Raw genomic sequence first — 46,767 nt, 5'->3', positions numbered from 1 at the left:
CTGTTCCATTCTCGTCAATATAACCCCTGACCCCATTGATAGTGATTAATTGCATTCCACTTCCTCCTTCCCCATTAATCAGATTCAGTTTTCAAGGAACCTCCGTACGTTATGTAGAGTCGTCGTTGTTAGCTGATTCGTTGCACTTAACTTTGCTGTTTTTGAATTTCCTTTAGCACCATACTTGCCCACATGTCCACAAGTTTTTGTGGATTAGGGTGGGGTATTGTTTTAATGGAAACATTAATTGTTGTGGTCATAAGTAAAACAACCTTTCTACGCATATTAAATTTTCATCAGAAGTAAATTTTATTTTCTTTTAGTGCATGGAAAAATAAACCTCTTAAAATTTAATATGAGGTATTGCGTGAATAATATTTACGTTGTATAATAAAAACGTAAATATTGTTTCTGTCAAGACGATGAAGAAACATCAGGAAACAATTCCTCAACTGGTTCACCAAAGTACTTAGCTAGCCTTAACATTAATTTTCCACTAGGCACGATTTGGCCGTTCTCAATATAACGGATGGTTGTACCAGTAACCCCGTTATCTCGGCCAACTTGTTCTTGAGTTCCGCGCATCCTTCTGAGTTGCTTGAATCGTAATCTTACGCCACAAGATTGTTTCGGCATCTTTTTCCACCACCTTTCTTACTGTGATTATAAACGTATCTGATAATTACGTCAATAGTAAATATAATTTTCTTTTTTTAGGAGAGATCTCTATGTCGATCGGTAATAGAATCAAAGCACTTCGTATGAAGAAAGGCTTAACACAGGATCAAATGGCAGAAAAGTTAGGAATGAATCGAGCTAACTTTTCAAATTACGAAAGAGGGGTTGCATCCCCTCCCGGAGAAACGATATCCAAGATTGCAGCTATTTTAAACACGACGACCGATTATTTGCTTGGGAGAACTGAAGACCCATCGCCCTTGGAATTAATTCCGACAGATCCATCTCCACCTGAAGTAAGAGCAATTCAAAGAGCCGCAAAAAACATGTCTCCAAATGATCGTAGAAAAATGCTCAATATGATTAGAGCTGCCTTTGAGGAGGCCTTCTCAGAGGATGATTAAACCGAATTATTTTGCTGCCGAAAAAGCAGCACGCAATTTTCTATATAATTTTAATATTAGTTCACTACCCGTGCCATTAGAAATATACTTTAAAGCTTTCCCGGATTTGAGAATTGCATCATATAGTTGGTACGCAAATAAACACGACATAGATATTGATGAAGTAATTACTCACACTGATAGTGACAGCGGTTGCTGTTGGTACATACCTGAAATGAAAAAATACATGATTTTATATAACGATACTATAAGCAATCCCGGTCATATTAGGTGGACAATTGCTCATGAACTTGGCCACTATGCTTTAAAACATAACGAAAAAACTAACAGATCAATTATTGCGAGAAGCTCTCTTACCAAATCCGAGTATGACGCATTCGAAAAAGAAGCAAACTGTTTCGCTCGTACACTTTTGGCCCCTCCTTATGTTTTACATGGGTTAAAAAAGTTTGATGCCCGTGATATAAGTGAATGGTGTAATATTTCGATGGCAGCTGCGATTAATATCCTTAAATTTTTTAATAAAGGATTAGAATTGGGGAGAAACTTTAACCCATTAGACGATATAGCTCAACTATTCTCACGTTATATTTATGAAAAGAATAACGAACGTCAATGCACAAACTGTAATCATTATTTCATATCTCCAACCGGGAAATTTTGTCCTGTTTGTTGTAATAAAAGACTCCTAAAAAGAAGAGGTGTAAATTGGATGATTTATGATGGATACATTCTCAATGAAGATCACCTGCCAATTACTTGCCCCCAATGCGAAAACGAACAAATAACAGGTAATTTCTGCAAAATATGTGGCGTCGGCCTATTAAACAAATGCACCAATGTTGAGTATGATAATTATGGTGAAAGCATTATTTGGGAATGCGGGGCCATCGCAGAAGGAAATGCTCGTTATTGCATTCAGTGTGGACATCCTACCACTTATCTGAAACAAGGACTGCTGAAACCTTGGAATGAAGTCAAGCAGGAAATTAGACTATCTATAGACCTCCCATTTTAATACATAACTGGAGTGCAATCATTTGTCTCTTGTTTTTGGCCGGATAAACAAAACGAACACACGTTTCTGGTGGTGATTAAATGTGAGTAAAAATCTTATTAGAGCAGTTGCATATCCCCGTTATAGTTCCGACAATCAACGAGAAGAATCCATAACAGCCCAACTCCGTGCCATTGAAGAATACTGCTTGCGCAAAGGGTACGTTCTGGTGAATAGTTACCCGGATGAAGAAAAGACAGCTACCACAGACCGGCGCCCGAATTTCCAACGTATGATCGCAGATTCGGCTAAACGGTTATTCGATGTAGTCGTCGTGCATAAACTTGATCGCTTTGCTCGAAACCGATACGACTCCGCACACTATAAGCGTATCCTCAAAAAGAACGGCGTCCGAGTCGAAAGTGTTCTAGAACAATTGGACAATTCCCCGGAGTCCGTTGTTCTCGAATCAGTCCTCGAGGGAATGGCAGAGTACTATTCCCTAAACCTTGCCCGTGAAGCCCGTAAGGGTCTGCTTGAGAATGCTATGCAAGGAATTCACACCGGAGGCCGACCTCCATACGGTTTGAAAGTGAACCCAGAAACACGGAAGCTAGAAATAGACGAGCGACGTTATAAGGCCGTACAGATATATTTCGAAGGAATCGATAAGGACGTACCTTTAGAAAAAATTGCTGAAACACTCAACGAAAAAGGGTTCCGCACCCAAGAAGGACGCAAATTTACTAAGAACAGCTTCGGGGAATGGGCCTCTAATCGAAAATACAAAGGGGACTATACTTGGGACGTATCGAGCCCCAAAGACGAAGAAGGCCGGCGCAATACAAATAACAAAAAGCCACAGGAGAAACAAATATTCATACCAGGCGTTATACCTGCGATTATTGATCCCGAATTGTGGGAAAGAGTCAACAAAAAAATGAGTGATAGAAAAAGAACTGGAGGAAGGATGAAAGCCAAAGTGAACTATTTACTAACGGGCAAAATTGTTTGCGGCAAATGTGGATCTCTTTATGCCGGCAATTCTTATCGAAATCCCAAAAGTGCTGAAAGAACTCTCCTCACATACTATAAGTGCCAGTCCAAATGTGGAAATACCAGTGTGCGTAAAGAGGATATCGAACATATCACCATTGAACAACTGGCAGAGCGCTGTTTCTCTGACGCGGGTGTTGCACAGATCACAGTGAGGGTACAGGAGTTGTACAAGCAGGAGCAACAGCAATACGTCAGCGATATTGAGCCAATAAGGGACGAACTATCCGAACTGGAAGGTAAAATTAAAAACTGGGTTGAGGCGCTTGGGAACGGAGTTAAAAGTGTTATTGACAACATCAAGCAAGCCGAGCAGCGGAAAGAAGTTTTGGAGTATGAGCTTCAGCGTGCCGAAATGATTCAGAAGACGAACGCCCTGGACGAATCTCTTATTTTTCGGGTCATAAACGACAAGAAACACCTGCTTCTGTCCGGTGAGGAAGAGGACAAAAAACAGGTGCTTCAAGAATACGTTGACCGTGTAGTGATACAACCGTCCACCGATATCAACCATTACGATGCGGAAATCACGTACAGGGTTTTCAGCAATGGAGACGAGGGGAGTCGAACCCCTGTCCGAAGATAACGCCACACAGGCTTCTACGGGTGTAGTCACAGTTTTGATGTCACCCTAGAGGCGCCCCGTAACCGGCTCCTCTTCAGGTCAGCCTGATTGTCTTCTTCAGCTAGCCGCAGGCGGAGACTAGACAGCGTATCCCACTAAGGTTGAGCCCCTATCCCGGCACATGGGCGATGCAGAGTAGGAGCACGCTAGCAGGTTATTAAGCTGCTAAAGCGTAAGATTGTTGTTGTTTGCCATTTAATTGGCTTTAGCGTTGATGAAGCGGACGCGTCCCCGCTACCCGCAACCCATGCTCGAACTATCCCCGTCGAATCCAAGAACGTCCCCGCATAGGCAGGCCCTGTAGACGGGCCCGGTAAGGTTATGAAATAAAACTTATCTACCATGACGACATTTCTGCTGGTCTTGCTGATGATGCTGTGCACTTCCCTGGTGCGCTTTTATTATACCACATTCATGAAGCAAAAAGAACCTTTGAACTCATGGAAGCATCGCCATATCCTTGACAGAATAGCGGTGTTTGCCGTATTATCTGGCAATTTTTTGCTTCTCGCGCAGCGCACGCTGGATGTCTCGCTGAGCATCGCGTTTGGCTGCAGTGTCACGTTTATCGTACTGCTTTTTCCCTTTACCGAGTCCGAGCAGCAGTTTGGCAAAACCGTTTCGAACGTAAACCTTCAACGGCACCAGTGTATACCCTTCCTGCTTGGCCAGACCGAACAGCTTGTTGATCTCGGCTTTCCTGAGGAGGAGCTTGCGGGCGCGTGTCGGGTCGCCAGGATTATGACGGTTACCTTGCTCGAACGGACTGATGTGCATGTTATGCACGAATGCTTCGCCGTTGCGGATCGTTGCAAACGCATCGCCGATATTGGCCCGGCCCTGGCGCAGCGATTTGATCTCCGTTCCCGTCAGGACCAAACCGCACTCATAGGTATCTTCAATAAAATAATCATGAGAAGCCTTCTTGTTTTGCGCCAGAACCTTGTTTTCGCTTTTCTTGCTCATATTCTCCGCTGCCGCTCCTTCCTGCATGATTTCCAAACAGAGGGATGGAGTCCATTGTACCAACTCCATCCCGGGAAATCAAGAGGTTACCGCTTAACGGTTTTTTTGCGCTTCTTTTTGGCTGTGCCCGTACCCGAGCCGCTTTTAACCGACTCCAGCGCACGGGTCTTCGCCGCACCCGGGCCTTTGCCCCGCGCGCTGCGGCTGCTGCCGCCAGAGCCTTGTTTACTGCGTCCGGTACGACTGCCGCTGGCGGCCGGCTTTCCGGCTTCCCGGCCCCCGCGGCCCTTCCGCTTGCCGTTCTTGCGGACGTTGTTCAGCACGTCCACCAGACTCACCTTCTGCGGCCGGGGCTTCATATCCACCATTTCAAAGTCGATGGTGTGCTCATCCTTGTTCACCCGCGCCACGCGTACCTTCACTTCATCGCCCAAGCGATAGATTCTCGAGGTCCGCTCTCCGATCAATGCGTGCTGCGCCTCATAATAATGGTAATAATCGTCCGTGAGATCAGACAGACGGATGAGTCCTTCCACCGTATTGTCCAGCTCCACGAACATGCCGAAGCTCGTCACGCTGCTGATGATGCCGTCGAATTCTTCACCGACCTTGTCGAGCATAAATTCGGCTTTCTTCAGCGCTTCGGTCTCCCGCTCCGCATCCACCGCCATTCTCTCCCGCTCCGACGATTGCTTCGCGATATCGTCCATTCGAGAGGCAAGATATTCGTGCCTGGCCGCGCTTAATGTGCCGTTCTCGAGCACTTCGCGAATCACGCGGTGAATGACCAAATCCGGATACCGGCGAATCGGCGAAGTGAAGTGCGTATAGAACTCCGCAGCCAATCCGTAGTGCCCCAAGCTCTGGGAATCATATTTTGCCTGCTTCATGGAACGCAGCATAACGGTACTAATGACCGTTTCTTCCTTAGTCCCTTTAATCTCTTCAAGCAGCGTCTGCAGCGCCCGGGGATGAACCGTATTACCCTTCCCCCGCACCACATATCCGAAGTTCGTAATAAACTCCATAAAATGCTGCAGCTTCTCCCCATCCGGGTCCTCGTGAATCCGGTACAAGAACGGCACCTTCAGCCAGTGAAAATGCTCTGCAACCGTTTCATTTGCCGCCAGCATAAACTCTTCTATGATCATTTCGGCGATGGTCCGGTCCCTTTTGACGATATCCGTCGGCTTTCCGTTCTCATCCACCAAAATTTTAGATTCCTGGAAGTCAAAATCGATGGCGCCCCGCTGCATCCGTTTGGAGCGCAGCTTCATGGCCAGCTCTTCCATTAAGCGGAAATCATCCATCAGATAACCGTATTTCTCCACAAGCTCGGCATCCGGCTCTTCCTCGGTCAACAGCTTGCGCACGTTTGTGTAGGTCATCCGCTCGCTGGTTCTAATCACACTTGTAAAAATATCGTGGCGCACCACATTGGCATTCGCATCAAATTCAATCTCACAGGACATCGTCAGACGATCCACCTGCGGGTTTAGCGAGCATATCCCGTTAGATAAACGGTGCGGCAGCATCGGAATCACCCGATCGACCAAATACACACTGCAGCCGCGGTTGTACGCTTCATGATCCAGTGCGGAGCCTTCTTTTACATAATAGCTGACATCGGCAATGTGAACACCCAATAAATAGTTACCGTTCGGCAGCCGTTCCACATTCACTGCATCGTCCAAATCCTTGGCATCCTCACCGTCGATCGTGACGATCCGTTTGCCTCGCAAATCCCGCCTGCCTTGCCCCTTCAGCTCTTCTTCAGAAATAACAGCCGGAGCTGCTGCAGCCTCCTCCATCACTTCATCGGGAAATGCCTCAGGCAAACCGTGCTTGCGGATAATGGATAAAATATCGACGCCAGGATCATTCTTATGACCCAAAATTTCAATGACTTCGCCTTGTGCAGCCGCGCGGCCTTCAGGGTAAGAGACGATCTTGACGACGACCTTATGGCCGTCCATCGCTCCGCCGAACGCTTCCTTCGGTATAAAGATATCGCGCACGACCCGCTTATCATCGGGAATGACAAAAGCATACTCTTCATGCGCTTGAAAAAGTCCCACGATTTGCGTATTGCCGCGGGTAACGACACGTACGACTTCTCCTTCCATCCTTCCGCCGTGAGAACTTTTGGAGTTGATACGCACGAGTACGATGTCTCCATTCATGGCCGTACCCATATCGTTTGCATGGATATATACATCCGGGTGATCGCGGTCATCCGGAATGAGAAAGCCAAACCCTTTGGCATGCGCTTGAAGTCTGCCCCGCAGCAAGTTCATCCGTTCCGGTACACCATAGCGGTCGTTGCGGGTACGAAGAATCAAGCCCTCATTCTCAAGCTGATTGAGCAGCTTCAGAAATTCTCTGAAATCCTGCGCGCTCTCGAGCGGAAAATGCTGCTCCAACTCGTTATACGTCATCGGTTTATAAGCCGTTTCCTTCATAAAATCAAGTAAATCTTCTTTGGTTATCATGATTCTCACCTGCCTTTTGTGTTCTTAACTTCATCTCTTTGTACAATAAACTATGTCAATTGACAGGTCTCCGTCTGTTTCCTTGTCCCCTCTCCCTCCGGCTTCATTAAAAACAACATCGTAGCCCGTCCGCGCGGCTGAATAGGCCCACTGAGCCGCCTAATCATACCGCCGCTTGACCAATTCAGTTTTGTATATGTACAAGCTGTTTCTATAAATAAGCTTCATAGATTATACTCCTAGTATAGCCAAGTGCACTCCAATTCATAGCCCGCCCAAGGAAATGGCAGAAACACCCGGCAACCCGACGCATACTCCCTGCTTAAGAAACAAAAAACAGCAGGAGTAACTTTCCCCTGCTGCCATATATTTATTAGATTAGGCTCTTACGAAATAAGCCACAATCACAGACAAAACAAAGAACACTACTGCGAGCACCATCGTAAGACGGGATAAAAAAAGCTCCAAGCCGCGTGCCTTTTGCTTACCGAACAGGTGTTCCGCCCCCCCGGAGATGGCACCGGATAAACCCGCACTTTTGCCCGGCTGCAGCAGAACCGCCGCAATTAAGCCAAGCGAAGCAATTACCAGTATAATTTTCAATGCAACTTCCATGAAATTCCACCTCCTGCGGGATCACACCGATCTTGTCCGAAAAATAGACAGCAACCATATTATATCACATAAAAAAACCGCTGACAAATCGAAATGATTCATCAGGGATTCTTAAGCCGCCGGTCATTCTTCATAACGCGGTTGAAATGCGCGGGTATGATCCCGGCTCTTCCTCGGTTTACGGCCGCCAAAGAATAAGCGGAGCGACCGGGACGCGCACCATAGAGAAAACACGGTAAAGAAAATAGCCCAACCGAGAGCCGGTATGAGGGTAGCCTGAGCCAAGTTCGTTGCATCCCCAGCAGCAGCCGGATCCTGCATGGCATACAGAACCAAAGAGAACGACCCGAATACGGCTTCCTCCAGCATCAGGAATGACAGGAGAAGATAATATCCGTCCCGCAGCAACCGGGGCACAAAAGCAAGCATGACGATATTCAGCAGCACGAAGCCGATCAGCCACATGATTCCATATTCATTGCGGACAAACAGGACCAGCGAAAGAATAGCCACCAATGTAATCGTCTGCAAGCCCAAACGCTCTTTGCCCTTCGCCCTGGCATAAAACATGAACCAGGCGAAAAGCGATGCAAAAGTGTACCCGGCCAATGAAATCGGAATCAGGCTCCAGCCGCTGGATATTTGCGAATAGGTGACTCCGCTATGGTTAGCATACAGCTCAATGAACATCACATGGCCCGAAAGCGCAAGCGTCATGATCGCATGGGCGAATTCGTGAATCATCGTATTTAAGCTGCGGAAAAAATGATTGAAGGGAATCAAATGCGTAAGAAAAGCCGATGCCATCAAGAACAATACGGTCTTTATCAGATTACTCATTGGATCCCCTCCGGGTCTGCGTCAGGCTGAAGCTTTTTCGTTCCCGATGATCCATCGCGGGATAAGCCGGGAACGAAAAAGTTCAAAGCCGGTCTGGCAGCTATAAAATGATTTAGAACAGATTACTTAAAGCTTTTCAGGTTGTAAAAGGCCGATTTGCCTGCGTATTGAGCTACATCGGACAGTTGATCCTCGATGCGGAGCAATTGATTATACTTCGCTACGCGGTCCGTACGGGAAGGCGCTCCCGTTTTGATTTGGCCGGCGTTGGTAGCTACCGCGATGTCCGCAATCGTGCTGTCTTCGCTCTCGCCGGAACGGTGAGAGATGACAGCTGTGTAGCCTGCACGCTTCGCCATTTCAATCGCATCGAACGTCTCGGTCAAGGAACCGATTTGGTTGACCTTGATCAGGATCGAGTTGCCGATGTTCTGCTCAATGCCTTGGGAAAGACGGTTCGTGTTTGTCACGAACAGGTCGTCGCCCACCAGCTGTACTTTGCTGCCCAGCTTATCGGTCAGCAGTTTCCAGCCTTCCCAGTCATCTTCGGAGCAGCCGTCTTCGATCGTAATGATCGGGTATTTCTCAACCCAAGAAGCAAGGAAATCTACGAATTCCGCAGAAGTGAACGATTTGCCTTCACCCTCGAGGTGGTATTTGCCGTCTTTGAAGAACTCCGTAGAAGCAACGTCCATGCCCAGGAACACATCCACGCCCGGCTTATAGCCCGCACGCTCAATCGCGGCAATGATCGTTTGAATCGCTTCTTCATTGGAGCCAAGGTTAGGAGCGAAGCCGCCTTCGTCGCCTACGGCAGTGTTCAGGCCCTTGTCCTTCAGGACCGCTTTGAGGCTGTGGAAAATTTCCGCACCCGTACGCAGCGCTTCTTTGAAGGACGGAGCGCCCACCGGCAAGATCATGAACTCCTGTACGTCCACGTTGTTATCCGCATGCGCACCGCCGTTAATGATGTTCATCATCGGAACCGGCAAGGTTTTGGCATTAAAGCCGCCAAGGTATACATACAGCGGAACGTCGAGCGCTTCCGCCGCTGCGCGGGCAACTGCCATGGAAACGGCGAGGATCGCATTCGCGCCGAGCTTGCTTTTATTCGGCGTACCGTCAAGCCCGATCATGCGCTTGTCGATACCCACTTGATCGAGTGCATTCATGCCGATGATTTCCGGTGCGATGATGTCGTTCACATTCTCCACGGCTTTGAGCACGCCTTTACCAAGGTAGCGGGATTTGTCCCCGTCACGAAGCTCTACCGCTTCATAAGCGCCTGTCGATGCACCGGATGGAACGATAGCGCGGCCGCGCGCTCCGGATTCCAGGAATACTTCCACCTCAACGGTCGGATTGCCGCGGGAATCAAGCACCTCACGGGCGTACACATTGGAGATTACAGTCATTGCTAGATACACTCCTTGTCTTTTTTAATCAAATGTCAGTTATGTTTAACACTTGCTGCCAAAAGCGACTTTCCGGTCATTTCCTCCGGCTGGGCTACACCGAGCAGGTCCAGCACCGTCGGGGCGATATCCGCCAGAATGCCATCGTTTCTTAGTGTAACACGACTGTCGGTAATAATGAAAGGTACAGGATTGGTCGTATGCGCGGTATTGCGCGATCCGTCCGGATTGGTCACGATATCCGCATTGCCGTGGTCAGCCGTTATCAAGGCAACGCCGCCTTTAGCCAGAACGGCTTCGACCACTTGACCCAGGCAATCATCGGTGGCTTCGACCGCCTTGATCGTAGGCTCAAGCAGACCGGAATGGCCGACCATATCCGGATTTGCAAAGTTTAAGATAATGACATCTTGTCTTTCGGCTTCGATTTCCGCAACGGCCGCCGCCGCAACCTCATAAGCGCTCATCTCGGGCTTCAAGTCATACGTGGCTACTTTAGGCGAGTTGATCAAAATCCGTGTCTCGCCCGGCAGTTCGACATCCCGGCCGCCGCTGAAGAAGAACGTAACATGCGGATACTTCTCCGTCTCGGCGATGCGAAGCTGCTTCAGACCGTTTTGCACCAGCACTTCACCAAGCGTGTTATCCAAGTTCTTCGGCTTATAAGCCACATAACCGCCAACGGTTTCGCTGAATAAGGTCAAGCAGACATAATATAAATCCTTGGGAGCCTTCTCCCCCCGGTCAAAGCCGCGAAAATCGCTGTTGGTAAAGACCTGGGACAGCTGAATGGCGCGGTCAGGCCGGAAGTTGAAAAAGATGACCGAATCTTCCGATTCAACCAAACCGACAGGCGTACCGTCGGGCTTTACGATGACCGTCGGCATAACGAACTCATCGAACACCGAACGGTTATAAGAATCCTTGATCGCGGCCATCGGGTCCTCAAAAGTCGGCCCCTCGCCGTACACCATCGCACGGTAAGACTTCTCCGTACGCTCCCATCGCTTGTCGCGGTCCATCGCGTAGTACCGGCCCTGTACCGTAGCGATTCGTCCTACGCCGAGCTCGGCAATTTTGTTTTGCAGCTGTTCCATATACTTCACAGCGCTGTCCGGAGCTACGTCGCGGCCGTCCAGGAACGCATGAATGTATACGTCCTCGAATTTTTCCTTTTTGCATACTTCCAGCAGGGCAAACAGATGCTCGATATGGCTATGTACCCCGCCGTCGGACAACAGGCCGTACAGATGAAGCTTTTTCCCTTTGTTCCGTGCATGGTTGATCGCGCCAAGGATGGTTTCATTCTCGAAAAATTCGCCTTCCCGAATCGATTTGGAAATCCGAGTTAAATCCTGATACACAATCCGGCCGGCGCCGATGTTCAAATGGCCTACTTCGGAGTTGCCCATCTGGCCCTCCGGAAGACCTACGGCTTCCCCGCAAGCGGTAAGCGTCGTATGCGGAAACTGGTTCCAGTACCGGTCATAATTCGGTTTTTTGGCTTGAGCAACGGCATTTCCCTGGACTTCGCCGCGCAGTCCAAAGCCGTCCAGGATAATAAGGGCTACCGGTTTGGGTCTGGCCATCTTACTTAGCCCCCTCAACCAGCGCGATGTAAGATGCCGGCTCCAGGCTCGCACCGCCCACCAAGGCACCGTCGATGTTAGGCTGCTGCATGTATTCGGCAATGTTGTTCGGTTTCACGCTGCCGCCGTACTGAATCCGTACGGCTGCCGCCGTCTCTTGTCCGTATAAGTTGGAGATCAGCTCGCGGATATAGCCGATCACGTCTTCCGCGTCGGCAGCGGTGGAAGACTTGCCCGTTCCAATCGCCCAGATGGGCTCATAAGCGACAACCACTTGCGCCGCTTGCTCAGCGCTAAGACCGGCGAAAGCCGCCTCTGTCTGCACTTTGCACACGGATTTGGTTTGACCCGCTTCCCTTTCCTCCAGCTTCTCGCCCACGCAGACGATCGGCGTCAAGCCGTGCTTGAACGCGGCATGCACTTTTTTGTTCACTGTTTCATCCGTCTCCGCAAAATAAGCACGGCGTTCGGAGTGACCGATGATGACGTAATCCACACCGAGATCCTTCAGCATGACGCCGCTGATTTCGCCTGTGTAAGCACCGCTGTCTTCAAAATGCAGGTTCTGGGCGCCCACCTTCAGCGAGGTTCCTTTTACCGCTTCCACCAATGCAGGCAGATTCGTAAAAGGCGCGCAAATGACGCTTTCAACCCCGTCGGCCTCAGCCTTGCCTTTGACATCATTTACAAAAGCTACAGCCTCCCGCACCGTTTTGAACATTTTCCAGTTGCCCGCAATAATCGGTTTACGCATGTTTGACTGCCTCCTTACTTATCGTTCAAGGCGACCACGCCCGGAAGCGCCTTGCCTTCCATAAATTCCAAAGAAGCACCGCCGCCCGTGGAGATGTGGTCCATCTTATCTCCGAGCTGGAACTTCTCTACCGCAGCCGCAGAATCGCCGCCGCCAATAACCGTATAACCGGATGTCGTGGCGCAAGCCTCCGCCACGGCTTTGGTTCCGTTCTTGTAAGGCTCCAGTTCGAATACGCCCATCGGTCCGTTCCATACGATCAGCTTGGATTCGGCGATGGTCCGGGCATATAATTCGCGTGTTTTCGGTCCGATGTCGAAGGCTTCCCAATCTGCCGGGATCGCGTCAACCGGAACGACCTTGGTATTCGCATCCGCGCTGAATGCGTCTCCTACCACGACGTCCACAGGCAAAAGGAAGTTGACACCTTTCTCCTTTGCTTTACGCTCAAACTCCAGAACCAGCTCCAGACGGTCGTTATCCACAAGCGATTTGCCGATCTCATAGCCTTTGGCCTTGAAGAACGTATAGGACAAGCCTCCGCCGATGATAATGTTATCCGCGATTTCGATAAGCTTTTCAATCACGGCGATTTTGTCCTTCACCTTCGCTCCGCCCACAATCGCCGTGAAAGGACGATCCGGATGGTTGAGCGCTTTGCCGAGTACTTCCAGCTCTTTTTCCATCAGGAGGCCGGATACCGCCGGCAAATGGTGTGCAATCCCTTCCGTAGACGCATGCGCGCGGTGCGCGGCGCCAAAGGCATCGTTTACGTACAGATCGGCGAGCTCGGCAAAAGCTTTAGCCAGCTCCGGATCGTTCTTCTCTTCCCCGGGATAGAACCGCACGTTCTCCAGCAGGAGCACGTCACCGTCCTTCAGCTTTGCAACCTGCGCCTTCACCGCATCTCCGATCGCTTCATTCGCTTTGGCGACCGGCTTGCCGAGAAGCTCGGACAGACGCTCCGCCGCAGGGGTTAAACGCAGCTCTTCCACAACTTGGCCTTTCGGACGGCCCATGTGGCTGGCGAGGATTACCTTCGCTCCGCGTTCCGTCAAATACCGGATCGTCGGCAGCGTCTCACGGATCCGCGTGTCATCTGTAATTTTACCGTTTTCGAGCGGCACATTGAAATCAACCCGGACAAACACTCTTTTACCGCTTACTTCTACGTCTCGAATGCTTTTTTTACTCATCCTATTCATGCCCTCCAACCGGTTTTATCCTGCCCGCACATAAAAAATGTGGGAATGTCTCCTCATCTGTAAAGAACAGCCCGTCCCGTCATAGTCGGGAGTGCCGCAGAGCGTCAGCCTGCATCTTCGTTTCACGGATTCCTGCTGCCTTGCGGAAACGAATGTTTGGCTAACGCTGCGGGCACACCCTACAGCCCACGATGGCGAGTTTCTTTTAAAAAGATGATCAGAGCATTACCACAATTTTAACATTACAGACCTTTTTTCGCGATAAAGTTTGCCAAATCTACAACACGATTGGAGTAACCCCACTCGTTGTCATACCAGGATACGACTTTAACCATGTTGTCGCCGACCACCATCGTGGACAGAGCGTCGATCGTGGAGGAAGCAGGATCGCCGTTATAGTCGCTGGATACAAGCGGCTCTTCGGAGTAGTTCAGGATCCCTTTCAGCGGACCTTCGGCAGCCTCTCTCAACGCAGCGTTCACTTCGTCGACCGTTACGTTTTTGCTCAATTCAACCACCAGGTCCGTTACGGAAACGTTAGGTGTAGGCACGCGCATAGCCATACCGTTCAGCTTGCCTTTCAACTCCGGCAGAACCAGGGAAACGGCTTTCGCTGCACCCGTCGTGGACGGAATGATGTTCTCGGCAGCGGCACGTGCGCGGCGGAGGTCCTTATGCGGCAGGTCAAGCACTTGCTGGTCGTTTGTGTAGGAGTGAACGGTCGTCATCATCCCTTTTACGATACCGAACTTGTCATTGAGAACTTTCGCAAACGGAGCCAAACAGTTCGTTGTGCAGGATGCGTTGGAGATGATCGTATGGGCGGATGGATCATACTTGTCTTCGTTAACGCCCATAACGATGGTGATGTCTTCGTTGGTAGCCGGCGCAGAGATGATGACTTTCTTGGCGCCGCCTTTCAAGTGAAGCTCCGCTTTTTCTTTCGCGGTGAAGATCCCTGTGGATTCTACGACGATTTCCACGCCGTTAGCTCCCCAAGGCAGGTTCTCAGGATTACGCTCGGCAAACACTTTGATCGATTTGCCGTTGACGATCAATGCGCCTTCCGTAGATTCAACCGTAGCATCCAGTTTACCGTGCGTTGTATCATATTTAAGCAGGTGCGCCAATGTGTGTACGTCTGTCAGATCGTTGATCGCTACGATTTCAACCTCCGGATTGTTAAGAGCCGCACGAAATACGTTACGGCCGATACGTCCAAAACCGTTAATTCCTACTTTTACCATAGTAATTGCCTCCTAAAAATGGTTATGATGTGTCGTCTAACGGCCGCAGGCCGCTGCAACATATGTCAAGACAGGCCGGAGCCTATCAAGATGTCAGTCGTTGTACAATGTATTGCGCCGCCGCTTCATCGGTGATAAGCACATCTTCGTGCCCGTGCTTCAGCACCGAGACAATCGCTTCACCTTTGCTTTTGCCGCCGGCGATCCCGATCACCGTATCCATACGCTGAATATCTTCCATACGGAGCCCGATGGTCGGCATTTTGTGAAGGATGCGTCCTTCCCTGTCAAAATAATACCCGAACGCTTCGGCAAGCGCTCCGTCACGCTGCAGGCTCTCTGTCGTTTCACTATCCACCTTGCGGCGTCTGGCCATGACCATAGCGTCTCCTATGCCGTGCATGACCATCCGCGCCTTGCGGATAAATTGAACAATTTCGGAGATGTGATCATCCTGCATCAGCGATTGATAAGCTTCCTCGCCCAGATGATCCGGCACGTGCAGCAGCCGATAACGGGCTCCGGCCTTCTTGGCCATCGTGGAAGCAATCGTATTCGCCTGAAGCTCCACGCTTTCCCCTAATCCGCCCCGGGCAGGAACGAACCAGCATCCCTTCATTGGATTTGCAGCCGTCAAATGGTACGCGACTTCAGCCAGCGTGGACCCTCCGGTCACGGCAATGACTTCGTCCTCCCTGACCAGCTTGCGGAGTACAGAAGCGCCGGCGCGCCCCAGTTCCTTCTTCGTGTGAGGAGATACGTCCGAATCCCCCGGTACAATAACGACCTGCCTCAAGCCATAATGCGAGCGTATGCGTTCCTCCAAATCGGTAAGTCCGAACAAATCCTTCACCAGCGGTTCGATTTTCTCAAGCAGTTCTCTTCCGGCTGCACTGATGCGCATCCCGGAGGCCTCCACATCGATCAGCCCCTGCTCTTTGAGGAAATCCACTTCCCCGCGAAGCACCCGCTCCGTCATGTTCAATGACAGTGCCAGCGTCCTGCGGCCCACCATTCCGGAAACCAGGATATAGTGAAGTATGGTATACCGCTTCTTCAAGGTATCCACCAAATCAGGGAGAAGCTGCTGTTGAATAGAAAGGATCTCTCTCATGGATTCACTCCGCTCATATATGGACGTTTTTTGTCCCGGTACTGCATTTTTAGTCCCACATCTTCCAAAAAAAGAACTAAGCACTCTCACTTAGCTGAACTTATTATACTTCAATATGTTCCTTGCTTCAAGAGGCTCCCATTCGAATTTTTTCCCATTGGCCTGCAGCCTATTCATTCAAAACTTTTTGATTTATGGAGTTGCATTTATCAGCACGATAGATTATAATAACTTTTGCTGTCACCTTGAGACAACATCCTAATTGTATATGCGCCCGTGGTCCAATGGATATGACGTAGGCCTCCGGAGCCTGAGATCAAGGTTCGATTCCTTGCGGGCGCGTTGCTGTTTTTTGGTTTACAGAATAACGGCTGCCATAATGTTTTGGCATCTTTCGAAATACTCCATCAGGAGTTTTTTTATTTTCTTTGTTTGACCTTTCTTGACCTTTGTTTGATTTTCCGTTATGATGGTTATAGTTTAAATATAAGGAGGCTGCAGCTCATGAGTTTTATTCCTATGGTTGTCGAACCTGACGCAAGAGGGGAACGCGCCTACGATATTTACTCCCGTCTGCTTAAGGACCGCATTATTTTTCTCGGTAGTCCGATCAACGATGTTGTAGCCAATTCGATTATCGCCCAGCTGTTGTTCTTGACAGCAAGCGATCCGGACAAAGATATCCATCTGTATATTAACAGCCCGGGAGGCTCCATCACATCGGGAATGGCGATTTACGACACGATGCAGTTCATCAAGCCGGACGTATCTACGATTTGCGTAGGTTTGGCTGCATCGATGGGAGCATTCCTGCTCGCGGCAGGCGCCAAAGGCAAACGGTTCGCCCTGCCAAACAGCGAAGTCATGATTCACCAGCCGCTTGGCGGCGCCGAAGGGCAAGCCAGCGATATCGAGATCCGTGCAAGACGTATTCTGAAAATGCGCGACAAGCTGAATACCATTTTGGCAGAGCGTACCGGTCAATCCGTCGAGCGTATCGAAAAAGATACGGACCGCGATAACTTCATGTCGGCGGCGGAAGCGGTATCGTATGGCTTGATCGATAAAGTGATCGAGCGCGTGTAACACCGTCGCAATGAAAAAAGTCCTGAACGGCGAATAAGCCGAATCAGGGCTTTTTTATTGGCTTTCAGTCCTTTAAACCAGCTTTTGATTCTCAGCAAAAAAAGACCTTTCCCCACCGCTTTCTGAAAGCGGGAGAAAAAGGTCTTGTTGCGAACGATTATTGCGCCCGATCATCGAGCGGGTAGAAGATCAGGTCGAATGGAAGCGCAGACCCGGCCGGAGGGCTGAATTCAATATCCAACGACTCTTCCTTGCCCGTAGTTTTCGCCAAAATCTGCATACCGTCGAATGCGGTCATCACACCGGAGTAAGGAACCATACGGATTTCACCGTTGATTTTGATCGGCCCCTTAAACACCCCTCCTCTAGGAAGAATCATGACCGCCATCTTCCGCGGTTTATCCGCGTGAATTTTGTACACTACCCCATAGTTGCCGTCGTTGCGCACTTCTTGTCCACGCTGCGGATCATATCCGGGCTGGAACGGATCCGTCTTCCCATCCCCGATAACCAATCGTGACGGCGTAGTAAATGAGCTGGCATCAATGTTCCAGATCAGTTCGGAAACCGGGAATGTGCCGCGGACATGACCGTTATACGCAAGCTTCGGAAGCTGCAATGCATTTTGTGTAATTTCCGGAGCGGTCACGAATGTAAACTGCACCTTTCCGCTTGTTTCCACATCGTAGAACAAATTCACCCCTTGATCGGGATAAAAATCCGGAAATTGCTTATATACAAATGTTTTTTGAGGCGGAATCGTCATCGTCTCGTTAATCGGATCGCCGATCAGGAAATCGACGGTTGCCTCGCTGCCGATCAAATTCGCATAAACGGAAGGCCATACCTCGCCTTTATTCGTCGTTTTGACCGTTACCGGTTTATCAGTCAGGTTGGTTGCCAGAATCGCCAGCGTCATTTTTTCTTTCGTTCCGTTAATATGATCCGCGTACAGACGTCCTTTGCCTTCAACATCATCCTGATACAAAATTCCTTGTTCGGTGAAGGTCTCCGGGCTGTCGCTGACAAGCAGCTTGCGGGAGCGGTCCTCCGTCACCTGCTTCGGCAGTTGGGGAAGTTCCCAGAAATTATTCCACAGTGTGCCCCAATCGGTCTTAATGTAACTGCCCACCGGCTTCGTGTAGATCGGATATTCCACTTTGTTCAGATAGGTTTCATTCGTAATCACAAGGTTGCGGGTATAGGGCTCGCTCTTGTTGCCGTTACGATCCCATACCGTCAGCGTAATCGGATAAGTGCCGGGAGCGAAATAGGCCTCTTCCCTGCCCTGCCACTCGTACTTTGGAAGACCTTCCGCATCCGGGTCGTAACTCAGGTCCACAAATTTGACCGGTTCACCGATCTTGTAGGTCGGCTTGGCAAACGTAAACTTGGCAACGGGGTTTGAATTGCTTGTATCCGGATTGTAAATTCCCCGCGGAGGCTTCGTGTAGAGTACATCGACCCGTTTCAGCTCATCATTGTATGTATATCTCGCCCCCATGTAGTCGGCTAGCCAAGTCAGCTTGATCATCAGCTTACCGTTCACAATCGCAGCCACATCGTCAAAATGCTGCCAGTATCCGTTAATCCACACGGATTTGTTATCAATGTCGAGCATGATATTGTAACCCGGCGTATCCATTTCAATTTGCCGTTTGGATGCAATCCATTCCACTCTCATCCCGAAAGCATCGCCCAAAAACTTGGCGGGAACGAATGTCTTGTCCTTGATGATGGTCGCCGGAGCCTCCAGCGTAACCTGCTCCCCGTTCAGGAAAGCTTCCTTCTTGTTCAGGTAGAGTAATACATAAGTCGTCCCGGAAGATATCGGCGCTTCTTGTTCCGCAGCAGAAGCCATAGGGACCGCTACAAACGACAGCAGCATCGACATGATTAGCAACAAGGCCAATTCTTTCCTTATTCGTTTCATCCTTCTACTCCTCTTTGTGCAGCTCTTTTGGTGCCGTAAGAAAACCACTAACGAACTAGGTCGTCCCTTAATGAGCGACCGTGATTCAAGGGCAGGGTTTCTTGCAATAAAGAAAGTGTTTAACTACGCTGCAAATTTATACTTTCTTTATTATTCTTAAGAAATACTTCTCATCGAAGTCTTTTCTTAAAGCCGGAACGGCAGGGTGGCACAACTCCCCGCTTCACAGGCGAGATGCTGTTTCCGAAACCGCCGGAAAGCCGAGCCCTCATAAGGCTTGTTTATGCGGATGTTTTCAGAAACAACAAAAAACCTTTTCCGGTTATAGCACGTCTATATAGACGCACGGCCCGAAAAAAGGTTGCGCTTTTTTCTGATGAATTTCTGCTTGTCCACCCCAGGTAAAATAAGGAAGCCCGCAAAAGAAAAAGCTTCCTTATCGGAAGCTTGCAGATCTTATTGGTTCTCCAATTCCTCTTTGCTCACCAATGCGACTAAAGCGTTTACAGCCTGTTCTGCGTCCGAACCTTCCGCACTTATGTGGACTTCGGTCCCCGTACTAATGGCAAGGCTCATAATGCCCATAATGCTCTTGGCATTGACTTTCTTCTCGTCTTTCTCCACAAAAATTTCCGAAGAAAACTTATTCGCTTCCTGCACGAAAAGTGCTGCCGGTCTGGCATGAAGGCCTGTTTTTAATTTGACGACTACTGGGCGTCTCGACATGCAACCAATACCCCCTACAATCTTAATTCCCAAAGGATGAAGGGCTGAACGCCCTAAGAGTAATTAAATTTCACCGTCCTATAAAGAAGGATGGTATCCCAAAACGATTCAGAGCGGAAACCTTGCCAAAACGGTAACCGTTCTGCATTCGTTAAAAAGCGATTTTTCAGTTATTATATCATTTTTCATTAGTTTACACTAGAATTATTGATAATTTACACAAAAAATCTACATTTAGACGAATTTCTCACGATTTCCTGAGCTTTTCCGCCAGTTCATCGATTTTTCTTAAACGGTGATTGACTCCGGATTTGCTGACTTGACCCTTCAGCAGATCCCCGACTTCCTTCAAATTCATATCCGGATGCTTCAAACGGATTTCCGCAACTTCCCGGAGCTTCTCCGGCAGATTATTAAGACCGACTTCTTTTTGCAGAAGGCGAATATTATCGATTTGGCGCACCGCCGCACCGATCGTTTTGTTCAAATTCGCCGTTTCGCAATTGACCAGCCGGTTTACCGAGTTGCGCATGTCCTTCATGATCCGGACGTCTTCAAAACGGAGCAAAGCCTGGTGCGCACCGATTAAACTGAGAAACTCGATGATTTTCTCGCCTTCCTTGATGTAGAGGACAAATCCTTTTTTGCGTTCGATACAGCGGGCATTCAGGTCAAAATCATTGGCCAATTGGCACAAAGCCTGACAGTGCTCTTCGTACATCGAATAAATTTCCAAATGATAAGAAGAGCCCTCCGGGTTGTTGACCGAGCCTCCCGCCAGGAAAGCCCCTCGCAGATATGCCCTTTTGCAGCAGCTTTTCTTAATAATATCCTGCTCTATGCCCGGTGTGAACAGAAATCCCTCGGAAACAATCCGCAGCTCCTTTAAAATCTCCTGCACCTGATTGGGAACACGCACAATATATACGTTGTTCTTCTTCAGCCGCATTTTTTTGCGGACCAAAAGCTCCGTATGCACCTGAAACGTCTTTTTGAGAAGCGTATAAATCCGCCTTGCGATGGCGGCATTCTCCGTCGAGACATCCAGTACAATCTTCTGACTGGAAACCTGAACGGCCCCATTCATACGAAGGAGGGACGATAGCTCCGCTTTCTCGCAGCATTGCTCCGACTCCATCAAGGTAAGTTCTTTTTTCGTTTGGGCGGCGAAGGACATGGTAATCACCTCTTCTTGAACATCCAGCTCTCCACCAGTTGATAAATGTGCTGACTTAGCTTTTCCGCATCGTGACGTAAATAAGTTCGGAACAAGACGAGGCGGTCGGCAATGACCTTGTAGCCTTGCTTCGTCACTTCATCCAAATCCAGTTGAACGACCTTTGCGCCTTTTTCGGCATACCGGTTTTGAACCTTCTCGGGAATCTCTTCATTATTCACAATGACATAATCGAACAAATCGTGCCCGACATGATCTCGAACCGCTTTCAAATGGTCGCTCACTTTATAATCGTCGGTCTCTCCAGGCTGGGTCATTACGTTGCAAATAAACATTTTCAACGCTTGGGACGACACAATCGTCTCCGCGATCTCGGGTACCAGCAAGTTCGGCAAAATGCTGGTGTAAAGACTCCCCGGACCAACCAGTATAGCATCCGCCTGCCGCAAAGCCTCCAACGCTTCCGGCAGAGCACAAGCATCAGCCGGTTCGATCGATACGCGGCGGATGACACCGCCTGCCTGGGGAATCTTGGATTCCCCCTTCACAACGGTGCCGTCCTCCATCTCCGCGATAAGTACAATCGACTGATCCGAAGCCGGAAGCACGCGGCCGCGAACAGCCAGAACACGGCTCAGCTCCCGCACCCCGGTAACGAAATCACCGGTAATATCTCGCATCGCCGCTAACATTAGGTTACCCAAACTGTGTCCAGCCAAACCATTCCCTTTATCAAAACGATATTCGAGCAGTTGGCCCAGCAGCGGCTCCACATCCGACAACGCGGTTAATACGTTGCGGATATCGCCCGGCGGAATAATTTCAAGCTCGGAGCGTAAAATGCCTGAGCTCCCTCCGTCGTCGGCCACCGTGACGATAGCTGTAATATCCATGGGCTTCTGTTTAAGTCCGCGAAGCATGACCGACAGACCCGTTCCCCCTCCGATGACAACAATCCGCGGCCTGATTTTTCCCCTCTCATGGACAAGCGTCATTTCTTCACCTCAACCCGATCGCGTTCCGAATCCCGGTGAGTGACTCTGATCACTTCCGTTTCGCTATTGCCCATCATTTTACCTAGATATTCCGCAATCGCAACCGAGCGGTGCTTACCTCCGGTACAGCCGATACCGATGACGACTTGGCTCTTGCCTTCCTTCTTGTACTGGGGAATGAGGAAATGCAGCATATCGAGGAGCTTCGCCAAAAACTCCTGCGTCTCCGTCCATTTCATGACATAATCGTACACTTCCGTATCCTGCCCGGTGTTCGGACGTAAATGCTCCACATAATGCGGGTTGGGCAAAAAGCGAACGTCAAAAATCAAATCGGCATCAATCGGAATTCCGTATTTAAAGCCAAATGAGATTACATTTATAGATATGCTGCCTACCTCTAGGTTGGTGAAACGGGAAACGATCTTTTCTTTGAGCTGGGTTGGCTTCAAATTGCTGGTATCGATCACCTGAGTAGCCAGACCCTTTAGCTCCTCAAGCAGCTTCCTTTCCTGCTGAATGCCTTCCAGCGGCGCTCCTGTCGGAGCCAGAGGATGCTTGCGCCGGCTTTCCTTATAACGCTGCACCAGAACCGAATCCGTTGCATCGAGGAACAATATTTCATGAGTTAAAGTATAATTCTCGTTAATGAACCGAAGCGACTCCGACAGCGAAGTGAAAAACTCACGGCCGCGGAGATCGATCACAAGTGCTACTTTACCGATTCGACCTTTGGATTGCTCAATAAGCTCGGCAAATTTAGGAATCAAGACCGGAGGGAGGTTATCCACGCAGAAAAAACCCAGGTCCTCCAAGCTTTGCACCGCAATGGTTTTGCCGGCTCCGGACATCCCCGTAATGATCACCAGCTTGCCGAGAGTTTGCATTTCTTCCATGGGGTTCTTCTCCTTCCACTGCCCGGAGAAGCCGCAGGACGGCTCGATCCGGGTTTATCCCCGCAGATTAAGGCCGGCAGCGCCAACGACTCCGGCATCGTTGCCTAGAACAGCCGGGACGATGTCCACGCCTTCCTGCGCGGTTACCTGAGTATGCTCTCTGTAGTGTTTACGGATCGCGTCGAACAGGATATCGCCCGCCTTGGATACGCCTCCGCCGACGATAAATCGCTGAGGATTTAAGATAACGGAAACGGTAGCCATCGATTTGCCGAGGTACAAGGCAGCGCGGTTGATAATACGAAGCGCCGTTTCGTCGCCGGTTTTGGCTGCGTCGAACACATCTTTAGCCATGATGTTTTCTACAAGTGCCAAAGAGGTACTCTCGCCGCGTTCCACCGCTTCCTTCGCCATTCGAATAATGCCCGTTGCGGATGAGACGGTTTCCAGACAGCCCTTTTTGCCGCAGCCGCAATCGATAGCCTCAAGGTCGGGAACAATCGCCATATGCCCCAGTTCGCCGGCCATACCGGAAAAGCCTTGGTAAATTCGGCCGCGGATAATGATCCCGCCACCGACACCGGTGCCAAGCGTATAGCAAACGATGTTCGGGATACCTGCGCCTGCACCCGCCCACGCTTCGCCAAGGGCCGCCACATTGGCGTCATTATCGATTTTCACCGATTTTCCAAGCTTTTCTTCAAGAATTTTCTTCACCGGCACATTGCGCCAGCCCAGGTTGGGAGACAGCTTAACGAAGCCTTCGGAAATATCCATGAATCCGGCGATTCCCGCTCCGATCCCTGCAACCTGATCCCATGTATAATCGGACTCCGCCACCAGTTTGCGTACGTACTGCGCGATATTTTCCAACACCACGTCGGCGCCGTGCTCGGTACCGGTCGGCCCTTCGTCTGTGAGCAGCAGCTTGCCCTGCTCATTACATAAGCCCACCTTAATGGAGGTACCTCCCAAATCGACTCCGACGTATACTTGTTGTTCCATGCTTCTTAATCACCTCATAAAAATTGCCAATCTATGTTGTCCAAGACCTTTGGAGACCCGGCTCATATGCACTCTCTCTTGTTCCAACTATAAGCCAACGTCTACAAGAGGTCAAGCGAAGGCTAAAGAAAAAACGCGGAACGAAAGTTCCACGTTCAATCGATTAAAGAGACTGGCTCCAATCGTGTACCATATGCCCTTCAAGAAATTTTTCGCAATCCAGCGCAGCCATACAACCGCTGCCGGCAGCCGTAATCGCTTGGCGATACTTGCTATCCTGTACGTCGCCGCAGGCGAATACGCCTTCCACATTGGTCAAGGATGAACCCGGCTTCGTGATAATGTAGCCCAGCTCGTCGGTTTCGATTTGTCCGCCGAGGAAATCCGTATTCGGCTTATGGCCGATCGCTACGAAGATGCCGTCCGCTTCGATCAATTCTTCTTCGCCGGTTTCGTTGTTTTTCACTTTTAGACCGGTAACGCCTTTATCCCCGGATATAATCTCCAGCGGCGTACGGTTTAAGCTCCAAACAATCTTTTCATTCTCGCGCGCGCGATCCTGCATGATTTTGGAAGCCCTCAGCTCGTTTCTGCGGTGGACGATGCGTACTTCCGTTGCAAAACGTGTCAGGAAGTTCGCTTCCTCCATCGCCGAGTCGCCGCCGCCGACCACGATAATCTTTTTGCCGCGGAAGAAAAAGCCGTCGCAGGTTGCACAGGTACTGACGCCGCGGCCGATGCTTTCCTTCTCGTTCTTAATGCCGAGCAGCTTGGCCGATGCGCCTGTAGAGATAATCAGCGATTCCGCGACAATGTCTCCAAGACCTTCTACGTTGAGCTTGAACGGACGCTCGGAGAGATCCACCTTATTGACCCAGCCGGTTTTAAATTCAGCGCCGAAGCGTTCGGCTTGTTTACGCATATTCGACATCAATTCCGGCCCCATGATGCCTTCAGGAAACCCCGGAAAGTTTTCCACATCCGTTGTGGTGGTCAACTGGCCGCCCGGCTCCGGACCTTCGATAACAAGCGGGTTCAGGTTGGCGCGTGCCAAGTAGATAGCTGCCGTTAACCCGGCAGGTCCGGTTCCGATAACGATTGACTTGTACATATGGTTTCCTCCCAATCGACTGCAACTCTTAAAGCCGCTTCCTTACGGCCGGTTGTCAGCGTATTTTTTCTATACCTTCATATTAAGGTTAAGACTCCAAGCTTGCAAATTTATCAAAGATGGCGTCCATCTTTTCTTTCAATCCGCAGGCTTCATCAATCAGCTTGGCGTTCCTGCTGACGGTAGCTACCGATACGCCGTAGCGATCCGCGGTTTCCTGATAGCTGACAGGGCGTCGGTGCATCTTTGCCGTCAGGTATTCCAGGGCGGCTGCCCAGCCCTCCACTTTCGTGATTTTGGGCACGTTCGGAAATACTCTTGATAAGTATTCTACCCAAAGCGTTTGTAAATCGTACTGCTGCACCATATCGTAGCGGCGGAACATATACCGCATCGCCGTCTCCATCACCAGCTGCCATTTGGGATCCCATATCGGAAGCCCCGGAGCAAAAGGCGACGGGGCCACCGTTGTCTGATTCCCCTCCAGCACGGCCGTCAGCGGTTCTTTCACGCCGATACTGCGAAGAACGAAGATAGCCACCTTCTTCAGATAGTCATCCTCGCCCGGTTGTCCGATAAATTCAAGCAGCGCATCCTTCACCTCGTCATCGGCGATCAAGCCGAACGCTTGAATGACCTGCAGCTTCGTATGCGCATCTCCATGCCGCAACGCCCAGAAAAAGGACGAACGCACCAACGGATCGCGCTTCAGGTGATCCGGCAAGCCGTTCTCCGTACGCTCGATTCCCCGAAACTGCTCCTCAAACGGCATATGATAATGATAGCTGACAGGCGGCTTCACCGCTTCGTCCCAATTCTTATTGAGCAAATTAAGATAGAACCTGGGAATTTCCGAACCGGGGTCGAACTTCGCCGCCTGCCGCCACCAGCGCTCAGCTTCCTCATAGCGGCCCGTATTGTATGCGGCTACGGCGGTATAGTGACACAAGCAAGGATCCGGACCCGTTTCGCCGGTTTTCAACAGACGCTTGAACAGCAAATAAGCCTTCTCATGCTCGTTCAAAATCCCCATAGTGGTCGCCAGCTTAAACGCATGATCCTGATGGAAAGGATACGTTTTGCGCAGCACTTCAAGCAGCCCGGCCAGACCCGCCTTATCACCGAAATGCTGGTAAAAAATCGCCAGATTGCACAACGCATGCAAATTGCCCGGCTCCAGCTCCAGCACTTGACGAATCATATCAACCGATTTTTCAAAGTGTCCCATGTAATAATAGGCCAACGCAAGGTTATTGCGCGCAGCTATGAAGTCGGGATGCTTGCGGATAATTTTCTCCAGCACCCGCACCGCTTCCGAAAAACGGCCCTCCTCCAGCATCGAACGCGCCCGGTCGTGCTCGAACAGCCCTTCCCGGCTCTTGATCGTCGTCAGCTTGGTGGGACGGTCGAGCTCGTAGCTGAGCAGCTCCATCATTTCTTCGGATTCTTCCAGAAACTGTCCGTTGGGGTCATTCTCCAGGTAATGGATAATCGCTTCTTCGGCCAGCTCGTAATTCTCCATATTGGCAAAATTGTTCGCCATATAAAAATAGCATTCCGTCATCGTAGGGTCGATCCGATCAAGCACATGCTGCAAAATGCGGTTGGATTCCTCATAATTTCCCATCTCGGACAGAAGCCCGGCCAGATTGCAATGATTCACCGGGTTTTCCGGTTCATATTCGGCCGCGCGACGAAAATACTTCAATGCCTTATCATAATGATAACGGTCCAAGGACTGAACGGCTTTTTCGAAAAAGAACGTGGCATCCATTTTCATCGGTACGATATTGCTGTGCTTGGGCGTCGCACGTTTTTTCTTCCCCATAGTAATAAGGCACCTCCGTAACCCGACCGGAATTCATGAGAAACCCTTCCTGAATATTCATTCCCAAAGTGCTCTCTAAATCGCCGGAGTAATATTGATTCTTAAGTATACCACAAGATGACCCCAAACTGTTAGTTCCTGTTTGTCGGGGTCATCCAGTAAATGTATTATAAGTTATACACCGCCATATTTAAACAAAGAGCTGAGCGATCCGCCGGACATGATGATGTTGATGGCATCCGACAGCAAAGTGGCCACGGACAATACTTGGAACCGGGCCGAATGATCTTCCGGAATGGCGATGGAGTCCGTAATCACGCATTCCTTGATGTTCGGATGATCCAGACGCTGCAGCGCCGGTCCGGAGAACACCGGGTGTGTCGCACACACGTAGGCATCGTTCGCCCCGCGCTCCTTGAGGCCTTCGACAACGTTGACGATCGTCGTTCCCGTATCGATCAAATCCTCAATGATGATCGGGGTTCTTCCTTCAACTTCTCCGATGACATGCGTGATAACCGCTTCGTTGTGAGCGGGTCTTTTTTTGATCATCATAGCGAACGGCGCGTCAAGAATGTTGGCCATTTTCTCTGCAGTCGTCGCCCGTCCCGCATCCGGCGAAACGATGATCGGATTGGGAATGTTTTTCTTCTTAATGTAATCACTGATCAAATCCAGTGCCGTCAAATGGTCCACCGGAATGTTGAAAAAGCCTTGAATGGCCGGAGCATGCAGATCGATGGTGATGACGCGGTCCGCACCGGCTGTAGTCAGCAGGTCCGCCACCAGCTTCGCCGAGATCGGTTCCCGGGGCGCCGCTTTTCGCTCTTGGCGGGAATAACCATAGTAGGGAACGACAAGATTGATCGTTCTCGCCGATGCCCGTTTGGCGGCATCCATCATAACGAGAAGCTCCATGAAATTCTCATTGATCGGATGGGAAAAGGTCTGCACTAGGAACACGTCGCAATTCCGGATGCTTTCCTCATAGAGACAGTAGATTTCCCCGCTTTTGAAACGGGACAGCTTGATCTGGCCGAGCGGTACATCAAGCTCCTTGCAAATGCGCTCCGCCAATCTCGGGTTGGACGAACCCGAAAAAATCTTCATTTTGTCGCTGTACATGGTTACCTCCGCTTTGTGCTTATGTTACGTGGGTCATCAAACGACGCCGCAAGTATTGAAAAAAATGGTATTTTACATCATTTTAATAAAGCTACTACCCTATTATACATCATATTAGGGGAATCCAATAGGCATCATTAGCCGTTTCCGGCCTTTAAATGTGGCTAATTCTTTAAAACCGACATCACGAAGCAGATCCACCGCCTGATCCAGATACTGTCCCAGCCGCTCCGGCTGGTGAGCGTCCGAGCCGATCGTGAGCGGAATTCCCAGCTCCAGCGCATATTCCAGCATCCGGCGGCTTGGAAACATTTCGTTGACCGGCATACGCAGACCGCTGGCATTCAGCTCGATGGCCATGTCTTGTGCTTTTACCGCTTCCAAAACTTGGCGTTCGAGGTGCTCCACGCTTTGCTCCGGCTTGAAGCCGAACCTCTTGATCACGTCAATATGCCCGATATAATCATAAAAGCCTGTCCTGACGGCTTTACCTACTGCATCATAGTACTGTTCGTACACCTCGTAGGCGTCCCTCTGCTTCCAGCCGTCGGTTTGCCTGTAGTCGGTAATGTCCCATTCACCCAAAAAATGCACGGACCCGATAACGTAATCCCAGGGATACGCTTGAATGATCCGCTCGATGTCAGCCTCGTAGCCTTCGATATAGTCTCCTTCGAGCCCTACACGAATGTCAATGCGGTCTTTATATTTCTCCCGCAGCATGAACGCTTCCTCAATATATTTCGGCAGTTCTTCCATCGGCATGGCCATGCCGGGATAATAGGCGGCTGGATCTACGTGCAGCAAGGGCATGTGATCGGACAGCCCGAGCTGGGTGAGTCCGATCTCAATGCCCTTCAGCACATAGTCCTCCAGTTCACCCGACGCATGGCCGCATCTTACATGGTGCGTATGATAATCAATGCGCATAGAGCGATTCTCCTTGCCCGGCCAGCGGTTCCATGTTCTTCCGCTGAATTGCCGTTAGGTTGTTCTTCCAATGAGCTTTGATCCCAAGCTTATTTACTTGTTGTGACGGCGGTCCAGCTCTTTCATCAGCTCATCCAGCGGCAGCTTTCTCTCGCGGAGCAGCACCAGGAGATGGAAAATCAGATCGCTGGCTTCATAACGCAGCTCGTCGTTGTCCCGGTTTTTAGCTGCGATGATGACCTCCGCCGTTTCCTCGCCGACCTTTTTCAAAATCTTGTCGACGCCTTTCTCGAACAGATAGGTCGTATAGGCCCCTTCCGGACGCTCGGCATCGCGCTGTGCAATGACGGATTCCAATATGCCCAGCATCGCGAAGCGGTCCTTCACGACTTCTTCATCAGACCCTATCTTCTCCGCCTGCCCGGCCAAAACGCCGACGCGTACATCGTGCTGAAAACAGCTGTAGCGTCCCGTATGGCAAGCCGGACCGGTTTGGTCCACCTGCACCAGCAGCGTATCTCCGTCGCAGTCGTACTTCAGCGATTTTACCTTCTGGATATGCCCGCTTGTAGCGCCTTTATGCCACAGCTCCCCGCGCGAACGGCTCCAAAACCAGGTTTCGCCCGACTCCAGCGTAGCTTTCAGCGAATCCTTGTTCATATAGGCCATCATCAGCACCTCTTTGCTGGCCGCATCCTGAACGATGGCCGGCACCAGGCCGCTTCCGTCCCATTTAATCGCCGCTAACAAGCTTTCCAAGTTATCCACCGACGTTTGTTGTCCACTCATCGGATCTCCACTCCTTTATTTCTAAGGTCGTCCTTAACCTCTTCAATCGTTATTTCTTTATAATGGAAAATCGTCGCAGCCAGCCCCGCATCCGCTTTGCCTTCTGTGAACACCTCGTAAAAATGCTCCTTCCTGCCCGCTCCGCCCGAGGCGATGACAGGAATCGTCACCAGCTCCGACACCGCCTTCGTCAGCGGGAGGTCAAAGCCGTCCTTCGTACCGTCCGCATCCATGCTTGTGAGCAAAATTTCTCCAGCCCCGAGCTGTTCGATCCGCTTTACCCACTCCAGCGCCTTGATGCCCGTACCGTTCCGTCCGCCGTGTGTAAATACCTCCCACTCGCCCCATTCGGCATTGTATCGGGCGTCAACGGCCACCACGATGCACTGCGAGCCGAACCGGCGCGCACCGTCGGACACGAGCTGCGGATTTTTGACTGCAGCCGTATTGATGCCGATTTTGTCCGCGCCCGCTCTTAGCAGCCGCTTCATATCGTCCACACTGGAAATCCCGCCTCCTACCGTAAACGGAATCGTGATTTCACCGGCCGTTTTTTGCACCACTTCAACCATGGTGGCACGGCCTTCATGCGAAGCCGAAATATCGAGGAACACAAGCTCGTCAGCCCCCTCGCGGTCATAGATCGAAGCCAGCTCTACCGGATCACCGGCATCGCGCAAATTCACAAAGTTAACTCCCTTGACGACCCGGCCATCCTTGACGTCAAGGCAGGGAATTATCCGTTTGGCCAGCATACCCCGCACCCCTTTCTCTGCCGTAAAGCCGCCTCGCTCTCCGGCGGGCGGCAATCGTTGAATCAGCTTATACCAGGCTTTGCGCTTCCTCCAGCTTAATGCTGCCAGTATACAGCGCCTTCCCGACGATCGCGCCGCCGACTCCCTCGGACGCGTACTGTACAAGACGCTTCAAGTCGTCGTATTGGCTGACGCCTCCAGACGCAATCACCGTTTGTCCGGACACCTTGGCCAAGTGGACGATCGCTTCCACGTTCGGTCCGCTCATCATGCCGTCACGGGAAATATCCGTAAAGATAAACGTGCGGGCGCCTTCCCGCGCCAGCTCCACGGCAAGCTCATCCGCTTTCACCGCAGACGTTTCCAGCCAGCCGCGCGTCGCGACATAGCCGTCGCGCGCATCCAGACCAATGGCCACCTTATCACCGTGCTTCGCGAGTACGCGGTTCACAAAATCACGGTTTTCAATCGCCGCCGTACCGAGAATAACACGTGATACGCCTAGCGAAAGCACGTGATCCACGTCCTTCTCCGTGCGCAAGCCGCCGCCGAGCTGCACCGGCACCTGAACGGACTTTGCGATTTCGCCGATCAGCTTGTCATTCACGGGATAGCCCGCCTTGGCTCCGTCAAGGTCGACCAAATGAATCCATTTCGCCCCTTGCGATTCCCAGGCCTTGGCCACTTCTAGCGGATTTTCATTGTATACCGTTTCCTGGTTATAGTCCCCTTGAATCAGACGAACACACTTGCCGCCGCGAATATCGATCGCGGGATAAATAACAAATGAAGACATGGACGTTCCTCCATCTCAGAGTCTTATAGGGTACAAGCCGCCATCAGACATTCGTGCTTCGCTGTATGGCAGCCTGATTGGCTACGTTGCAGCCTGTTTCTTGACGCACATATTCAGAAAGTTGCCGAGCAGCCGCATGCCGACAGCCCCGCTTTTCTCGGGGTGAAACTGCATGCCGTACACGTTGCCGCGGCCGACAATAGCCGTGACCTCCTGATGGTAATCGGTCGTCGCAAGCAGGTCTTCCTTCCGCTCGGGAAGCACATGGTAGGAATGGACGAAATACACATGGCCTTCTTCCAAACCCTGAAGCAGCGGATTCGACTGCTTGAACGACAGCTTGTTCCAGCCCATGTGCGGAACCTTGAAGCTGCCCTGGAAGCGGACGACTTCGCCCGGCAGCAGGTTCAATCCTTCATGCACGCCGTATTCCTCGCTCCTGCTGAACAGCAGCTGCATGCCAAGGCAGATCCCCAGCAGAGGCTTTCCGCTTTGCGCGTAACGTTTCACCGCTTCATCCAGCCCGGCATTGCGCAGATGCTCCATCGCATCGCCGAACGCGCCTACACCGGGGAGGATGGCTCCTTCCGAATCCAGCAGCTCGCGCTCGTCCGCCGTCACCAAGGCGCTGTAGCCAAGACGCTCCACCGCCGAACGGACGCTGTGCAGATTGCCCATTCCGTAATCGATGATCGCGATCATGGCTTACAGTACCCCTTTCGTGGACGGAACGCCCTGCACGCGCGGGTCGATGCTGGTCGCTTCGTCCAGAGCGCGGCCAAGTGCCTTAAAGACCGCTTCGATCATATGATGCGTATTGTGCCCGTAATGCACGATAACGTGCAGCGTAATCCGGGCCTCCAGCGCAAATTTCCACAGAAACTCATGTACCAGCTCCGTCGTGAAGCTGCCCACCGTTGCCGATGGATACTCGGCGCGATATTCCAGATGGGGACGGTTGCTGATATCGATCGCCACCTGAGCCAGCGCTTCATCCATCGGAACAAACACGCTTGCGTAGCGTTTAATTCCTTTTTTGTCGCCCAGCGCTTCACGCAGCGTCTGTCCGAGGCAGATGCCGATATCCTCTACCGTATGGTGATCGTCGATTTCCACATCGCCCCGGGCGTCCACCCTGAGGTCGAATTGGCCGTGCTTCGTAAACAAATCGAGCATATGGTTCAAAAACGGTACATCGGTCTCGATCTCGGATACGCCCGAACCGTCGACAGAAAAAGCCAGTTTAATGTCCGTCTCATTCGTTTTGCGCGCGATTTCAGCCCGGCGCCCCGCTGCCTGAAAGTCTTGTTCAGCCACGAGTATTCCCTTCTTTCTCCAAACGAATTTGAATTGCCCGCGCATGTGCATCCAGCCCCTCATGACGGGCGAGCGAAATAATTTGACCGCCGTCCCGCAGCAGCGCTTCCTTGCTGTAATAAATGACGCTCGACTTCTTTATGAAATCGTCCACGTTAAGCGGTGACGAGAACCGTGCCGTGCCATTGGTCGGCAGCACATGGTTCGGTCCGGCAAAATAATCGCCTACCGGCTCGGAGCTGTAAGGCCCAAGGAAGATCGCTCCCGCATTCTCGATCCGGCTTAAATATTGAAACGGTTCCCGCACGATAATCTCCAGATGCTCCGGCGCCAAGCGATTGACTGCATCAATCCCCTCTTCAAGGTCAGATACCGTAAGAATCGCGCCATAATCGCGAATCGATCTCGCGGCGATCTCACGCCGCGGCAGCTCGTTCAACTGGCGTTCCACCTCTGCGCGGACCGCTTCGGCCAACGGCTCCGATGTCGTGATCAGAATGGCCGAGGCCATCTCGTCGTGTTCCGCCTGAGAGAGCAGATCCGCAGCTACGTAGGCCGGATCCGCACTATCGTCGGCCAGCACGACAATTTCGCTCGGCCCGGCAATGCTGTCGATATCTACGGCGCCGAACACATACCGCTTGGCCAGAGCTACATAAATATTGCCCGGCCCGACGATCTTGTCCGCGGCTCGGATCGACTCCGTCCCATAAGCGAGCGCAGCTACGGCCTGAGCTCCGCCCACGCGGTAGATTTCGCCGACGCCCGCTTCCGCCGCCGCTACCAGAATATGCGGGTTGATGCCCACAGCCCCTGCGGTGGCCGGCGGGGTCACCATCACGATCTCCGGCACTCCCGCGACCTGTGCAGGAATGGCATTCATCAGCACCGAAGAAGGATAAGCCGCCTTACCGCCCGGAACATACAAGCCGACCCGCCTCAGCGGACGGATCACTTGGCCGAGGATGGTGCCGTCGGCCTGCAAATCCATCCACGAGGAACGCATCTGCTTCTCATGGAATTTTCGAATATTCACTGCGGCCGCACGAATGGCCGACAAAAACTCCTCGTCCACCTCGTTGTAAGCGGCCTCGATCTCCTCTTTCGTCACGCGCAGCTCGTCCACGCGGACACCGTCAAACTGCTGCGCGAATCTCCGCAGCGCCGCATCCCCGTCGCGGCGCACCTCTTCGATGATCTGCCGGACGCTCTCGTTCTGCTCGGGGGAGCCGTACTCGACCTCCCGCTTCAGTGAAAATTTCGATGCAGGCATAATTCTCATGTTCCCTGCCTCCTTCTGACAATTCGTTGCGGATGATGGGATGGTTATCCCTTTGCCGTCACCGCGGCGATCACCGGCTGCAGCCGATCGCACAGCCCTTGAATAGCGGCATTTTTCATCCGGTAGCTTACCCGGTTCGCAATCAAGCGGCTTGTGATCTCAAAAATCTGCTCGTGCTCTGCCAGACCGTTTTCCCTTATCGTTCCGCCGGTTTCCACCATATCTACAATCCGGTCCGCCAATCCGATCAATGGAGCCAACTCAATGGAGCCGTTCAGCTTGATCACCTCGACCTGCTGTCCCCTTTCGCGGAAATACTGCGAAGCCACGTTCGGGTATTTCGTCGCTACCCGGGGATTCAGCACAGGCTTCCAGTCCGGCAGCCCGATCACGGACATGCGGCATCGCGCAATGCCGAGATCCAGGAGCTCATAGACATCCCGGTTTTCCTCCATCAGCACATCCTTGCCGACAACTCCGATATCTGCAACGCCGTACTCGACGTAAGTGGGTACATCGACCGGCTTCGCCATAATGAATTCCATCCGCGCTTCCGGTACGGCGATAATCAGCTTGCGCGAGTCATCCGCATCCTCGGGAATCGCTAAGCCCGCTTCGCGGAACAGCTTGGAGGCCTGTTTATAGATACGCCCTTTGGGCATCGCTACTTTTAATAAATCCTGCATGCGTATCGCCCCTCCTTTACTTCACAAACTCAAAGACATCCTGATAGACCGTCCCCTGTACGCGGAAGGCTCCGTCATCCAGCGGCTGTTTGTCTTTTAGTCCGTCCTTATGATCCAGCAGTTTGGTCTCCACCATCAACCCTTCGCGTGAACGCAGCGCCAAGGCTTCCTTAAGCGCCGCTTCGCGATGCTCGGCGGTGTAAGCGACAAGCACTCTCCTTGCCGTTGCGCTTGATGCGCTTTTCCCGACTACCTCTAAAATGCGGTTCGTCTTCAGCGCGAATCCGGTGGCCGGCGCCGGACGTCCAAACTGCGACAGTAGATTGTCATAGCGGCCGCCGCTGCATACGGGAAAACCAAGATCTGCGGCATATCCTTCAAACGTCATGCCTGTATAATAGGAGAAATCTCCGATCATCGTCAGATCGATTAACACATGCTCACTTACATGATAAGCCTTCAGCACATCCCATATCTCACACAAATGAGCGATCGCACGTTCGGCTACAGGATCATGCGTCACTTGCTGCGCCAGACGGCAAATCTCCTGCCCGCCGCGCAGACGAAGAACGCCTTCCAGCTTCTTTTGCACCTCTGCCGGCAGCCCGAGCGCTTTAATCGTCTCCCGATAACCTACGTAATCGCGGCTCAGGAGGCAGTCCTTCAACGCCCGCTGAGCATCCGGACGCCCTTCCAGCATCTCCTGGAACAATCCGTTCAAGAATCCCACATGGCCAAGGGCGATCTTGAACTCCTTCACGCCGGCAGCCTGCAGGCACGCCACCGCCAGCGCGATCACTTCCGCATCCGATTCGCTCGAATCGTCGCCTACCAGCTCTACACCGGTCTGGAAAAACTCCGCATCCCGTCCCGCTTCCGCTTCAATGGCCCGGAAAACATTGGCATGATACGACAGGCGCAGAGGAAACGGATGTTCCCTCAGCAGCGAGGATACCACACGGGCAATCGGCGCTGTCATGTCCGATCGCATGACCAGCGTTGTTCCGTTGCGGTCGAGCAGTTTGAACAGCTTTTTATCTTCCGTGGAGCTCGCGACTCCAACCGTATCGTAATATTCCAAAGTAGGCGTTATAATTTCTCTGTATCCCCAGCGCTCCATACACTGCAGCACTTTGAACTCAATGCCGCGTAGCGCCGCCGCCGCCTCGGGGAGATAGTCCTTTACGCCTGTCGGCTTTTCAAACACCTTCGGTTTGGACATCGGTCTTCACCCTTACTATTCATTAAATGATATTGGATTCGGTTCATCTTTGAGTCATCCATCTATTACTTTAGTCCGCTAATGTGCTACCATACTACCAAGATAAAGAAGACACTCGCTAGTTTACCACGGAAGCCCCGATTCGTCAATGATCGGGAAACAGGTTCGGATGCCATCTGCTTATAATGAATGAAGGGAGCCAACGGCTTTCGGCTCCCAACTTCCCCTGACTGTTATCGATTGCCGGTTGAAGGAGCCGCATTGGGGAAACCGGCCCTTCTCCCGCAGGATGAAATTTATTCCATATTTAAGGAAACCGGCTCTTTCCGCACATCCTCACGGATCACCCGCAGCGGATTACCCGCTACGAAGCTGTACGGAGCCACATCTTTATGGACCACCGAACCCGCCCCAATAACGGCATGATCCCCTATCGTGACACCCGGTAAAATCGTCGTGTTGGCGCCGATCATTACATGGGAACCGATGCGTACACGCCCAAGCCGATACTCTTTGATTAAATATTCGTGTGTCAGGATGGTGGAGTTATAGCCGATAATGGTATTGTCGCCTACCTCAATCTTTTCGGGAAAAAAGACATCCACCATCACCATCAGCGCGAAAGAAGCCTGCTCCCCCACCTTCATCCCCAGCACCCGGCGGTAAATCCAGCGCTTCAGCGGCAGGGAAGGAGTATATCTGGATATTTGGATGAATATAAAATTGCGAACGGCCTTCCATCGGCTGATCGTGCTGTACATTTGCCACAGCGAGTTCGGCCCTTCTACCGGATACCTGTCCGTTTGTCTCACTGGCTACTTCCCCTCGACGCCGGCAAGCGGCAAAATTTCACGAATATCGTCAATGATATAGGTCGGCTCATACCGCTTTAAATAATCTATCCCCTTCAACGACCAGGAAACACCCACAGAACGAATGCCTGCCTGATGCGCCGCTTCGATATCATAGTGGCTGTCGCCGACCATTATCGCAGCCGAGGCGTCCGCTTCAAGGTCACGCAGCGCCTTGCGGATGCCTTCCGGATCTGGCTTGGGCTTTGTCACATCATCTACGGTCACAATCGTACCGAACAAGTCGAACATGCCGGTCAGCCTAAGCCCCATTTCCGTCGTTCGGCGGATTTTGCTCGTGACCACGCCCAGCTTCACTCCCGCGGCATGCAGCCGCGCCAATGTCTCCCGCACATACGGGAATTCTTTAACCAGCTCGTCATGGCGGCTGATATTAAATTCCCGGTACTTGGCCACCAAATCTTCCACCTGTTCCCTTCCGGAGAAATACACCATCTGTTCGATCAACGGCCGTCCCATGTTCGGAACAATGCGTTCACGCGTCAGCGGTTCAGGCCCCACCCCTTCAAACGTATGTAGAAAGGATTGAATAATCAGTTCATTCGTATCGATAATGGTTCCATCCAAATCAAACAGTATGGTTCGAATCATTCTTCTGCTCCTTCGTCTTGCCGTCTTGACTATGACCACCGGCCGTCGTCTCGGCACCGCCTGCTTTCGTATCGTCAGAGACCGGCGCCCCGGATCGATCCGGTTCTTCCCCGATCCGATAAATCGGATCTGAGTAACGTGCCGCAGCGGCCCCGCTCCGGCGGCGGACCACGATCAGTGTAATGGCGGCGAGAACGATCAACAAGGCCAACAGCTGAGATATGCGCACGTTGCCGCCATAGGTCAAGTAGCCCTGCTCGAAGCCAAGCAGCTGCATCGGGGACCAAAGCCCGTTCATCAGCTCGGCCAACCATGCCGGTCCCGTGAAATCAAGGCTGTCGGTCCGCAGCGCCTCAATGAAAAAACGCCCAGTCGAATACCAGATGAAATAGCTTAAAAAGAGCTCTCCCGCCCGCATAAACGATTGTCTCCGCAGCACGAGCAGCAGAAGAAGCCCCACGATGTTCCATACCGATTCGTACAGAAAGGTAGGATGGTAATACCGTCCGTCGATCAGCATTTGATTCACGATCCAGTCCGGCAGATGCAGATTTTCCCGCAGGAAGGCTTCCGTCACCGGCCCGCCGTGCGCTTCCTGATTCATGAAGTTTCCCCATCGGCCGATGGCTTGACCGACAATCAACCCCGGGGCGCAAATATCGGCGATTCGCCAGAATGAATACCCTTTACGCCGAACATAAAAAAACGCAGCAGCGATCGCCCCGATGAGTGCGCCGTAAATGGCAATGCCGCCCTCCCATATTTTGAACACATCCCACAAATTGTCCTTATAATCGTCCCATTGGAAGGCTACATAATAAATCCTTGCGCCAATGATAGCCGACGGCACTCCGATCAGGACCAAGTCCATAAAAAAATCGGGGGACATCTTGAACCTTTTCCCCTCTTGTATGGCAAGCACCAGCCCTATCAGAGCAGCCGTACCCAGAATAATACCGTACCAGCGAACGCTCAACGGACCGATGGAGAACGCAATCGGATTTATCGCAAGAAACATGCTTAAACTCCCTTCCACTTACCTTCCTAATGATGAGCAGTACAATTCTATTCCAAATCGTCCATATCTTCGTTCAGCGACTCTGTAAGCTTATTTGTAAACTGCAGCGCGGCATTATATCCCATTCGCTTCAGCCTGTAGTTCATAGCCGCCACTTCGATGATGACCGCCAGGTTACGTCCGGGTCGTACAGGGATCGTAACCAGCGGAATGTCGGTATCGATAATCCGCGTCGTCTCCTCGTCCAGACCCAGCCTGTCATACTGTTTATCCTGCTGCCAAATCTCCAGCTTGCAGACCACCGAAATTTTCTTTGCCGTCCTTACGGCGCCTGCCCCGAACAGCGTCATCACATTAATAATTCCGATCCCGCGGATCTCGAGCAGATGCCGAATCAGCTCAGGAGCGTTCCCGATCAGTTGATTGTCTGCCGTTTGCCGGATTTCCACCGCATCGTCGGCGATGAGCCTGTGACCGCGCTTGACCAATTCCAAAGCCGTCTCACTTTTGCCAATGCCGCTGGAGCCGGAAATCAGCATACCAATCCCGTACACATCAACCAGTACCCCGTGGATTGTCGTCGAGGGCGCAAGCCGGTTCTCCAGAAATCCCGTCAGTCTGCTGGCCAGGATGGTCGTCGCCAGATTCGTCCGCATCACGGTAATATGATGTTCGTTTGCCGCCGCGAGCAGCTCAATCGGCGCCTCCATCCCGCGGCTGATAATGATACATGGCGTTTCTTCCGGCGAACAAAGCCTCTGCATCCGATCCATCCGTTCCTCGGAAGACAAGCGGTCAAAGAAGGTAAGCTCCGTCTTTCCCAGAATCTGGACCCGATCGTGCGGGTGAAATTCATAATAGCCGGCCATCTCCAAGCTCGGCCGGTATAAATCGGCTGTTGTAATCGGACGCTTTAGCCCTTCTTCGCCGCAAATGATTTCCAAATGGAACTCCTTCACCAAATCGGATACTTTCACTTTTTTCGGCATCGTGCTCTTTCTCCTTTTTATCCCAATATTCTCATCCTAACGAAATCCCGCGCATAAATCAACCGGAAGAAGCTGCCCTTTCGTTCACGAAGATTCAAAAAAAGGCCAGCCCATCAGGGCTGACCTTTTGAATCATTGCTGCGATTAGGAATGAAGCAGGATGGAAGCAGTCGTATCTTTATCGAAGAAATGAACCTTGTTCATATCGATAGCGAGTTTCACGTTCGAACCTTCTTTAAGGCCTGAACGTCCGTCTACACGGGCTACGACGCTTTGTGTACCGATACCGTTCAGGTACAGGAACATTTCATGACCCAGGTTCTCGGCCACCTCGATATAGGAGTTCACGATGCTGTTCGGTGAAGCTTCCATAAAGATGGCTTCTTCGTGAAAATCTTCCGGACGAACGCCCATTACGACTTCCTTGCCTACATAACCTTTTTCACGCAGGATTTTTGCTTTTCCTTCCGGCACCTCTACATCGATACCCGTAGTTTTGAAATGCAAGCTTCCGCCCTGATCTACAAATCCGCCGTTGATGAAGTTCATGGACGGGGAACCGATGAAGCCTGCTACGAACATATTCACCGGATGGTTATAGATTTCTTCCGGCGTAGCCGCTTGTTGAATAACGCCTTTATCCATAACGACGATCCGGTCGCCCATGGTCATGGCTTCCGTTTGGTCATGCGTTACGTAAATCACGGTCGTCTCAAGACGTTTGTGCAGTTTGCTGATCTCAGCACGCATCTGTACGCGCAGCTTGGCGTCCAGGTTGGAGAGCGGTTCGTCCATCAGGAACACTTGCGGCTCGCGGACAATCGCACGACCCAAGGCAACACGCTGACGCTGACCGCCGGAAAGAGCCTTCGGCTTGCGATCCAGCAAATGCTCGATGTCGAGAATTTTGGCCGCCTCGCGTACACGGGCGTCGATGTCGGCTTTCTTGAATTTACGGAGCTTCAAACCGAATGCCATGTTTTGATACACGTTCATGTGAGGATACAGCGCGTAGGATTGGAAAACCATCGCGATGTCACGGTCTTTCGGTGCTACGTCATTCACCAAACGGTCGCCGATATACAGTTCGCCTTCCGTAATTTCTTCCAGACCGGCGATCATGCGAAGCGTAGTTGACTTACCGCAGCCGGAAGCGCCTACGAGAACAAGAAATTCTTTGTCTTTAATATCAAGATGAAAGTCCTTCACCGTTGCTTCTTCAGCACCAGGATATCTTTTAACGACGTGGTTTAAACGTACACCTGCCATGATTAATTCCTCCTGCGAGTTAGTATCGTGATATGGTTAAATCATACCGTACCTGACCGCAGGCTGACTATGCACAATCTTCACAAAAAAATCACTTTCTTTTCGTGACTTTGTACAATAGCATAGCGATTTTGACCAGCACCGCATGATTGAAGGTCCGAACGTCCAATCCCGTTTCCTGCTTGAATCTGTCCAGCCGGTACAGCAGTGTGTTCCGGTGAATATACAGCTTTTTGGCCGTTTCGCTGACGTTGCAGTCGAGCTGAAAGAAATGCTCGAGCGTCGTTAGGGTCTCCGGATCGAACGCCAGGTCCAGACGTTGGGCGGCGCGTTCCAAAAAACCGGCCTTCTCCGCATCGGGGATCAGATGCACCAGCTTTTCAAGCTGAAGCTCCCATGGCAAATGCGTAGTGCTGCCAACATGATACGTCCGTCCCAGCATCATCGTCTCCCGCAGCTGCAATATAGCTGCATAAAGCTCTTTTGAAGGAAGAATCGGGTAATGGACAGCCAGGTGACACTCCCCCACCCATTCATTCTCCAGCATTTCATGCAATCCATAGCCCACCGCCGCAAGCAGATCCTCCTGCGTTTCTTCATCAGGGTCGCGATCCTCTTTGTCATCTATAGAAAGGATGTTTTCCGGCGCCAGCATGAGCCATTCTTTATCTGTCAAAGGAATCAATGTGATTTCGGCATCAAAAAACGACTCCAGCAGCTTCTTCAGCTCAAGATACTGCACGCGGCGGGCCGTCGTATAATCGCCGTACAGCAGCAGCGGAATTTTGGTGGAATACAACCCCAGCTGGGACACCAGCGTATCCGGCATCTCCGCCTGGACCAATCCGAGCTCCTGCTGCTCCCGGAACCATTCGCGTACCAGTCCCGCCTTGCGCTCCAATTCACTCACGGTTACCGGGCTTTTTTTGTCCCGGACATTCCACGCTTCCAGCATCAGCTCGACAAGCCGGCGTTCCACCGGAGTGACCGCATCCTCCCGCACCGTAAAGAGCCGGGCGTCCTGCCCTTCCTTTTGCACGAAAAAGTACACTTCCTCACCCTTGGCCAAGCTCCCCGCTCCGCTTTCCTGCGCATCGCGCCGCCAGTCGTCCCATGACCATTTGGCCGATTTTACCGGAACGTTCAACGTCTTCTCGAGCCGCTCCCTTAACAGTTCCCAATCCATGTCCTGGCTCCCAACCTTCTATAAATAATGATGAAGATTACTTCGTTCGCTGTTCTATATTGTAGCATAACTGCACTGCCGTAAAAATAAAAAGGGCGCAATGTCCGTACTTTGGCGCTCCATCATTCAGGATAATTTATTGCAATATGGAAATAATTTTTAAGAGTCTGCATTCGGACGCTATCCCGCCAATATCGAAGGAGGGCAAGGTCATTCCAAGCTTGCGTTACGGTACGAGAACTGTTTCTTTTGAAATCCCCCCGGCCTGTTCTTACGAGACGATTACTTACATGCAGGAGCAGCCATGCGCAGGGCGTGACCGCTCTTTACATCTGATCCGGGAAGCGCTTAAGGCACCGATCGACTCGCCCGGACTTCGGGAACTGGCGGCCGGACACAGCCGGGCGGTCATTCTGGTCAGCGACGGCACAAGGCTCTGTCCGACTCCGCTGCTGTTGGAACCTTTGCTTGAAGAGCTACGATCCGCGGGCATTCAAGACGACGGAATCGATATCATCGTGGCGCTCGGCGTTCATCGGAAGCATACCGAAGAGGAACTGCGGGAATTGGTGGGGGAGGCCGTATACCAAAGAATTAGGGTGTACAATCATTCCGCTCTGCCTGAGGATTGCGTGCATGTCGGAACGACCTCGCACGGCACGCCGGTGGAAATCAACCGGCGGGTGGTTGAAGCGCCGCTTCGCATCGCGACGGGCAACATCGAGCCTCATGCCCTGGTCGGCGTCTCCGGCGGGGTGAAAGCACTGATTCCCGGCGTCGCCTCGCAGTCCTGTATCGAGCACAATCACGGACTGTCTCTGCAGTACCGCGCGGCGATTGGGGATCCGGATAATCCGATTCACCGCGATCTCGAGGAAGCTCATGCCTTCGTTCCCATTCATTTTCTTCTCAACGTGATCGTCGATATGGACAGGCATGTTCTGGACGCGGTAGCCGGGAATGTGCACTCGGCTCATCGAACCGGCGCAGCTCTTGCCTCCGCCCGCTTCTTGCATCCCGTTCGCAAGCGGTACGATCTCGTCATTGTATCTCCCGGAGGGGATCCTAAAGACCGGCAGCTCTATCAAGCGGTAAAAGCTCTGCGCAATGCCGCTGCGTTTACCAAGCCGGGAGGGCCGATCCTGATGGCGGCGGAGCTTTCCGAGGGACTCGGCAACGGCATGTTTCAGTACTGGGTCGAAACGATATCGGACCGGCCGCGGATGACGGCCAAGCTGAAACAGCACTTTGTGCTCGGCGCCCATAAAATATTGCACGTAGACGAAGTGCTCAACAGCCATCCGGTGTATTTGCATTCTTCCCTCCCCCGTCACATGACGGAGCTTCTGGGCTTCCATCCGGCGGATCATCTGGAAACGGTTCTGAAAGATCTGTCGAAGACATCCCCGTTGGAACTGGCCGTCATGCCGTTCGGTTCCTTAACCTTTCCCGGGCAACCCCGGCCCCAAGCTTAATCTCACATGGAGGCGATTCCTATGAATTGGACCGGTTGGCCCTTGGAGCGCGTTGTATTTTTATTTGTCGGCTTGGCTTTTTTGGCCGTGTGGGTACAGGTCACGCTATCGCATTACCGCCAGAACTTCCATCACAAAGCGATGTGGTCTCCTGTCATTTCATCGCCAATTTACAGTCTGGCAGCGATATGGATTGCCATATCCCGCCCGGATTGGCTGCTTTCTGTCTTTGTTTTCCTGATGTGGTTCGGCGTTCTGACCGGCACCGCCGGCTTCTACTATCATTTTCACGGCGTAGGCTTGCGTGTAGGCGGCTACAGCATGCGCAATTTTCTGGTCGGCCCGCCTGTCCTCATGCCTATGATGTACATCGCGATCAGCGTGCTGGGCCTGATCGCTTACTATTGGAGGTAAGTCAGCCTATGAAACGTCTTACCCGCTACCCCTCTTACAATGTGATGAACGAACAGCATGAATGGGATGAACATACGCGAAAAATCGTTAACTCCCGGCTGCAAACCTTCGGGGGCCATACCTTCCTCACAACGGTGGAAGCGGAAATGCTGAGAGCATGGTGCAGTCTGTTAATGGATGACGCCCGTCCGGAGATCATACAATTCGTGCTCGGCCACATCGACCGGTCACTGGCCTCCGGAGAGGAAAGCCAGCGCAAGCCCGGGATTCCTCCAGTCCAAGAGCTGGTTCGCCAGGGTCTGCAGGCGCTGGAAGCCGCATGCCAGTCCATCCATACGAAGCTTTTCTTTCATCTGGAGGAGAAGCAGAAAAAACAGCTTATGGAAGAGATCAGCCAGGGCGAGGCGGTTCCTCACGAAGTGTGGCGGGACGTACCCCAGCAGGTATTTTTCCAGAAGCTGCTTTCCTTGAGCATCGAAGCCTATTATTCCCATCCGGAGATATGGTCGGAAATCGGATTTGGCGGACCGGCTTACCCTCGCGGCTACGCTCGTATGGAACATCTCGATCCCTGGGAGGCGAAGGAGGAGAAGAAAAAAGAATGAAGCGGAAATACGAAAACGAAACGGTGGACGTCGTCATTGTGGGTGCCGGCGCGGCGGGAGGGGTTCTGGCCAAGGAGCTCAGTGAAGCCGGAATGCGAATCGTAGTGCTGGATGCAGGGCCGTTTCGCGACCCGCAGCACGACTTTGCCAGCGATGAGTTGGCCATGAAGCAGCTGGGCTGGCAGGATACGCGCATTGTAGATGGTGCAGACCCGCTCCAGATGGGGCACAACAATTCCGGCAAAGGGGTAGGCGGAGGCACGGTGCATTTTACCGGCGTCTTCTTGCGGTTTCACGAGACAGACTTCAAGTCTAGGACGCTTGACGGCGTAGGAGAAGACTGGCCGATCGGATACGCGGATCTGGCGCCCTACTACGATAAAGTGGAAAAAGAAATCGCCGTATCGGGTCCGAAGTATTTCCCTTGGGGATCATTCCACGGCCCCTATCCGTACCCGGAGCGTGATCCGATCAGCCCGAACGCCCAATTGTTCGCTAAAGGCTGCGAGAAGCTTGGCATTCGCTGGGTGGTCAGCCCGCTCGCCATCCTGTCAGCGCCCTTTGAGGGCCGGCCGCCCTGCATTAACCGCGGCTTCTGCACACAGGGCTGCATGCCGAACGCCAAATTCAGCACACTGATCGTGCACATTCCAAAAGCCATACGGGCCGGAGCGGAGGTTCTTCCCGACTGTATGGTCACGCAGGTGAACGTCGGTAAAGACGGCAGGGCGACCGGCGTCACCTTCGTTCATAACGGCAAGACCTATGAACAGCGGGCTAAATTGGTCATTATCTCCGCGTATGTCGTAGAAACCCCAAGGCTTTTGTTAAACTCGGCCAATGCGCAGTTCCCCAACGGGCTTGCGAACAGCAGCGGATGGGTGGGCAAAGCGTTCATGACGCACAGCAGCAACGACGTCTACGCGCGGTTCGATCACGATGTGCGGCTGTACAAAGGAACGCCGGTACTTGCGACGACGCAGGATTTCTATCATCTAACCGGGGGTGTCACGCGCGGCTACACGCTGCACGCCCGCGGAGTCAGGCCGCTGAGCTTTGCCCAGGGCATCTCCAAGTCGGGCGGCAGCCGCCCGGTCTGGGGCACACGTCTGCGTGAAGCGGTGCTCGACTATAACGCCTATGCGCGCATTACCATGGTCGGCGAAGTACTGCCCGACCCCGGCAACACCGTCACCCTGAGCGAATGCAAGGACTCAAACGGCATGCCGCTGGCCAAAGTCACCTTCAGCTACGGCGATAACGACAAGCGGCTTATTGATCATGCCGTAGGTACAATGAAAGACATTCTTAAAGCCGCCGGCGGAAGGCCGGAGTTCGTCGTGCCCGATACCGCCCATCTGATGGGCGGCTGCCGCATGGGGTCGGACCCGGAGAGCTCCGTGGTCAACTCCTACGGTCAGACGCATGACATTCCAAATTTGTTCATCTGTGATGCCAGTATCTTTGTTACCTCGGGTGCCGGCAATCCGACGAATACGGTCATGGCGTTGGCTTCCCGTACAGCCGACTACATTAAAGAAAAAGCCAACCTCAGGGAATTATAGCCCGTTCTCATGCCTATTGCTTGAAAATGTAAGGGGGAGCGAATCGTTTGAATCGTCAAGTAACTTTTACAAAATGCAAAAAAGAGACCTTCTAAAGGTCTCTCTACGGTCACCAAATGGTGAGCCATGTAGGACTCGAACCTACGACACCCTGATTAAAAGTCAGGTGCTCTACCAACTGAGCTAATGGCTCTTATGAACTGGTGGAGGCTGATGGATTCGAACCACCGAACTCGTCAGAGAACAGATTTACAGTCTGCTGCGTTTGGCCACTTCGCTAAGCCTCCGGATTAAAAGCCTATGGTGGCTCGGGACGGAATCGAACCGCCGACACGAGGATTTTCAGTCCTCTGCTCTACCGACTGAGCTACCGAGCCTTATGTACTATAGCTTGTCATCTATAGATCAGGTCTAATCTTTGTAAATCATGGCGGAGCCGACGGGATACTCTCGTTTCACTCGAGACTGCGATGCAGTGCTAACGAGGTTAAAGCTCCGACGAACCCTAATGGGTTCTCATCCCTTACAGGATGTATATCATGGCGGAGCCGACGGGATTCGAACCCGCGGTCTCCTGCGTGACAGGCAGGCATGTTAGGCCTCTACACCACGGCTCCGCATCAGGATACTGGTGCCGCCGAGAGGACTTGAACCCCCAACCTACTGATTACAAGTCAGTTGCTCTACCAATTGAGCTACAGCGGCATATGATGGTGGAGGCTGACGGGATCGAACCGCCGACCCTCTGCTTGTAAGGCAGATGCTCTCCCAGCTGAGCTAAGCCTCCATCATTCGATAAACGCATATCGAAGCTTTATAAATCAATTTAAAAAATGGTAGCGGCAGAGGGGATCGAACCCCCGACCTTACGGGTATGAACCGTACGCTCTAGCCAGCTGAGCTACGCCGCCACAGTTAGCCAACGGAGAGAGAGGGATTCGAACCCTCGCACCACTTACGCAGTCTAACCCCTTAGCAGAGGGTCCCCTTGAGCCACTTGGGTATCTCTCCAAGCTTGAACAAAACTCAAGACTTGCGCCCTGAAAACTGGATCGAAACCAAGCCGCTGATCATCTTCATGTGCTTTTTGGATAAGCCCTCGACCGATTAGTATTCGTCAGCTCCAC

At 51.9% G+C, this 46,767-nt stretch carries 43 protein-coding genes, 9 tRNA genes and 1 other RNA gene; 9 read left to right on the top strand and 44 right to left on the bottom strand.

The features are described 5' to 3' along the window. Positions 1-414: 414 nt before the first annotated feature. Positions 415-636 (bottom strand): helix-turn-helix transcriptional regulator, encoded by a 222-nt coding sequence (locus BLT35_RS21840; RefSeq protein WP_074729726.1) that lies wholly within the window; start codon positions 634-636, stop codon positions 415-417. A gap of 92 nt (positions 637-728) precedes the next feature. Between BLT35_RS21840 and BLT35_RS21835 the strand changes: the two genes are divergently transcribed. From BLT35_RS21835 to BLT35_RS27165, 3 genes are all read left to right on the top strand, one after another. Beyond that, positions 729-1,082, top strand: coding sequence for a helix-turn-helix domain-containing protein (locus BLT35_RS21835; protein WP_074729725.1), 354 nt, complete (start codon positions 729-731; stop codon positions 1,080-1,082). Further along, the gene (locus BLT35_RS21830) at positions 1,075-2,100 is read left to right on the top strand and encodes an ImmA/IrrE family metallo-endopeptidase (protein WP_074729724.1); all 1,026 of its coding nucleotides are present in this window, start codon (positions 1,075-1,077) and stop codon (positions 2,098-2,100) included. Before BLT35_RS21835 ends, BLT35_RS21830 begins: the two co-directional genes overlap by 8 nt. Positions 2,101-2,182: 82 nt before the next feature. Next, on the top strand, positions 2,183-3,721 hold the full coding sequence (locus tag BLT35_RS27165) for a recombinase family protein (RefSeq protein ID WP_175472030.1): 1,539 nt from the start codon (positions 2,183-2,185) through the stop codon (positions 3,719-3,721). Here the strand turns inward: BLT35_RS27165 and ssrA are convergent. The 11 genes from ssrA to BLT35_RS21755 all read right to left on the bottom strand — a co-directional run bounded on the left by ssrA (position 3,682) and on the right by BLT35_RS21755 (position 15,997). Beyond that, positions 3,682-4,045, bottom strand: a transfer-messenger RNA (tmRNA) gene (gene ssrA, locus BLT35_RS21805). The two genes, BLT35_RS27165 and ssrA, sit on opposite strands and share 40 nt — an antisense overlap. A 201-nt stretch (positions 4,046-4,246) precedes the next feature. Beyond that, complete coding sequence (gene smpB, locus BLT35_RS21800) at positions 4,247-4,726, bottom strand: SsrA-binding protein SmpB (protein WP_074729728.1); 480 nt, start codon at positions 4,724-4,726, stop codon at positions 4,247-4,249. Between the two features lie 86 nt (positions 4,727-4,812). Further along, positions 4,813-7,218, bottom strand: coding sequence for a ribonuclease R (rnr, locus tag BLT35_RS21795; RefSeq protein ID WP_074729722.1), 2,406 nt, complete (start codon positions 7,216-7,218; stop codon positions 4,813-4,815). Between the two features lie 378 nt (positions 7,219-7,596). Further along, the gene (gene secG / locus BLT35_RS21790) at positions 7,597-7,833 is read right to left on the bottom strand and encodes a preprotein translocase subunit SecG (RefSeq protein WP_054819205.1); all 237 of its coding nucleotides are present in this window, start codon (positions 7,831-7,833) and stop codon (positions 7,597-7,599) included. Positions 7,834-7,956: 123 nt separating this feature from the next. Beyond that, complete coding sequence (locus BLT35_RS21785; RefSeq protein WP_054819204.1) at positions 7,957-8,673, bottom strand: M50 family metallopeptidase; 717 nt, start codon at positions 8,671-8,673, stop codon at positions 7,957-7,959. 122 nt (positions 8,674-8,795) lie between these two features. Continuing rightward, positions 8,796-10,088, bottom strand: coding sequence for a phosphopyruvate hydratase (gene eno, locus BLT35_RS21780; protein ID WP_074729721.1), 1,293 nt, complete (start codon positions 10,086-10,088; stop codon positions 8,796-8,798). A 35-nt stretch (positions 10,089-10,123) separates the two neighbouring features. Then, a complete protein-coding gene (gene gpmI / locus BLT35_RS21775) occupies positions 10,124-11,677 on the bottom strand; it encodes a 2,3-bisphosphoglycerate-independent phosphoglycerate mutase (protein ID WP_062410056.1) in 1,554 nt (517 codons plus the stop codon). Position 11,678: 1 nt separating this feature from the next. Further along, the gene (tpiA, locus tag BLT35_RS21770; protein ID WP_074729720.1) at positions 11,679-12,431 is read right to left on the bottom strand and encodes a triose-phosphate isomerase; all 753 of its coding nucleotides are present in this window, start codon (positions 12,429-12,431) and stop codon (positions 11,679-11,681) included. 14 nt (positions 12,432-12,445) lie between these two features. Then, a complete protein-coding gene (locus BLT35_RS21765; RefSeq protein WP_074729719.1) occupies positions 12,446-13,627 on the bottom strand; it encodes a phosphoglycerate kinase in 1,182 nt (393 codons plus the stop codon). Between the two features lie 251 nt (positions 13,628-13,878). After that, positions 13,879-14,883, bottom strand: coding sequence for a type I glyceraldehyde-3-phosphate dehydrogenase (gap, locus tag BLT35_RS21760; protein WP_062410059.1), 1,005 nt, complete (start codon positions 14,881-14,883; stop codon positions 13,879-13,881). An 85-nt stretch (positions 14,884-14,968) separates the two neighbouring features. After that, positions 14,969-15,997 (bottom strand): sugar-binding transcriptional regulator, encoded by a 1,029-nt coding sequence (locus BLT35_RS21755; protein ID WP_054819206.1) that lies wholly within the window; start codon positions 15,995-15,997, stop codon positions 14,969-14,971. Between the two features lie 270 nt (positions 15,998-16,267). Between BLT35_RS21755 and BLT35_RS21750 the strand changes: the two genes are divergently transcribed. Continuing rightward, positions 16,268-16,339: transfer RNA gene (locus BLT35_RS21750), tRNA-Arg, on the top strand. 162 nt (positions 16,340-16,501) lie between these two features. Continuing rightward, a complete protein-coding gene (clpP, locus tag BLT35_RS21745; protein ID WP_062410060.1) occupies positions 16,502-17,083 on the top strand; it encodes an ATP-dependent Clp endopeptidase proteolytic subunit ClpP in 582 nt (193 codons plus the stop codon). 157 nt (positions 17,084-17,240) lie between these two features. On the opposite strand, the gene BLT35_RS21740 is transcribed toward clpP, so the two are convergent. From BLT35_RS21740 to BLT35_RS21625, 24 genes are all read right to left on the bottom strand, one after another. Beyond that, on the bottom strand, positions 17,241-19,016 hold the full coding sequence (locus BLT35_RS21740; RefSeq protein ID WP_062410061.1) for a stalk domain-containing protein: 1,776 nt from the start codon (positions 19,014-19,016) through the stop codon (positions 17,241-17,243). 456 nt (positions 19,017-19,472) lie between these two features. Beyond that, a complete protein-coding gene (locus tag BLT35_RS21735) occupies positions 19,473-19,742 on the bottom strand; it encodes an HPr family phosphocarrier protein (RefSeq protein ID WP_054819201.1) in 270 nt (89 codons plus the stop codon). Between the two features lie 247 nt (positions 19,743-19,989). Continuing rightward, positions 19,990-20,919 (bottom strand): DNA-binding protein WhiA, encoded by a 930-nt coding sequence (gene whiA, locus BLT35_RS21730; protein ID WP_074729718.1) that lies wholly within the window; start codon positions 20,917-20,919, stop codon positions 19,990-19,992. A gap of 5 nt (positions 20,920-20,924) precedes the next feature. Then, positions 20,925-21,914: a gluconeogenesis factor YvcK family protein gene (locus tag BLT35_RS21725; protein WP_054819200.1), complete on the bottom strand. Its 990-nt coding sequence runs from the start codon at positions 21,912-21,914 to the stop codon at positions 20,925-20,927. Beyond that, complete coding sequence (gene rapZ, locus BLT35_RS21720) at positions 21,911-22,810, bottom strand: RNase adapter RapZ (protein WP_074729717.1); 900 nt, start codon at positions 22,808-22,810, stop codon at positions 21,911-21,913. The genes BLT35_RS21725 and rapZ overlap by 4 nt, the downstream gene beginning before the upstream one ends. A gap of 54 nt (positions 22,811-22,864) precedes the next feature. Beyond that, a complete protein-coding gene (locus BLT35_RS21715; RefSeq protein ID WP_074729716.1) occupies positions 22,865-23,815 on the bottom strand; it encodes an ROK family glucokinase in 951 nt (316 codons plus the stop codon). 163 nt (positions 23,816-23,978) lie between these two features. After that, positions 23,979-24,926: a thioredoxin-disulfide reductase gene (trxB, locus tag BLT35_RS21710; protein ID WP_054819198.1), complete on the bottom strand. Its 948-nt coding sequence runs from the start codon at positions 24,924-24,926 to the stop codon at positions 23,979-23,981. 88 nt (positions 24,927-25,014) lie between these two features. After that, entirely contained in the window at positions 25,015-26,754 is a 1,740-nt protein-coding gene (locus tag BLT35_RS21705; protein ID WP_062410066.1) for a tetratricopeptide repeat protein, read from the bottom strand. Positions 26,755-26,928: 174 nt separating this feature from the next. Beyond that, positions 26,929-27,879: a ribose-phosphate diphosphokinase gene (locus tag BLT35_RS21700; RefSeq protein ID WP_062410067.1), complete on the bottom strand. Its 951-nt coding sequence runs from the start codon at positions 27,877-27,879 to the stop codon at positions 26,929-26,931. Between the two features lie 114 nt (positions 27,880-27,993). Then, a complete protein-coding gene (gene hisJ / locus BLT35_RS21695; RefSeq protein ID WP_062410068.1) occupies positions 27,994-28,809 on the bottom strand; it encodes a histidinol-phosphatase HisJ in 816 nt (271 codons plus the stop codon). 93 nt (positions 28,810-28,902) lie between these two features. Further along, a complete protein-coding gene (gene hisIE / locus BLT35_RS21690; RefSeq protein WP_062410069.1) occupies positions 28,903-29,598 on the bottom strand; it encodes a bifunctional phosphoribosyl-AMP cyclohydrolase/phosphoribosyl-ATP diphosphatase HisIE in 696 nt (231 codons plus the stop codon). Beyond that, the gene (gene hisF, locus BLT35_RS21685) at positions 29,595-30,353 is read right to left on the bottom strand and encodes an imidazole glycerol phosphate synthase subunit HisF (RefSeq protein ID WP_062411077.1); all 759 of its coding nucleotides are present in this window, start codon (positions 30,351-30,353) and stop codon (positions 29,595-29,597) included. The genes hisIE and hisF overlap by 4 nt, the downstream gene beginning before the upstream one ends. Positions 30,354-30,420: 67 nt before the next feature. Further along, positions 30,421-31,149 carry a 1-(5-phosphoribosyl)-5-[(5-phosphoribosylamino)methylideneamino]imidazole-4-carboxamide isomerase gene (gene hisA, locus BLT35_RS21680; RefSeq protein ID WP_074729715.1) on the bottom strand — a complete coding sequence of 243 codons (729 nt, stop codon included), beginning with the start codon at positions 31,147-31,149 and terminating at the stop codon, positions 30,421-30,423. An 81-nt stretch (positions 31,150-31,230) separates the two neighbouring features. Next, on the bottom strand, positions 31,231-31,851 hold the full coding sequence (gene hisH / locus BLT35_RS21675) for an imidazole glycerol phosphate synthase subunit HisH (protein ID WP_074729714.1): 621 nt from the start codon (positions 31,849-31,851) through the stop codon (positions 31,231-31,233). 3 nt (positions 31,852-31,854) lie between these two features. After that, positions 31,855-32,511: an imidazoleglycerol-phosphate dehydratase HisB gene (gene hisB, locus BLT35_RS21670; protein ID WP_217437490.1), complete on the bottom strand. Its 657-nt coding sequence runs from the start codon at positions 32,509-32,511 to the stop codon at positions 31,855-31,857. Beyond that, complete coding sequence (gene hisD, locus BLT35_RS21665; RefSeq protein WP_054819195.1) at positions 32,459-33,748, bottom strand: histidinol dehydrogenase; 1,290 nt, start codon at positions 33,746-33,748, stop codon at positions 32,459-32,461. Before hisD ends, hisB begins: the two co-directional genes overlap by 53 nt. Positions 33,749-33,792: 44 nt before the next feature. Continuing rightward, positions 33,793-34,434, bottom strand: coding sequence for an ATP phosphoribosyltransferase (hisG, locus tag BLT35_RS21660; RefSeq protein WP_062410074.1), 642 nt, complete (start codon positions 34,432-34,434; stop codon positions 33,793-33,795). Positions 34,435-34,450: 16 nt separating this feature from the next. Continuing rightward, entirely contained in the window at positions 34,451-35,656 is a 1,206-nt protein-coding gene (locus tag BLT35_RS21655; protein ID WP_074729713.1) for an ATP phosphoribosyltransferase regulatory subunit, read from the bottom strand. A 296-nt stretch (positions 35,657-35,952) separates the two neighbouring features. Next, positions 35,953-36,468 (bottom strand): acyltransferase, encoded by a 516-nt coding sequence (locus tag BLT35_RS21650; RefSeq protein ID WP_074729712.1) that lies wholly within the window; start codon positions 36,466-36,468, stop codon positions 35,953-35,955. 3 nt (positions 36,469-36,471) lie between these two features. Continuing rightward, positions 36,472-37,119: a pyrophosphatase PpaX gene (gene ppaX, locus BLT35_RS21645; protein ID WP_074729711.1), complete on the bottom strand. Its 648-nt coding sequence runs from the start codon at positions 37,117-37,119 to the stop codon at positions 36,472-36,474. Next, positions 37,097-38,137, bottom strand: a complete 1,041-nt coding sequence (gene lgt / locus BLT35_RS21640) for a prolipoprotein diacylglyceryl transferase (protein WP_062410078.1) — start codon at positions 38,135-38,137, stop codon at positions 37,097-37,099. The genes ppaX and lgt overlap by 23 nt, the downstream gene beginning before the upstream one ends. 47 nt (positions 38,138-38,184) lie before the next feature. Continuing rightward, positions 38,185-39,126, bottom strand: coding sequence for an HPr(Ser) kinase/phosphatase (gene hprK, locus BLT35_RS21635; protein ID WP_062410079.1), 942 nt, complete (start codon positions 39,124-39,126; stop codon positions 38,185-38,187). A gap of 144 nt (positions 39,127-39,270) precedes the next feature. Then, complete coding sequence (locus BLT35_RS21630) at positions 39,271-40,395, bottom strand: ABC transporter ATP-binding protein (protein WP_062410080.1); 1,125 nt, start codon at positions 40,393-40,395, stop codon at positions 39,271-39,273. Positions 40,396-40,486: 91 nt separating this feature from the next. Next, entirely contained in the window at positions 40,487-41,581 is a 1,095-nt protein-coding gene (locus BLT35_RS21625) for a PucR family transcriptional regulator (protein ID WP_074729710.1), read from the bottom strand. A gap of 146 nt (positions 41,582-41,727) precedes the next feature. Between BLT35_RS21625 and BLT35_RS21620 the strand changes: the two genes are divergently transcribed. The 4 genes from BLT35_RS21620 to BLT35_RS21605 are packed head-to-tail and all read left to right on the top strand — an operon-like array spanning position 41,728 to position 45,640. Next, positions 41,728-43,056, top strand: coding sequence for a nickel-dependent lactate racemase family protein (locus BLT35_RS21620; protein WP_174351618.1), 1,329 nt, complete (start codon positions 41,728-41,730; stop codon positions 43,054-43,056). Positions 43,057-43,077: 21 nt separating this feature from the next. After that, a complete protein-coding gene (locus BLT35_RS21615) occupies positions 43,078-43,470 on the top strand; it encodes a hypothetical protein (protein WP_062410082.1) in 393 nt (130 codons plus the stop codon). 8 nt (positions 43,471-43,478) lie between these two features. Further along, positions 43,479-44,075: a gluconate 2-dehydrogenase subunit 3 family protein gene (locus BLT35_RS21610; RefSeq protein WP_074729709.1), complete on the top strand. Its 597-nt coding sequence runs from the start codon at positions 43,479-43,481 to the stop codon at positions 44,073-44,075. Next, positions 44,072-45,640, top strand: a complete 1,569-nt coding sequence (locus tag BLT35_RS21605; RefSeq protein WP_074729708.1) for a GMC family oxidoreductase — start codon at positions 44,072-44,074, stop codon at positions 45,638-45,640. Before BLT35_RS21610 ends, BLT35_RS21605 begins: the two co-directional genes overlap by 4 nt. 117 nt (positions 45,641-45,757) lie before the next feature. Here the strand turns inward: BLT35_RS21605 and BLT35_RS21600 are convergent. The 8 genes from BLT35_RS21600 to BLT35_RS21565 form a co-directional block, all read right to left on the bottom strand. Next, a tRNA-Lys gene (locus BLT35_RS21600) sits at positions 45,758-45,833 on the bottom strand. Positions 45,834-45,841: 8 nt separating this feature from the next. Further along, a tRNA-Tyr gene (locus BLT35_RS21595) sits at positions 45,842-45,927 on the bottom strand. A gap of 14 nt (positions 45,928-45,941) precedes the next feature. Then, a tRNA-Phe gene (locus BLT35_RS21590) sits at positions 45,942-46,017 on the bottom strand. Positions 46,018-46,180: 163 nt separating this feature from the next. Further along, positions 46,181-46,257, bottom strand: a tRNA-Asp gene (locus BLT35_RS21585). A 12-nt stretch (positions 46,258-46,269) separates the two neighbouring features. Then, positions 46,270-46,345: transfer RNA gene (locus tag BLT35_RS21580), tRNA-Thr, on the bottom strand. A gap of 6 nt (positions 46,346-46,351) precedes the next feature. Continuing rightward, positions 46,352-46,427: transfer RNA gene (locus BLT35_RS21575), tRNA-Val, on the bottom strand. A gap of 47 nt (positions 46,428-46,474) precedes the next feature. Beyond that, positions 46,475-46,551 (bottom strand) — tRNA-Met (locus BLT35_RS21570). Between the two features lie 12 nt (positions 46,552-46,563). Further along, a tRNA-Ser gene (locus BLT35_RS21565) sits at positions 46,564-46,651 on the bottom strand. Positions 46,652-46,767 lie beyond the last annotated feature (116 nt).

The sequence above is a fragment of the Paenibacillus naphthalenovorans genome, from assembly GCF_900099895.1.
Lineage (GTDB): Bacteria > Bacillota > Bacilli > Paenibacillales > NBRC-103111 > Paenibacillus_G > Paenibacillus_G naphthalenovorans.
The sequence above is the reverse complement of the archived record's forward strand: the minus strand, read 5'-3'. Positions and strand labels throughout refer to the sequence as shown.

Coding starts and splice junctions, on each gene's coding strand:
- BLT35_RS21840 (WP_074729726.1), bottom strand. CDS start 636: ATGCCGAAACAATCTTGTGGCGTAAGATTACGATTCAAGCAACTCAGA.
- BLT35_RS21835 (WP_074729725.1), top strand. CDS start 729: ATGTCGATCGGTAATAGAATCAAAGCACTTCGTATGAAGAAAGGCTTA.
- BLT35_RS21830 (WP_074729724.1), top strand. CDS start 1,075: ATGATTAAACCGAATTATTTTGCTGCCGAAAAAGCAGCACGCAATTTT.
- smpB (WP_074729728.1), bottom strand. CDS start 4,726: ATGAGCAAGAAAAGCGAAAACAAGGTTCTGGCGCAAAACAAGAAGGCT.
- rnr (WP_074729722.1), bottom strand. CDS start 7,218: ATGATAACCAAAGAAGATTTACTTGATTTTATGAAGGAAACGGCTTAT.
- secG (WP_054819205.1), bottom strand. CDS start 7,833: ATGGAAGTTGCATTGAAAATTATACTGGTAATTGCTTCGCTTGGCTTA.
- BLT35_RS21785 (WP_054819204.1), bottom strand. CDS start 8,673: ATGAGTAATCTGATAAAGACCGTATTGTTCTTGATGGCATCGGCTTTT.
- eno (WP_074729721.1), bottom strand. CDS start 10,088: ATGACTGTAATCTCCAATGTGTACGCCCGTGAGGTGCTTGATTCCCGC.
- gpmI (WP_062410056.1), bottom strand. CDS start 11,677: ATGGCCAGACCCAAACCGGTAGCCCTTATTATCCTGGACGGCTTTGGA.
- tpiA (WP_074729720.1), bottom strand. CDS start 12,431: ATGCGTAAACCGATTATTGCGGGCAACTGGAAAATGTTCAAAACGGTG.
- BLT35_RS21765 (WP_074729719.1), bottom strand. CDS start 13,627: ATGAGTAAAAAAAGCATTCGAGACGTAGAAGTAAGCGGTAAAAGAGTG.
- gap (WP_062410059.1), bottom strand. CDS start 14,883: ATGGTAAAAGTAGGAATTAACGGTTTTGGACGTATCGGCCGTAACGTA.
- BLT35_RS21755 (WP_054819206.1), bottom strand. CDS start 15,997: ATGAGAGAGATCCTTTCTATTCAACAGCAGCTTCTCCCTGATTTGGTG.
- clpP (WP_062410060.1), top strand. CDS start 16,502: ATGAGTTTTATTCCTATGGTTGTCGAACCTGACGCAAGAGGGGAACGC.
- BLT35_RS21740 (WP_062410061.1), bottom strand. CDS start 19,016: ATGAAACGAATAAGGAAAGAATTGGCCTTGTTGCTAATCATGTCGATG.
- BLT35_RS21735 (WP_054819201.1), bottom strand. CDS start 19,742: ATGTCGAGACGCCCAGTAGTCGTCAAATTAAAAACAGGCCTTCATGCC.
- whiA (WP_074729718.1), bottom strand. CDS start 20,919: ATGTCCTTCGCCGCCCAAACGAAAAAAGAACTTACCTTGATGGAGTCG.
- BLT35_RS21725 (WP_054819200.1), bottom strand. CDS start 21,914: ATGACGCTTGTCCATGAGAGGGGAAAAATCAGGCCGCGGATTGTTGTC.
- rapZ (WP_074729717.1), bottom strand. CDS start 22,810: ATGGAAGAAATGCAAACTCTCGGCAAGCTGGTGATCATTACGGGGATG.
- BLT35_RS21715 (WP_074729716.1), bottom strand. CDS start 23,815: ATGGAACAACAAGTATACGTCGGAGTCGATTTGGGAGGTACCTCCATT.
- trxB (WP_054819198.1), bottom strand. CDS start 24,926: ATGTACAAGTCAATCGTTATCGGAACCGGACCTGCCGGGTTAACGGCA.
- BLT35_RS21705 (WP_062410066.1), bottom strand. CDS start 26,754: ATGGGGAAGAAAAAACGTGCGACGCCCAAGCACAGCAATATCGTACCG.
- BLT35_RS21700 (WP_062410067.1), bottom strand. CDS start 27,879: ATGTACAGCGACAAAATGAAGATTTTTTCGGGTTCGTCCAACCCGAGA.
- hisJ (WP_062410068.1), bottom strand. CDS start 28,809: ATGCGCATTGATTATCATACGCACCATGTAAGATGCGGCCATGCGTCG.
- hisIE (WP_062410069.1), bottom strand. CDS start 29,598: ATGAGTGGACAACAAACGTCGGTGGATAACTTGGAAAGCTTGTTAGCG.
- hisF (WP_062411077.1), bottom strand. CDS start 30,353: ATGCTGGCCAAACGGATAATTCCCTGCCTTGACGTCAAGGATGGCCGG.
- hisA (WP_074729715.1), bottom strand. CDS start 31,149: ATGTCTTCATTTGTTATTTATCCCGCGATCGATATTCGCGGCGGCAAG.
- hisH (WP_074729714.1), bottom strand. CDS start 31,851: ATGATCGCGATCATCGATTACGGAATGGGCAATCTGCACAGCGTCCGT.
- hisB (WP_217437490.1), bottom strand. CDS start 32,511: ATGCGCGGGCAATTCAAATTCGTTTGGAGAAAGAAGGGAATACTCGTG.
- hisD (WP_054819195.1), bottom strand. CDS start 33,748: ATGAGAATTATGCCTGCATCGAAATTTTCACTGAAGCGGGAGGTCGAG.
- hisG (WP_062410074.1), bottom strand. CDS start 34,434: ATGCAGGATTTATTAAAAGTAGCGATGCCCAAAGGGCGTATCTATAAA.
- BLT35_RS21655 (WP_074729713.1), bottom strand. CDS start 35,656: ATGTCCAAACCGAAGGTGTTTGAAAAGCCGACAGGCGTAAAGGACTAT.
- ppaX (WP_074729711.1), bottom strand. CDS start 37,119: ATGATTCGAACCATACTGTTTGATTTGGATGGAACCATTATCGATACG.
- lgt (WP_062410078.1), bottom strand. CDS start 38,137: ATGTTTCTTGCGATAAATCCGATTGCGTTCTCCATCGGTCCGTTGAGC.
- hprK (WP_062410079.1), bottom strand. CDS start 39,126: ATGCCGAAAAAAGTGAAAGTATCCGATTTGGTGAAGGAGTTCCATTTG.
- BLT35_RS21630 (WP_062410080.1), bottom strand. CDS start 40,395: ATGGCAGGTGTACGTTTAAACCACGTCGTTAAAAGATATCCTGGTGCT.
- BLT35_RS21625 (WP_074729710.1), bottom strand. CDS start 41,581: ATGGATTGGGAACTGTTAAGGGAGCGGCTCGAGAAGACGTTGAACGTT.
- BLT35_RS21620 (WP_174351618.1), top strand. CDS start 41,728: ATGGAAATAATTTTTAAGAGTCTGCATTCGGACGCTATCCCGCCAATA.
- BLT35_RS21615 (WP_062410082.1), top strand. CDS start 43,078: ATGAATTGGACCGGTTGGCCCTTGGAGCGCGTTGTATTTTTATTTGTC.
- BLT35_RS21610 (WP_074729709.1), top strand. CDS start 43,479: ATGAAACGTCTTACCCGCTACCCCTCTTACAATGTGATGAACGAACAG.
- BLT35_RS21605 (WP_074729708.1), top strand. CDS start 44,072: ATGAAGCGGAAATACGAAAACGAAACGGTGGACGTCGTCATTGTGGGT.